This window comes from Microcoleus sp. CAWBG640 (genome assembly GCF_020883015.1).
Taxonomy (GTDB): domain Bacteria; phylum Cyanobacteriota; class Cyanobacteriia; order Cyanobacteriales; family Microcoleaceae; genus Microcoleus; species Microcoleus anatoxicus.
This window is the reverse complement of the sequence record NZ_JAHRFC010000035.1, coordinates 1-55743: the sequence shown is the minus strand read 5'-3', so window position 1 is coordinate 55743 and position 55743 is coordinate 1. Positions and strand designations below refer to the sequence as shown.

The 55743-nt window shown below is 44.1% G+C and carries 62 protein-coding genes and 1 riboswitch; of the genes, 38 read left to right on the top strand and 24 right to left on the bottom strand.

Annotation, left to right across the window (positions count from 1 at the left end; translation table 11 throughout):
• Positions 1-108 precede the first annotated feature (108 nt).
• Both AAFP11_RS18005 and AAFP11_RS18000 read left to right on the top strand, forming a co-directional pair.
• Entirely contained in the window at positions 109-915 is an 807-nt protein-coding gene (locus AAFP11_RS18005; protein WP_341738322.1) for a DUF2207 domain-containing protein, read from the top strand.
• Between the two features lie 305 nt (positions 916-1220).
• Positions 1221-3317, top strand: a complete 2097-nt coding sequence (locus AAFP11_RS18000) for an SPFH domain-containing protein (RefSeq protein ID WP_341738321.1) — start codon at positions 1221-1223, stop codon at positions 3315-3317.
• A 237-nt stretch (positions 3318-3554) separates the two neighbouring features.
• Here the strand turns inward: AAFP11_RS18000 and AAFP11_RS17995 are convergent, their stop codons facing one another.
• Complete coding sequence (locus tag AAFP11_RS17995; RefSeq protein WP_341738320.1) at positions 3555-3758, bottom strand: hypothetical protein; 204 nt, start codon at positions 3756-3758, stop codon at positions 3555-3557.
• A 115-nt stretch (positions 3759-3873) separates the two neighbouring features.
• Here AAFP11_RS17995 and AAFP11_RS17990 point away from each other — a divergent pair, with 115 nt between their 5' ends.
• Together AAFP11_RS17990 and AAFP11_RS17985 are read left to right on the top strand one after the other, a co-directional pair.
• Entirely contained in the window at positions 3874-5289 is a 1416-nt protein-coding gene (locus tag AAFP11_RS17990) for an ABC transporter substrate-binding protein (RefSeq protein ID WP_341738319.1), read from the top strand.
• 109 nt (positions 5290-5398) lie between these two features.
• Positions 5399-5977, top strand: a complete 579-nt coding sequence (locus AAFP11_RS17985) for a Uma2 family endonuclease (RefSeq protein WP_341738318.1) — start codon at positions 5399-5401, stop codon at positions 5975-5977.
• 91 nt (positions 5978-6068) lie between these two features.
• Here AAFP11_RS17985 and AAFP11_RS17980 read toward each other — a convergent pair whose 3' ends face one another.
• The 3 genes from AAFP11_RS17980 to AAFP11_RS17970 are packed head-to-tail and all read right to left on the bottom strand — an operon-like array spanning position 6069 to position 8719.
• Positions 6069-6926 carry a metal ABC transporter permease gene (locus AAFP11_RS17980; RefSeq protein ID WP_341738317.1) on the bottom strand — a complete coding sequence of 286 codons (858 nt, stop codon included), beginning with the start codon at positions 6924-6926 and terminating at the stop codon, positions 6069-6071.
• Positions 6926-7702: a metal ABC transporter ATP-binding protein gene (locus tag AAFP11_RS17975; RefSeq protein ID WP_341738316.1), complete on the bottom strand. Its 777-nt coding sequence runs from the start codon at positions 7700-7702 to the stop codon at positions 6926-6928. Before AAFP11_RS17975 ends, AAFP11_RS17980 begins: the two co-directional genes overlap by 1 nt.
• A 36-nt stretch (positions 7703-7738) precedes the next feature.
• The gene (locus AAFP11_RS17970; protein WP_341738315.1) at positions 7739-8719 is read right to left on the bottom strand and encodes a metal ABC transporter substrate-binding protein; all 981 of its coding nucleotides are present in this window, start codon (positions 8717-8719) and stop codon (positions 7739-7741) included.
• Positions 8720-8913: 194 nt separating this feature from the next.
• On the opposite strand from AAFP11_RS17970, the gene AAFP11_RS17965 reads away from it, so the two are divergent.
• From AAFP11_RS17965 to AAFP11_RS17935, 7 genes are all read left to right on the top strand, one after another.
• Complete coding sequence (locus tag AAFP11_RS17965; RefSeq protein WP_341738314.1) at positions 8914-9441, top strand: restriction endonuclease; 528 nt, start codon at positions 8914-8916, stop codon at positions 9439-9441.
• Entirely contained in the window at positions 9438-9989 is a 552-nt protein-coding gene (locus tag AAFP11_RS17960) for a hypothetical protein (RefSeq protein ID WP_341738313.1), read from the top strand. The genes AAFP11_RS17965 and AAFP11_RS17960 overlap by 4 nt, the downstream gene beginning before the upstream one ends.
• Before the next feature lie 57 nt (positions 9990-10046).
• Positions 10047-10192, top strand: a riboswitch (cobalamin riboswitch).
• A gap of 140 nt (positions 10193-10332) precedes the next feature.
• Positions 10333-10773, top strand: coding sequence for a hypothetical protein (locus AAFP11_RS17955; protein WP_341738312.1), 441 nt, complete (start codon positions 10333-10335; stop codon positions 10771-10773).
• Positions 10774-10792: 19 nt separating this feature from the next.
• Positions 10793-11659, top strand: coding sequence for a methyltransferase domain-containing protein (locus AAFP11_RS17950; RefSeq protein ID WP_341738311.1), 867 nt, complete (start codon positions 10793-10795; stop codon positions 11657-11659).
• 518 nt (positions 11660-12177) lie between these two features.
• Positions 12178-12471: a hypothetical protein gene (locus tag AAFP11_RS17945; RefSeq protein WP_341738310.1), complete on the top strand. Its 294-nt coding sequence runs from the start codon at positions 12178-12180 to the stop codon at positions 12469-12471.
• A 73-nt stretch (positions 12472-12544) separates the two neighbouring features.
• Positions 12545-12784, top strand: coding sequence for a hypothetical protein (locus tag AAFP11_RS17940; protein WP_341738309.1), 240 nt, complete (start codon positions 12545-12547; stop codon positions 12782-12784).
• A 117-nt stretch (positions 12785-12901) separates the two neighbouring features.
• Positions 12902-13966 (top strand): tetratricopeptide repeat protein, encoded by a 1065-nt coding sequence (locus AAFP11_RS17935; protein ID WP_341738308.1) that lies wholly within the window; start codon positions 12902-12904, stop codon positions 13964-13966.
• Between the two features lie 162 nt (positions 13967-14128).
• On the opposite strand, the gene AAFP11_RS17930 is transcribed toward AAFP11_RS17935, so the two are convergent.
• Positions 14129-15697, bottom strand: a complete 1569-nt coding sequence (locus AAFP11_RS17930; RefSeq protein WP_341738307.1) for an adenylate/guanylate cyclase domain-containing protein — start codon at positions 15695-15697, stop codon at positions 14129-14131.
• A 117-nt stretch (positions 15698-15814) separates the two neighbouring features.
• Between AAFP11_RS17930 and AAFP11_RS17925 the strand changes: the two genes are divergently transcribed.
• The 7 genes from AAFP11_RS17925 (at position 15815) to AAFP11_RS17895 (ending at position 20510) form a co-directional block, all read left to right on the top strand.
• The gene (locus AAFP11_RS17925; RefSeq protein ID WP_341738306.1) at positions 15815-16045 is read left to right on the top strand and encodes a hypothetical protein; all 231 of its coding nucleotides are present in this window, start codon (positions 15815-15817) and stop codon (positions 16043-16045) included.
• 140 nt (positions 16046-16185) lie between these two features.
• Positions 16186-17013 (top strand): prepilin peptidase, encoded by an 828-nt coding sequence (locus AAFP11_RS17920; RefSeq protein ID WP_341738305.1) that lies wholly within the window; start codon positions 16186-16188, stop codon positions 17011-17013.
• A 251-nt stretch (positions 17014-17264) separates the two neighbouring features.
• Positions 17265-18215, top strand: coding sequence for an acetyl-CoA carboxylase, carboxyltransferase subunit beta (gene accD, locus AAFP11_RS17915; protein ID WP_341738304.1), 951 nt, complete (start codon positions 17265-17267; stop codon positions 18213-18215).
• Between the two features lie 344 nt (positions 18216-18559).
• On the top strand, positions 18560-18751 hold the full coding sequence (locus tag AAFP11_RS17910) for a translation initiation factor IF-2 (protein WP_341738303.1): 192 nt from the start codon (positions 18560-18562) through the stop codon (positions 18749-18751).
• Between the two features lie 151 nt (positions 18752-18902).
• The gene (psbV, locus tag AAFP11_RS17905; protein WP_341738302.1) at positions 18903-19391 is read left to right on the top strand and encodes a photosystem II cytochrome c-550; all 489 of its coding nucleotides are present in this window, start codon (positions 18903-18905) and stop codon (positions 19389-19391) included.
• 155 nt (positions 19392-19546) lie between these two features.
• Positions 19547-20047, top strand: a complete 501-nt coding sequence (gene psbV2, locus AAFP11_RS17900) for a photosystem II cytochrome PsbV2 (protein ID WP_341738301.1) — start codon at positions 19547-19549, stop codon at positions 20045-20047.
• A 124-nt stretch (positions 20048-20171) separates the two neighbouring features.
• Positions 20172-20510 carry a c-type cytochrome gene (locus AAFP11_RS17895; protein WP_341738300.1) on the top strand — a complete coding sequence of 113 codons (339 nt, stop codon included), beginning with the start codon at positions 20172-20174 and terminating at the stop codon, positions 20508-20510.
• 417 nt (positions 20511-20927) lie between these two features.
• Here AAFP11_RS17895 and AAFP11_RS17890 read toward each other — a convergent pair whose 3' ends face one another.
• Both AAFP11_RS17890 and AAFP11_RS17885 read right to left on the bottom strand, forming a co-directional pair.
• Complete coding sequence (locus AAFP11_RS17890) at positions 20928-21320, bottom strand: hypothetical protein (protein WP_341738299.1); 393 nt, start codon at positions 21318-21320, stop codon at positions 20928-20930.
• The gene (locus AAFP11_RS17885; RefSeq protein WP_341738298.1) at positions 21317-21523 is read right to left on the bottom strand and encodes a hypothetical protein; all 207 of its coding nucleotides are present in this window, start codon (positions 21521-21523) and stop codon (positions 21317-21319) included. Before AAFP11_RS17885 ends, AAFP11_RS17890 begins: the two co-directional genes overlap by 4 nt.
• A 179-nt stretch (positions 21524-21702) precedes the next feature.
• On the opposite strand from AAFP11_RS17885, the gene AAFP11_RS17880 reads away from it, so the two are divergent.
• The 5 genes from AAFP11_RS17880 to AAFP11_RS17860 all read left to right on the top strand — a co-directional run bounded on the left by AAFP11_RS17880 (position 21703) and on the right by AAFP11_RS17860 (position 24148).
• Positions 21703-22623, top strand: a complete 921-nt coding sequence (locus AAFP11_RS17880) for a hypothetical protein (protein WP_341738297.1) — start codon at positions 21703-21705, stop codon at positions 22621-22623.
• 596 nt (positions 22624-23219) lie between these two features.
• A complete protein-coding gene (locus tag AAFP11_RS17875) occupies positions 23220-23450 on the top strand; it encodes an addiction module protein (protein WP_341738296.1) in 231 nt (76 codons plus the stop codon).
• Positions 23447-23731 carry a type II toxin-antitoxin system RelE/ParE family toxin gene (locus AAFP11_RS17870; protein WP_341738295.1) on the top strand — a complete coding sequence of 95 codons (285 nt, stop codon included), beginning with the start codon at positions 23447-23449 and terminating at the stop codon, positions 23729-23731. The genes AAFP11_RS17875 and AAFP11_RS17870 overlap by 4 nt, the downstream gene beginning before the upstream one ends.
• A 52-nt stretch (positions 23732-23783) precedes the next feature.
• On the top strand, positions 23784-24017 hold the full coding sequence (locus AAFP11_RS17865; RefSeq protein WP_341738294.1) for a DUF2281 domain-containing protein: 234 nt from the start codon (positions 23784-23786) through the stop codon (positions 24015-24017).
• Between the two features lie 8 nt (positions 24018-24025).
• A complete protein-coding gene (locus AAFP11_RS17860; RefSeq protein WP_341738293.1) occupies positions 24026-24148 on the top strand; it encodes a PIN domain-containing protein in 123 nt (40 codons plus the stop codon).
• An 81-nt stretch (positions 24149-24229) separates the two neighbouring features.
• On the opposite strand, the gene AAFP11_RS17855 is transcribed toward AAFP11_RS17860, so the two are convergent.
• Positions 24230-24394: a hypothetical protein gene (locus tag AAFP11_RS17855; RefSeq protein WP_341738292.1), complete on the bottom strand. Its 165-nt coding sequence runs from the start codon at positions 24392-24394 to the stop codon at positions 24230-24232.
• A gap of 158 nt (positions 24395-24552) precedes the next feature.
• Here AAFP11_RS17855 and AAFP11_RS17850 point away from each other — a divergent pair, with 158 nt between their 5' ends.
• The 5 genes from AAFP11_RS17850 to AAFP11_RS17830 all read left to right on the top strand — a co-directional run bounded on the left by AAFP11_RS17850 (position 24553) and on the right by AAFP11_RS17830 (position 26848).
• Positions 24553-24717 (top strand): hypothetical protein, encoded by a 165-nt coding sequence (locus AAFP11_RS17850; protein ID WP_341738291.1) that lies wholly within the window; start codon positions 24553-24555, stop codon positions 24715-24717.
• Positions 24648-25049, top strand: coding sequence for a PIN domain-containing protein (locus tag AAFP11_RS17845; protein WP_341738330.1), 402 nt, complete (start codon positions 24648-24650; stop codon positions 25047-25049). The genes AAFP11_RS17850 and AAFP11_RS17845 overlap by 70 nt, the downstream gene beginning before the upstream one ends.
• A gap of 148 nt (positions 25050-25197) precedes the next feature.
• Positions 25198-25470, top strand: a complete 273-nt coding sequence (locus AAFP11_RS17840; RefSeq protein WP_293178736.1) for a hypothetical protein — start codon at positions 25198-25200, stop codon at positions 25468-25470.
• 11 nt (positions 25471-25481) lie between these two features.
• Entirely contained in the window at positions 25482-25832 is a 351-nt protein-coding gene (locus AAFP11_RS17835) for a clan AA aspartic protease (protein WP_341738290.1), read from the top strand.
• A gap of 185 nt (positions 25833-26017) precedes the next feature.
• Positions 26018-26848, top strand: a complete 831-nt coding sequence (locus AAFP11_RS17830) for a DUF4238 domain-containing protein (RefSeq protein ID WP_341738289.1) — start codon at positions 26018-26020, stop codon at positions 26846-26848.
• Between the two features lie 48 nt (positions 26849-26896).
• On the opposite strand, the gene AAFP11_RS17825 is transcribed toward AAFP11_RS17830, so the two are convergent.
• Entirely contained in the window at positions 26897-27019 is a 123-nt protein-coding gene (locus AAFP11_RS17825) for a hypothetical protein (RefSeq protein WP_341738288.1), read from the bottom strand.
• Positions 27020-27213: 194 nt separating this feature from the next.
• Complete coding sequence (locus tag AAFP11_RS17820; RefSeq protein ID WP_341738287.1) at positions 27214-29859, bottom strand: hypothetical protein; 2646 nt, start codon at positions 29857-29859, stop codon at positions 27214-27216.
• On the opposite strand from AAFP11_RS17820, the gene AAFP11_RS17815 reads away from it, so the two are divergent.
• On the top strand, positions 29842-30060 hold the full coding sequence (locus AAFP11_RS17815; protein ID WP_341738286.1) for a hypothetical protein: 219 nt from the start codon (positions 29842-29844) through the stop codon (positions 30058-30060). The two genes, AAFP11_RS17820 and AAFP11_RS17815, sit on opposite strands and share 18 nt — an antisense overlap.
• Positions 30061-30102: 42 nt before the next feature.
• On the top strand, positions 30103-30243 hold the full coding sequence (locus AAFP11_RS17810; protein WP_341738285.1) for a hypothetical protein: 141 nt from the start codon (positions 30103-30105) through the stop codon (positions 30241-30243).
• A 156-nt stretch (positions 30244-30399) separates the two neighbouring features.
• Here AAFP11_RS17810 and AAFP11_RS17805 read toward each other — a convergent pair whose 3' ends face one another.
• Both AAFP11_RS17805 and AAFP11_RS17800 read right to left on the bottom strand, forming a co-directional pair.
• Positions 30400-31323 carry a ricin-type beta-trefoil lectin domain protein gene (locus AAFP11_RS17805; protein ID WP_341738284.1) on the bottom strand — a complete coding sequence of 308 codons (924 nt, stop codon included), beginning with the start codon at positions 31321-31323 and terminating at the stop codon, positions 30400-30402.
• Between the two features lie 31 nt (positions 31324-31354).
• A complete protein-coding gene (locus AAFP11_RS17800) occupies positions 31355-31711 on the bottom strand; it encodes a hypothetical protein (protein WP_341738283.1) in 357 nt (118 codons plus the stop codon).
• 2293 nt (positions 31712-34004) lie between these two features.
• On the opposite strand from AAFP11_RS17800, the gene AAFP11_RS17795 reads away from it, so the two are divergent.
• Positions 34005-35009, top strand: a complete 1005-nt coding sequence (locus AAFP11_RS17795) for a CHAD domain-containing protein (RefSeq protein ID WP_341738329.1) — start codon at positions 34005-34007, stop codon at positions 35007-35009.
• Positions 35010-35106: 97 nt separating this feature from the next.
• On the opposite strand, the gene AAFP11_RS17790 is transcribed toward AAFP11_RS17795, so the two are convergent.
• From AAFP11_RS17790 to AAFP11_RS17770, 5 genes are all read right to left on the bottom strand, one after another.
• Positions 35107-35526, bottom strand: coding sequence for a putative toxin-antitoxin system toxin component, PIN family (locus AAFP11_RS17790; RefSeq protein ID WP_341738282.1), 420 nt, complete (start codon positions 35524-35526; stop codon positions 35107-35109).
• Positions 35526-35792: a hypothetical protein gene (locus AAFP11_RS17785; RefSeq protein ID WP_341738281.1), complete on the bottom strand. Its 267-nt coding sequence runs from the start codon at positions 35790-35792 to the stop codon at positions 35526-35528. The genes AAFP11_RS17790 and AAFP11_RS17785 overlap by 1 nt, the downstream gene beginning before the upstream one ends.
• A 157-nt stretch (positions 35793-35949) precedes the next feature.
• Positions 35950-36189, bottom strand: a complete 240-nt coding sequence (locus tag AAFP11_RS17780) for a hypothetical protein (protein ID WP_340519038.1) — start codon at positions 36187-36189, stop codon at positions 35950-35952.
• 44 nt (positions 36190-36233) lie between these two features.
• Positions 36234-36677 carry a hypothetical protein gene (locus AAFP11_RS17775; protein WP_340519036.1) on the bottom strand — a complete coding sequence of 148 codons (444 nt, stop codon included), beginning with the start codon at positions 36675-36677 and terminating at the stop codon, positions 36234-36236.
• Between the two features lie 80 nt (positions 36678-36757).
• The gene (locus AAFP11_RS17770) at positions 36758-36913 is read right to left on the bottom strand and encodes a hypothetical protein (protein ID WP_341738280.1); all 156 of its coding nucleotides are present in this window, start codon (positions 36911-36913) and stop codon (positions 36758-36760) included.
• A gap of 392 nt (positions 36914-37305) precedes the next feature.
• Between AAFP11_RS17770 and AAFP11_RS17765 the strand changes: the two genes are divergently transcribed.
• Complete coding sequence (locus AAFP11_RS17765; protein ID WP_341738279.1) at positions 37306-38715, top strand: NB-ARC domain-containing protein; 1410 nt, start codon at positions 37306-37308, stop codon at positions 38713-38715.
• A gap of 5 nt (positions 38716-38720) precedes the next feature.
• On the opposite strand, the gene AAFP11_RS17760 is transcribed toward AAFP11_RS17765, so the two are convergent.
• Positions 38721-39218 carry a 2TM domain-containing protein gene (locus tag AAFP11_RS17760; RefSeq protein ID WP_341738278.1) on the bottom strand — a complete coding sequence of 166 codons (498 nt, stop codon included), beginning with the start codon at positions 39216-39218 and terminating at the stop codon, positions 38721-38723.
• A 281-nt stretch (positions 39219-39499) separates the two neighbouring features.
• Here AAFP11_RS17760 and AAFP11_RS17755 point away from each other — a divergent pair, with 281 nt between their 5' ends.
• A complete protein-coding gene (locus AAFP11_RS17755; RefSeq protein ID WP_341738277.1) occupies positions 39500-41581 on the top strand; it encodes a thioredoxin domain-containing protein in 2082 nt (693 codons plus the stop codon).
• Positions 41582-41895: 314 nt separating this feature from the next.
• On the opposite strand, the gene AAFP11_RS17750 is transcribed toward AAFP11_RS17755, so the two are convergent.
• Entirely contained in the window at positions 41896-42108 is a 213-nt protein-coding gene (locus AAFP11_RS17750; RefSeq protein ID WP_341738276.1) for a helix-turn-helix transcriptional regulator, read from the bottom strand.
• 135 nt (positions 42109-42243) lie between these two features.
• On the opposite strand from AAFP11_RS17750, the gene AAFP11_RS17745 reads away from it, so the two are divergent.
• From AAFP11_RS17745 to AAFP11_RS17725, 5 genes are all read left to right on the top strand, one after another.
• Complete coding sequence (locus AAFP11_RS17745; RefSeq protein ID WP_341738275.1) at positions 42244-42459, top strand: hypothetical protein; 216 nt, start codon at positions 42244-42246, stop codon at positions 42457-42459.
• 425 nt (positions 42460-42884) lie between these two features.
• Positions 42885-44792, top strand: coding sequence for a 1-deoxy-D-xylulose-5-phosphate synthase (dxs, locus tag AAFP11_RS17740; protein WP_341738274.1), 1908 nt, complete (start codon positions 42885-42887; stop codon positions 44790-44792).
• Positions 44793-44968: 176 nt separating this feature from the next.
• Positions 44969-45286, top strand: coding sequence for a hypothetical protein (locus AAFP11_RS17735; protein ID WP_341738273.1), 318 nt, complete (start codon positions 44969-44971; stop codon positions 45284-45286).
• The gene (locus AAFP11_RS17730) at positions 45283-45651 is read left to right on the top strand and encodes an aspartyl protease (protein ID WP_341738272.1); all 369 of its coding nucleotides are present in this window, start codon (positions 45283-45285) and stop codon (positions 45649-45651) included. Before AAFP11_RS17735 ends, AAFP11_RS17730 begins: the two co-directional genes overlap by 4 nt.
• 7 nt (positions 45652-45658) lie before the next feature.
• The gene (locus AAFP11_RS17725; RefSeq protein WP_341738271.1) at positions 45659-46879 is read left to right on the top strand and encodes an NAD(P)/FAD-dependent oxidoreductase; all 1221 of its coding nucleotides are present in this window, start codon (positions 45659-45661) and stop codon (positions 46877-46879) included.
• Between the two features lie 27 nt (positions 46880-46906).
• Here the strand turns inward: AAFP11_RS17725 and AAFP11_RS17720 are convergent, their stop codons facing one another.
• From AAFP11_RS17720 to AAFP11_RS17700, 5 genes are all read right to left on the bottom strand, one after another.
• Positions 46907-49318: a sulfotransferase gene (locus AAFP11_RS17720; protein WP_341738270.1), complete on the bottom strand. Its 2412-nt coding sequence runs from the start codon at positions 49316-49318 to the stop codon at positions 46907-46909.
• Positions 49319-49762: 444 nt separating this feature from the next.
• The gene (locus tag AAFP11_RS17715; protein ID WP_341738269.1) at positions 49763-51835 is read right to left on the bottom strand and encodes an ATP-binding cassette domain-containing protein; all 2073 of its coding nucleotides are present in this window, start codon (positions 51833-51835) and stop codon (positions 49763-49765) included.
• Positions 51836-52627 (bottom strand): ABC transporter permease, encoded by a 792-nt coding sequence (locus tag AAFP11_RS17710; RefSeq protein ID WP_341738268.1) that lies wholly within the window; start codon positions 52625-52627, stop codon positions 51836-51838.
• A 280-nt stretch (positions 52628-52907) separates the two neighbouring features.
• Positions 52908-54254 carry a glycosyltransferase gene (locus AAFP11_RS17705; RefSeq protein WP_341738267.1) on the bottom strand — a complete coding sequence of 449 codons (1347 nt, stop codon included), beginning with the start codon at positions 54252-54254 and terminating at the stop codon, positions 52908-52910.
• A gap of 104 nt (positions 54255-54358) precedes the next feature.
• Positions 54359-55552: a glycosyltransferase gene (locus AAFP11_RS17700; RefSeq protein ID WP_341738266.1), complete on the bottom strand. Its 1194-nt coding sequence runs from the start codon at positions 55550-55552 to the stop codon at positions 54359-54361.
• Positions 55553-55743 lie beyond the last annotated feature (191 nt).

The window sequence follows — 55743 nt, the reverse complement described above, 5'->3', positions numbered from 1 at the left end:
TCGGACTAAAGATATGACTTTTATGAACATAATTAATGACTTTAATGAATTGACTTCAAAAGAAACCTGTTGAATAATTGTAGTCAACAGTTATCTTGTGGAAATCCTATGATAAATAAACGAATTCTCAAAAAAATAGTTTTTTCATTAATGGCTTCATTAAGCCTACTGTTAGTCACAGTGACTCATGCAGCCGCCCAACAACTACCGTTCTACTGGGATAACATCAACGTCGCGATCGACGTTCAGACGAACGGAGATATGTTAGTTACCGAAACCCAAAAATATGTATTCACAGCAGCATACAACAATGAACGATACCGCTATATTCCTTTAGATAAGGTCGATGAAATTAAAGATGTCACCGTTGCCGAAAATAATCAAATAATTCCGAGTAGCACGGGGATTGAAAACAATCAACTTTGGATTCGTTGGGAACATGAATTAAAACCGCCAGATACACATACTTTTGTGATCAAATATCGAGTTGTAGGTGGATTGCAGTTAGATGGTGAGAATACTCAAGTTTATTGGAAAGCTATTGCAGCAGGTCGGAAAGCACCGATTAATAGCGGAAAAGTTACGGTGAAATTACCAGATGCTTTGTCAGGTAAAGTTCTCTCGTTTATGAATTTTGGGACGGCCGCAGTTCGTCGTCAAGTAGATCCTAAAACTTTTGAATTTGTGGCAAGTCAGCCTATTCAGCCAGAACAAGAATTAGAAGTGCAGATTGCATTTCCCCAGGCGATTTTGAATATACCTGAAGCTGGTTGGCAACAAGGTGGTAATCAATCTCAATCTGCTTCGCAAGGGGAAGACCACGACGGCAGTTTTGGGGTACTAATCTTTGTGGTGTTTCCCGGCATTGTAGCAACTATCTTCTGCATCCGCAGCTTGTCAATGCTTATAATCTGATATTTTGCTCTGCCTGGTAACGCAGATCAGGAGGCTCTGCCTCCAATTTTCCAGCTCTAAGAGCGAGGCAGAGCCTCTAGACATTGGTTCCCAGGCAGAGCCTGGGAACCAGTAATTTTGTCAATGCTTATAATCTGATATTTTGTGGTGCGAACGATCGCACTCCCGACAAAATCATATTCAAAATATGACTTTTATGAACATTATTCATGACTTTAATGAATTGACCTTCAAAGAAATCTATTGAATACTGATTGTAGTAAACAAATTTCCCGTACCTTTTCGCTTAAAGCAGGTTAAAAACTATGACTAAATCACGTTGGCTTCGCAAACTTTTACCCTTAGCAGTATCTGTAGCAACAACTATTACAGCATTAGGCGCGATCGCACCACCAACGCCCGCACAAGTCAAATCGCCACCTCCCCAACCCCAAGAAGTCCAACCAGCCCAAGCAGAAGGCTTCAGCATCCCGATTTGGATCTATCCGGTAGGCGCAATGTTCCTAGTTTTGATATTTATACCCAAAATTGGTTGGACTTTGGGCTTAATTGCGATCGGCGAACGAGAAGTCGGAATTGTTACTAAGAAATTCTCCAGCAAAAACTTGCCATCCAGTAGATTGATTGCACTCGATGGTGAAGGAGGTTTGCAAGCAGATACCCTTCCTCCCGGCTGGCATTTTGGTTATTTTCCCTGGCAATATAGCGTTCGCAGAGAACCTGTTGTGGTGGTTCCTCAAGATGAAATTGGTTTAATTATTGCCAATGATGGAGCCACCATTCCTTCCGATCGCATTTTAGGCAAAGTCGTCGATTGCGACAATTTTCAAAATGCCCGCAAATTCCTCACCGACGGTGGCGAAAAAGGACGGCAACTAGCAATTATTACAACTGGTACTTATCGGATTAATACGGCTGTATTTGAGGTGATTACCTCAGCCAATGCTGCTGCAAAAGGTATGAAACCATCGGATCTCCACCTATACAAACTTGCTCCCGATCGCGTAGGAATTGCCAACGTGCTCGACGGAGTTCCGATTGATGAAGGTGAAATCGCTGGGCCGATAATTCCCGGTCACGACAACTTCCAAAAAGCGCAATCTTTCATCAAAGGTGGCGGGCGCAGGGGCTTGCAAGAACAGGTGATTTTATCGGGTTCTTGGAACCTGAACCCCTGGTTTGTGCAAGTTGAAGAAGTGAAAATGACCGAAGTGCCGATCGGCTATGTTGGCGTAGTCATTTCCTATGTGGGGGAATCGCACAAAGATGTAAGTGGTGTGGCTTTCACCCACGGCAATCTTGTCAACAAAGGTGATAAAGGTGTGTGGGTAGAACCACTTTACCCTGGCAAACATCCGATTAATACAAAAGTGATGAAAGTAGAACTTGTTCCCACTACCGATGTTGTTTTAAACTTCACATCGCGGTTCAGTGGAGAACACGGATACGACTCAAAATTAAGCGCTCTTAAATTACTTTCTTTTGACGGATTTACCTTTGAGTTGGAAATTTTTCAAATCATTCATGTCGGTACTTTGGATGCACCGAGAGTCATTTCGCGGCAAGGTTCGATGCAAAATCTCATCGACCAAGTGTTGCGTCCAATTGTGGGCAATTACTTTCGGAATTCGGCTCAAGAATACACGATTCTCGACTTTTTGATCGCACGCAGCGAACGCCAAGCAGAGGCGGCAGAACACGTCCGTGAAGCCCTACGTGCCTATGATGTGCAGGCTGTAGACACGCTGATCGGTTTGATTTCGCCACCAGCAGAGTTGATGCAAACATTGACCGATCGCAAAATTGCTCAGGAACAGGAGAAAACCTACGAAGTACAGCGGATTTCAGAGTCGCAGCGTCAAGAATTGGTGCGCGCAACTGCGATCGCAAATATTCAAAATCAGGTGGTGGCGGCGGAACAAGGGGTGAAAATTGCTCAATTGAGTGCAACTGCTGCGATCGAACACGCAAGCGGTGAAGCAGAAGGGATTCGGCTGATGGGACAAGCAAAAGCGGATGCTTATCAAGTTGGTGTCAACGCTCTCGGTACGCAGAGTTACACGCTATTGCAATTGATGCAAGCGGTTTCGGATGGTAGCGTTCGCGTTGTTCCCGATGTCACAGTCAATGGTAATGGCGGTAGTGGGGGTTTGTTGGACGGTTTGATGGCAATGTTGCTGCGGAATGAAACCAGTAAAAATGGAGATAATGGAGCACAATCACCTGTAATTAATGTCAAGAAATCTAAGTCTGTTGTTGTTGAACCTGTGGCAGAATCACCTGTAGCAAAAGTGCATTCGGTGGAGTCGCCGGAGTCTCCTAATCATTCACCATTTCCTCAGTATGGGGTTGTTGCTGAAACTGATATTGATTCGGCATTTGATGAATTGCTAGATATTTAAGCTGAGGTCATTGGTGTCAACTTAAGCTGTCAGCCCGCCAAGTCTGCCAGTCAGCCCGCCAGTCCAACCGGGAATGAATTCCCTGTCTAATAGCTAAAGTCCTCTGAAAGAGGACTAATGAGTTCTTCAGTCCTCTTTGAGAGGACTTTAGCTTTGAGGCAGGGGTTTAAACCCCTGCCGGACTATTGGTTATACCTTAAGCTGTTAGTCAATGCTAAAACTTGACAGTTGAGAACATTAGATGTACAAGATGATGACACTTATAGTTGGAAATAAACAAATGAATTTACCAAAGTCGATCGCAATTACTTGTAGTGCACTCATCGCCTTAGCATTATCTGGAAATGGATTATCTGCGATCGCACCATAAACGCGATCGCATACAGCAAAAACTTCTGAAACCCCTGTGGGACGGGCATCTTGCCCGCCCGACACATCCAAATATGACTTTTATGAGTTTAATTAATGAATTTAATGAATTGACTTTAACCGAAATCTCTTGAATACTGATTGTAGCTAACAACTTTTCTGTAGAAATTATATAAGGAGAAAAACTATGTCCCAAGATAACAAAAAAAGCCCGCCACCCATATTTTTTATTATTGCCTTTTTCTTAGTTGCGTTTGGTGCATTCAAGTTCCTTCCCGGTTTATTCGCATCCAAAAGTTCAGATACATCTACTTCTACACCTGGATCTACACCTAAAGCGGGTGCGAGTCCATCGGGTGCGATCGCAACTCGCATCAGTTTAGGAAATCAGATATTGCTGACATCCCAAACTACACCAGATAAACAAGCAGGTATTGAAGCTTTTAAGAGCGGAGATTTCTCAACTGCGATTCAAAAATTTCAGGCTTCACTGAAACAAACTCGCAACGATCCAGAAAGCGTTATCTATTTGAATAATGCCACAGCCAGCAGTGGTTATTCCTTGAAAATTGCTGTCAGCGTTCCCATTGGTAGCAATCCCAATGTCGCCCAAGAAATCCTCCGGGGTGTCGCCCAAGCTCAGGATGAAATTAATAATAGTGGTGGCATCAACGGCGCAAAACTGCAAGTAGAAATTGTCAACGATGACAACAGTCCAGAGGTGGTCAGAGATGTTGCAAAAGAATTAACAAAAGATGCAAATATACTAGCAGTAATTGGACACAATGCTAGCAACGCCTCTCTCGAAGCTGCGCCAATCTATCAGCAAGAAAAACTGGTAATGGTGACACCGACAAGCTTTGCTAATAATCTCTCTGGATTTGGCAGTTACATCTTTCGGACAGTGCCAAATATTAGCATCATGGCGGCTCCCTTAGCAGAATATGCAGTCAAAACAGGCAAAACTAATATTGCCATTTGTTATGACTCCCAAGCACCGGATAACATATCATTTAAAGATGAATTTGTAGCTGCTCTAACTGCTGCTGGAGGCAAATTAGTTCCGACTGTTTGCGACTTTTCAGTCCCTTCTTTTAATCCCGAAAGTGCGATCGCCGATGCAGTCAGCAAAGGCGCACAAGGATTGATGTTAGCACCCCACATCGATCGCATCGATCGCGCAATTTTTCTGGCTCGCGTAAATCAAGGCAAATTGCCACTCTACGGCAGCACGACAATGTACACCTTTCAAACGTTAAAAGATGGACAAAAGAGCGTTGACGGGCTTGTTTTGCCTGTTCCCTGGCATCCTGAAACTAATCCCGGTAGCACTTTTCCAAAGAATGCCACTCAGTTGTGGGGAGGAGTGGTAAATTGGCGCACCGCAACCAGTTTTGATGCGACTCAAGCTGTCATCGCGGGATTACGGAAAAGCACTACGCGGGAAGGGTTACAACAAGCACTGAAAAGTACGAGTTTTACGACACCGGGAGCTAGCGAGGATGTGAAGTTTTTGCCAACCGGCGATCGGGCGGGGAAGCCAATTTTAGTGCAAGTTAAACTTGGAGGAAGCTCTGGCTATAACTTTGTCCCGTTGCGGTAAGTTTGCTTTTGTGCGATCGGATTCATTCTTTGTGGAACAGGCATCTTGCTTGTTTTTTAGCGATTTCTAAGATAAACTGAAATGAGTAGATTAAAGGAGAGCCTTGTATATGATCGCGCAAGTTGAAACCAAAACCTACACGGCCCAGGAATATCTAGAAGCTGAAGTCAATTCTGTGGATCGACATGAATTTATCAATGGGGAGATTATTCTGATGGCTGGCGGCACACCGGATCACAATGAAATTGCCCTTAATTTAGGTGGGGCGCTGAAACTGGCGTTAAAAGGGAAACCATATCGGACTTTTAGTTCGGATCAACGGCTTTGGGTTCCCCAACTTAATAATTACACTTACCCGGATTTGATAGTGGCGGCGAAACCGATCGAACTCCAATCTGGACGGACTGATACAATTACCAATCCTCTACTGATTGCTGAGGTGCTATCTAAAGGTACTAGAGCTTACGATCGAGATGATAAGTTTGCAGCCTATCGCAGTATTCCCAGTTTTCAGGAGTATTTATTAATCGACCAATATCGGCTACAGGTTGAACAATACTCGAAAACTGATGCGAATAAGTGGATTTTCTCGGAATATGGTGTTATTGGCGATCGGCTGATGTTAAGCTCTATTTCTGTGGAGGTTTCACTGGCAGATTTGTATGAAAATATTGAGTTTAGTGAATAGTTTCCTCTCCATCGATCGGCGGTTGAAACCGCTGCTAAACAAACAATGTCCGCCTCCGCGGACTAAGAAATAAACATAATTAATTCCTGCTTTATTCGCTAAGGGTTTGGGAATTCCGAGCTTTAACTAATAAACCATGTTTGGGAGCAAAAATCATCGCCAATACAAACATCAGCGTTTGTAGCACCACAATACATCCGCCTGTGGAACCATCAATATAGTAGCTGATATAAGTTCCCATGACGCTAGAAAAGACACCAGTGGCGATCGCAATTAACGTCATATGGTCAAAATTATCACTCAATAAATACGCCGTCGCCCCCGGAGTCACCAACATTGCTACCACTAAAATAATCCCCACAGTCTGAAGTCCCGCCACCGCAGTCAGGGATAGCAAAGACAGCAACACGTAATACAGAAAAGTGATATTTAAACCGATCGATCGCGCGTGAGTAGAGTCAAAACAAAACAAAATTAAATCTTTGCGTAAAATTGCCAAAGTTACTAAAGTGATGACACTAATAATTACAGTCTGAGTAATATCAGCATCCGAAATACCCAAAACATTGCCAAACAAAATATGAGTTAAATCTATCGAACTTCTGACTTTAGAAATTAAAACCAAACCAAAGGCAAAAAATCCCGTAAACACTAAACCGATTACCGTATCTTCTTTAACGCGAGTTTGGGCTTTGATAAAGCCGATCGCCATTACCGAACCCACCCCAAACAAAAAAGCCCCCACCGCCAAAGGAATATTCAACACATAAGCAATCACAACTCCCGGCATCACCGCATGAGAAACCGCATCGCCCATCAAAGCCCATCCTTTCAAAGTCATGTAGCAAGAAAGCGCCGAACAAACCAGCCCTACTAAAGCGCTGACTAAAATCGCCTTCACCATGAATTCATACTGCAAAGGTGCTGCAAACCACTGAATTAAATCCATTATTGTTCCTCCCGATTCACTTGAGTTAACCGATTTTTAGCAGACGAAAAACTCCCCACACCACCCCCAAAAGTGCGAGAAATATTTTCCTCTGTAAACACTTCAGAGGTGTTACCATAGGCGAGAATGCTGCGATTAATTAATACTACTTGGTCGCAAAATGTGGTAATGGATTCTAAATCGTGAGTTGAAACAAGAATTGTATGTCCTGTTTGACGCAGTTCCATCAACAGGTTAATCATCATCTTCTCAGTTTTGATATCGACTCCGGCAAAGGGTTCATCCAGCAGCAAAACCGTACCCTGTTGCGCTAAAGCCCGCGCAAAAAAGGTGCGTTTTTTTTGTCCGCCGGATAACTCTCCGATTTGCCGATCGCGCATATCCCACATTTCCACCCTTTCCAAACTTTCTCGCACGGCTTGTTTGTCGATCGCCCCAGGAATCCGCAGCAGATTCATATACCCATAGCGTCCCATCATCACCACATCATAAACATTCACCGGAAAATTCCAATCTACCTCTTCCGACTGAGGCACATAGGCAACCAGATTGCGTTTTTGCACTTGACTAATCGGCAACCCATTAATTAAAATTCGTCCGGTATTTGGGTGGACAAACCCCATAATTGCCTTAAACAGAGTCGATTTTCCCGCGCCATTCATCCCCACCAAACCGCAAATCGTCCCTGCTTTAAGTTGCAGCGAGGCGCTGTGCAAAGCTACTTTGCCGTGATAGGCAACTGTCACATTCTCAATATCAATGCCGATCTCATTCATCTGATTTTCTCCTTATTATCAATTCCCCATTCCCCATTACCTATTCCCCTGTAACCCTTTTATCAGAGTATTGATGTTGTATTCAAGTAACTTAAGATAGGTTGATGCGGGCCCGTCGGGTGGAGATAGGGAATCGACATAAAACACCCCGGCAAATTTTGCGCCTGTTTCCTTTGCTACCTGAAGCTGTGCTTTGTTGTTGACGGTACTCTCGCAAAATACAGCCGGTATTTGGTTAGCTTTGACTGTATTAATCACCCGTTCAACTTGTTTCGGTGTGGCTTGTTGTTCAGCGTTAACTGGCCACAGGTAAACTTCTTTTAAGCCGTAATCGCGGGCGATGTAGGAAAAAGCTCCTTCGCAGCTTACTATGTAGCGTTTGTCTGGGGGAATAGCTGAAATAGCTTGTTTGAGTTTGGCATCGATCGCCTTTATTTGCTGGCTGTATTTTGCCGCATTCGCGTTATAGCTTGCAGCGTTAGCCGGATCGAGATTTCCTAATGTCTTGCGAATGTTTTCGACGTAAATTACAGCATTTTTAGGAGACATCCAAGCGTGGGGATTAGGTTTGCCACGATAGGCATCTTCTGCAATATTTACTGGTGAGACTCCCTCACTTAGAGTAATGTGAGAAACTTTAGGGAGACTGTTGTAAAATCGGGTTGCCCAACGCTCTAAGTTGAGGCCGTTTTCTAAAATCAAATTAGCATTTTGTCCGCGTTTTAAGTCGCTGGGTGTAACTTCATAGCCGTGAATTTCCGCCCCAGGCTTGGTGATGGATTGGACGATCGCCTTATCCCCCGCAACGTTCTGAGCCATGTCTGCCAGGACGGTAAAGGTGGTAAGAATGACTTTTTTATCTTTTTTGGTAGAATCGCTAGCAGTGGCGCTAGAATCGCCATTCTGCTTGGTTTGAGGCTCTGTTGTCGGACTGCTGCACCCGCTGAGCCAAACTCCTAGTAATAGCCCGAATATACCAATTTGATAGGTTTTACGGCAGAGCGCCTGATGATTCATTGTGGTTTTTTATAATTCTTTCATTGTTTTAATTTAGCATAAAACCAGTAAAAATGAAAAGATTATGAAAATGAGGAGATATTGGCGATCGGGCTATGCCTACAGCAAGATGTGATAGTGTAGTGACATACAATATTAGAAGCGTGTAGTTGTTTGGAGTATTAGACTTGGTTGCGTCAAAAGACTATGAAAGGATGATTCAATCGCTCCAATGGGATGGCTTACGAACTCTATGGGACAATATCGAGAATCGTAGCACCCCAGGATGGGACGCGGGCCAAGCCTTTGAGTACCTAGTTTTACGAGCATTTCAACTTGATGGCGCAGAGGTAAAATGGCCTTATAGCGTGGAACTCTTTGGGGAAAAAGTCGAACAAATTGATGGTGTGGTCTATTCATCTGGACTGTCTTGTTTGGTTGAAAGCAAAGACTTTCGAGACAAAACAAACGTTGATATTGCTCCTATTGCTAAACTTCGCAATCAACTTTTACGTCGTCCCGCAGCCACTGTTGGATTAGTGTTCAGCCGAACTGAATTCACAGAACCGGCTCGGTATCTTTCATACTTTTCACTACCGCAAACAATCCTATTATGGAGTGGAGAAGAAATAAAATATGCCTTGGACAATGAAACAATCTGTGAATTATTAACTTTAAAATACCGTGTATGTGTAGAACACGGATTGCCTGATTACGACGTTAGAGAGCGAGATATCCCATGATTACTTACATTGTTTGTGAAGGAAATTTCGATGCACAATTACTTAAAATTGTGATCCCAAGAAAATTACTCAATGATGTGGAAGTTGTTACTGCTGGTGGAGGATATGCTATCAAATCACTTGCTCGTTCTTTAGTTGTGCGTCGGCAAGTACCAGTTGTGATTGTAGTTGATTCGGATTCAGTAGTGCCAGAGTTAGTTCAACAACGCCTCAAAGATATTGAGGAAATAGTTGGAGGCGTAGCAGCTAATACACCTGTCAAAGTAATTATGGCTGTTCCTGAAATCGAAACTATCTTTTTTCAAGATGCCACTATTCTTTCGCGGTTGCTAGGATATATTCCTCCTAAAAATATACTTGACATGGCAGTTTATCAACCTAAAAAAGCTTTAGAACAATTGCTTTCTCAATCAGAAATAATTCACAATCCCTCAGAAATTATCTATCGATTGACTAATAAAGATATTGAGATTCTACAATTGTCTTCAGTTATGCAAGAGATCGTTCATTTTCTTCGATCTGTACGTGAAACAGCAAATGCTGTATGAAGCCCGCCTGCTGAATTTTTAAGAGCTATTTTTGTCAAATATCCAAAATAGTGGTAATATTCCCGTATATCGATCGGCTCTGATGACAAACACACATCAGACGTAAGGGGGAAAGTTCGGTGCGAATCCGGCGCTGTCCCGCAACTGTAATGAGATTATTGCATCTCTGAGTCAGGATGCCCGCCGATTTGTTGACAATCATGTTTTTCATCTGCGAGGTATGGATGATGCTTAGTTTAGTATTTTTAAAATTAATCGGCTGTTGTGTTCCCTTGGACGATCGACAAAAACGCAATTTTGAGTTAAAACTGCTTGGCGTCGGCGCAACGGGAAACTAAAAGAAATGCGAATCGAAGATAGTGTTTGGCAGGGTAGTTTTGGCTACTGGCAAAACTTGTTTATTCATCAGAATATTTTGTCGATCGGATATACTGCATGGAATGGCTTTTGGCACCTAGGACGAGGCATTGTTGTCTGCCAAATAGATACTCACATTAATGGTTCGATCAATTGGAGTGTGGATAATGTACAGTATGATTTGCAGTTTATTTCTCAATCGCACGCAACCACTTATTTGCAACAATTAGAACTAGAGGAAGACACTGTTTCAAATCTGCTGGGAGTTATTGATAACTACAAACCTGAAAAAGCAATTATTTTTATACTGCTTGCCAATGGTCAGATTGATATCAATTTGTTGCAAAACTTGGCAATTTCGCCGGTTGAGTGCTATGAACAAGTATGCAACCGCTGGGAAGAATTTCAACCCTGCCCGAAATCCTAAAACTTACTAAATTTCCCCAATGTCCCAGCCAAAATCCATCGAAATTTCCAACGTAACTCGCTACCAAAATGCAGCGCTTAATTACTATTTGGGCTTGACAGAATCCCCCTATCTTCACTATGGCTATTGGGAAACCCTACCTGTGCCGGCGGATGAACTAACACTCGCGCGATTACGTATCGCTCAGCAAGCTTATACTGTAAAACTGTTGGATTTCATTCCCCAAGGCACTCATAGCATCCTGGATGTGGGCTGTGGGATTGGCGGAAATGCGGCTTATTTGCTCGATCGCGGTTTTGCAGTCGAAGGACTCGCACCCGATCCATTTCAACAACAGCGCTTTCTCAAGTGTACAGGCGATCGCACCATCTTCCACCTCACAACCTTTGAAAACTTCCAAGCAACCACATCCTACGATCTAATCCTCTTTAGCGAAAGTAGCCAATATATGTCTGCCGTTGATATTGCTAACGGCGCCGCCAAAATCCTCAATCCTGGTGGCTACGTCTTGCTTGCCGATATGCTGCGCTCTGATGCTAATTATAAAGAGGGAATGTTCTCTAATTGTCATGTTGTTACAGAACTTCATGGAGCCTTAAAACAGGCTGGATTTAGTTTAGTAAAAACCGAGGATATTTCCGCCCATATTTTGCCCACCATCGATTTGTATGTCGATACTTTCCGCAGGTATGGACTAAACACGATGATTTATGTTGCAGACTTAATTGCGATCGCAGTTCCGCCCATACACAAACTCTTGCGCTGGATATTTCGTCGCTGGTTCAAAAAATTGGTGGTTGAAGGGTTGGAAGCAGGCAAACTTTTTGACCAGCATTTGTGTTATGAAATCCAACTTTGGCAGTTATCAAAATCCGATGAACGCTGACACAAACATTAGGTAAAGTCGCAATTGGGAATTGAGAACTGGTAATCATATCAAATCCGTTGACATCAGAATTATTATTTCTCTCTTCTCTTTCTCTGTGTCCTCTGTGTCCTCTGTGGTTTAATCATTCTAATCATTCCGATACAACCGGAATTGGTAATCAGCCATGGGAGGGAGAGCCTCCGGGTATTTAATCCTAGACGGACCATGGAAGACTAATACTAAGGAAAACTCCCCCCCATCGCCTCGATCGCTAAGGTCTCCCCTCCCCCAAAGCCAGCATTAGCGGGGGTTTTTCCCCTTGACTTGAGCTAACTAAATCGAAGTATCGATTTTATTCATACAATCTATGCAAACAATGATTTGATTGTCAATTACCAAAGAGTTAAGGTTAATTCATGAGGTAACAGATTGATTTTCATAAAATTGTGTTGTCTATATTTGGCAGTACAAAATAGTAATATTTGCCAATATAGCCTGTAAATTTTGTGAAATTTAACACTACTTAGGTGTTGGCTATGTCTACTTATAAAAAAGTGCAAAAATCCCAACTATCGAGATTTTTTGGGATTGACCTTCGAGCTTTACCCGCCAAAAAACCGCAAGGGCAATGGCTCTTTTCAGCTATGAATCAAATTGGACAGTTTTTGCTAGTCGCCGCTGTGGGCGGGCCTAAACTGAGAATTTGGCAGACTGCCGATCGCGATGGTAATAGTTGGTGGCACGGTTTCGATCCCTTGACTGGTCGCTCTACGTGGGCCGCGACGGATGATGAAATGCGCGCTTGGATCGATCGGCATTATTACCAATAAACCTTTCCCATAATTATTGCTTTTGATTTTCGGATTTTTTGGTTGGTGACAATTTAATTTCACAGGAGATAGTATGCTTCAAACAGCTTCCGAGTTAGTAGCACCAAATCGCATTATCCTGATGAAAAACGAGGTATACAGAGTGCCTCAAACTCATCGAGAAGTTCAAGTATTGTCAGGAATTGCCTGGATCACACTTGACACAAAAGATATCATCTTGCATAGTTCAGAACAAGCATCACTTCCATTCAGTAAAAACCCAGTTCTGATTTCCGCACTCAACAATATACCACTGATTATGGCTATTTGGTGAGAGAAGGAATTTTCCATAAGCAAGCTCAGAAGATATTAGCTGATAACAAATGTGCCAGTAAGCCAAAATAGCTCTATCTTGAAAGTTAGATAATTTGGCTTTTGGAGGACTTGTTCGGTGTACAGCCGCTCTTACCACTTCAGCTATGTCGCAGCTATAACTCTTGTCCTATCGCCTGCGCTGACAGTCTTAGGTCTCTCAGAGGCTCTGGCATCTGCTCCAATAATAAATCCTAGGCGCTTCCCAGGGACCGATCGCGCCCAAGCAACAAACCCCAAAACACAAGCAGACACACTCCTGGAAAAAGGCATAAAGGATCACCGCCAAGGTTTGTTTCGGGAAGCAATCCAAGCTTTTGAACAAGCTTTGGCAATTCGCCAGCAATTAGGTGACAAACCGGGGATAGGAGAAACCCTCAACAATTTGGGGGAAGTTTACGGCGAAATCGGTTTGCTTCCCAAAGCTTTAGCAGTTTTGCAGCAAGCTTTAGTCATTAACCGAGACATCGGGGCTAGGAGTAGCACGGCGCGAACCCTCAATCTCATGGGTTTTATCAACCGGGTTGCCGACAATTTTTCCGAAGCGATGAAACTGCATCAAGAAGCTTTGGAATTAGCTAAAACGGCTGAGGATGAAATTGAAATTGGAGAATCTTTTCACAATATTGGGGCTGTGTATGGAGAACAGGGAAATTATGCCAAGGCGATCGAATTTTACCAGCAAGCCCGAACCATTCGCACCGCTAAGGGCGATCGACGAGATTTAGGGCGTACCCTCAATAACATGGGTGGAGTCTATTACAACATCGGCGACTTCAACAGAGCGATGGAATTTTACCAGCAAGCTTTGGCAATTCGCCGCGAAATAGCAGATAGGGCGGGGGTCGGTCGCTTGCTCAATAACATGGCACTTACTTCTCGCAAACTTGGTAAAGATAGTCAAGCCCTGATCTATTTTCAGCAAGCAATGATTATGCTAGAAGCAATCGGTGACAAGACAAGTGTGGGACGTTTGCTAAATAATATGGGTGCGATTTATGAAGGTCAAGGTCAGTATGCTAAAGCTTTGGAATCCTACGAACGAGCTTTGAAAAATGCCCGCGAGGGTGGAGACAAAGCAGGAGAAACTACAGCGATGGAGGGGATTAAACGATTGTCTTCTGGTCAGCTTGTGCCACAATAGATAGGGAGCATACCCCCGATTTGGTAAGTAAGAGCGAAGCATGACCGCAGACAATTTATTAGTGATAACCAGAGATTTACAGCGGTCATGCTTCGCCCCTACGAATATATTTGCAAAGTTAATATTGCGTCATTCGGGCGAGAAAATGAGGCTAATTTCGATCTACCCTTTTCCGTTTTCGACCTGGGAACCGTGCAAAGCAAAAATCGGAGTTAGAGCCGATTTGCCCTTGAGAGCAACAGCTCCCAAAGCCTCGCAATTGAATTCTAAGCCGATCGCCTCAAACACCCTTTCCCCAATCAAAATTTCGTTTTCCCCAGCCTTGCTCATCAATCTAGCCGCCGTATTCACCGTATCTCCCAAAACATTAAACTCCCTGCGACCACGGGGTTCGCCAACCTCAGCAGCAAACACAGGCCCCTGGTACAGCCCTATTTGACAGCTTACTTTGACTGGTTGAGAGCCGATAATTGGCGGATGCAAAGTGGTGATAATCTCTCGAATCGCCAAAGCGGCGCTAGCGGCGCGACACGCATCATCCCGATGAGCGTCGGGCACCCCAAAATAGATCAGCATATCGGAACCGTTCAAGTGCGCGGTTACTTTTTGCAACACGCCTCCTTTTGCTGATACTACGGCATCGATCGACGCAAAAACCCTCGAACAACCGAGAATCAGAGCTACTTCTTCCTCCGGTGAAGCTTTGTCGATGGACTCTGGTAAGCCGACTAAATTGACAAACATCACCGTTGGTTCGGGAAAATCTGGGGGAATTTTTCGCCGGTTAGCATTTTCTACCAGTAGTCTCAGAATCGGCTTGGGGATATAGCTAGCAAGGGGTTCAACCCGGTTGAGAGCTTCCTGGATTTCGCTCACTAGGCCCGAAATGCTGCGATCGAGCAATACCGAACTCGGCATCCGTCGTCGAGTCAGAGTAATATCATATTCTCCCAGTAGATCCTCCGTCAGATCGTCCACCACCAAAAAATAACCCGCTGCTCCTGGTTCAAACCGAAATTGCTCTGCCAAACACAAACTCGAAGTAGTCGTCAAACACACCCTTCCCACAGTTCCAGAACCCTCAGCTTGCTTGGCTTGCTGGACTGAATGACCAAGCAGCACATGAGCCATCCGCAGTGGCGTACCAATGTCCGCACTAATGTAACGGCCGCAGTGGATACCCACTCGCATCCTCAAAGACAAAACACCCCGTGGGGTTTCAATACGCGCAAATTTAGCCATTGCTCGCTGCATTCGCAAACCAGCACGGACGGCCCTAGCTGTATCCTCTTGGTGAATGCCGGCCAGGAATTGCACTAACATCGCATCTCCGGTAAACTCCAGCAAATCCCCCCCGGACTTACTCACAATTTCGATCATCGAGGCAAAATAGTCGTTAATCACCCCCAGCAAGGTTTCAGCTCCCTGGCGTCCCAGGGCCGCATTTGCTTCCAATAAGGATGTAAACCCGGCTAAATCCGTGAACAGTAGCGTCCCTTCTTGCCATTGGTAGCTCACTTCCCCTGGATTGGGAGGAGATTCCGACACCTGTTTGGGCACGTAGTCGTGAATTATGTATCGGAGAGTACGTAGATGCTCGAAGACTCCTATTAGTGTCGCTGGCGACGAATCTACCCAGGCGGAGGTGTACAGTGAGGCTGGGAGCAGCCCTCGTAGTCGCAGTTCGATCTCTGCCAAAGGAGGATTGTAGGTTAATTTATTAATTTCCACCTAGTCTATTGTTAAAAAATAAGGTAAGTTCGATCGATCTAGTGGCGACACCAATAGCTAGACCTATACCATTATGATCAGTTTCCAGTGATAGAATACCAGTCCAGCCCAGAACCAATGAGAGAAACTTCCGATAGTTTCAGGTTACTTGCTCCCGATTTGATCCGAGTAGCTCGATCGGTCTATGGTCTATATCTCAAAGTTCATTCCGATCGCCTACAACGTCCGGCTGGTGTTGTTGTCTGTCAAGGAAGCGATCGAGGTCAGTTGATTTTCACTTCGCAGCCAATTTTGTTGCCCGGTGAACGTTTTGTTACTTTTGAAGAGATTGAATCGCAAATGTATTAGTTATTGGTTATTTGTTATTGGTTATTTATTATTGGTGATTGGTTATTTGTTATTGGTTGTTGGTTATTTGTTATTGGTTATTTATTATTGGTTATCTTTGGGCTAACTATAGCTCATTATTTATTAGTGATTTGTTGGCTATGGACATCATCTTTAATTGTCTTGTCTCTGCTATTGTATTTGCTTTGGGTTCGGCGATCGGTAGTTTCTTAAATGTGGTAGTTTATCGCTTACCTGCGGGTTTGTCAGTAATACATCCTCCTTCTCGCTGTCCCAAATGCTTGAATCAGCTTCAGTCTTACGAAAATGTACCTGTTTTTGGTTGGCTGTGGCTACGGGGACGCTGTAAATATTGTCGCAGCCGGATTTCTTTACGGTATCCCCTGGTGGAAGCGGCTACGGGTTTGCTGTTTTTGCTGATTTTCTGGCAGTTTGGACTCACAGTACAAACTCTGGGTTTCTGGGCTTTTTTTAGCTGGCTTTTGGCTTTGTCTTTGATCGATCTCGATACCATGACTTTGCCTAATTCTTTGACTCGATCGGGTTTAGTGATGGGGCTGGTTTTCCAAATCGCTAAGGGTTGGTGGCCCATATTTAGTCCGATCGACTCAGTAAACTATCTGGTACTCGACGGTATCCTAGGAGCGGTTGTAGGGCTGTGGCTGTTTGACATCATTGGTTTAGCCGGTGCCATCGCCCTTGGTCAAAATGCGATGGGGGCTGGCGATACCAAATTGGCTGCTTTGATGGGAGCTTGGCTGGGGTGGAAATACTTGCTGTTAGCGGGCTTTCTCGCCTGTGCTACCGGGGCTTTTGCTGGCGGCGGGGCGATCGCCCTGGGAATGCTCGATCGACGCCAACCCATGCCTTTTGGTCCATTTCTCGCTCTCGGTGCAGCAATTACAGTTTTGTGGGGCGAAGCGATCTTATCTACTTACTGGCAGTTGTTTTTTATGAAGATGCCGTGAAACAGTGGTACAATAGTCAGTTGTTTATTGTCAATAGTCATATAGCGGTTCTCAAAAAAGTGAGGTATGCCCTATGCCCTATGCCCTATGCCCTATGCCCTATGCCCTATGCCCATGAGTACCTCATCTTTCTGAGAAAGGCTATATATAGGTTATGAATTATTAGTAGCAGCTAACAAATAACAAATAATAAATAACCTATAAACACAGTCAACAGTCAACAGTCAACAGTTAACAATTACTAAATTTTAATGTCTCTATTTGATTGGTTTGCAAATCGAAGAAAATCAGTACCGAACTCTCAAGAACGGCCGGAACGAGAAATTGCCGACGGGCTTTGGAATAAATGCGAAGCTTGCGATGCGCTCAGTTACACCAAAGACCTGCGAGCAAATCAAATGGTTTGCTTGGAATGCGGGCATCACATGAGAGTTTACAGCGACGACCGCATTGAGCAGTTGATCGATGCCCATACTTGGATGCCCATTAACGAAGGACTCCACGCCACCGACCCCTTGAAATTTCGCGATCGCAAAAAATATAGCGATCGGCTTCGAGAATTTCAAGAAAAAACAGGCCACTTAGACGCAGTAGAAACAGGCATCGGCAAACTCGAAAGTTTCCCCATCGCCCTGGGAGTCATGGAATTTCAATTCATCGGTGGCAGCATGGGTTCCGTTGTCGGAGAAAAGCTGACTCGCCTCATCGAATACGGAACGCGGGAAAAGCTACCCGTCATCATTGTCTGCGCTTCCGGCGGTGCGAGAATGCAAGAAGGAATGCTCAGCTTGATGCAAATGGCGAAAATCTCCGGTGCTCTGGAACGCCACCGCGAAGCCAGACAGTTGTACATCCCAATTTTGACTCACCCGACGACCGGCGGTGTCACCGCGAGTTTTGCCATGCTGGGAGACATTACCATTGCAGAACCAAAAGCAACTGTAGCCTTTACCGGCGGCCGGGTGATCGAGCAAACTCTGCGGGAAAAGTTGCCGGAGAACTATCAAACTTCCGAATACTCCTTTGCCCACGGCTTTGTAGATATCATCGTCCCTAGGACTCAGCTCAAGAAAACCCTAGCTCAGCTAATTAGTCTTCACCAGCCCCAACCTTTATTGGCTCCCTCAGAACTAGAGCATCACACACCAATAGACAGCCACGCTTTGCCCGCACAGACTCATGCTTTCAAACTTTCACCCTAACCATCAAGCCCTTCCTGATATTGTGTTAGTTCTAGCTGCCGCTTCTGATGTTCATTGTTCATTAGGACACCGCAGTGGGATGATATTGATTGGAAGTTGATTGACTAGAAAGCTGAACTGAGCAAAAATGCCTACTGGCTGTTAGAACTTAGTTGGCTCTGACAGACTCAATCAGAACTCAGGCATTGTCAATAGCAGTAAATAGCCCCAGGGCTAATCCTGCATTTAACGATCGCTCTGGCGTTCTATAAACCTCAGAACAAACTAACAGCGCTTGGTGAAATTATCCAGATTTCAGTTAAGAGCGATTAACCCCATTTTTACCCGTCAGCGACCTAAAAACTATGGGTTTTGCAGACCTGTCCATCGCAGAAATAGCAGAGGACTTCAACGTCCCTGTTGAAGACGTGATCCGCTTGTGCGACGAGTTAGAAATTGCATACAAGCACCCTCAAACCCGTTTGGCCCTAGAGGATGTTAAGGCAATTATGTCCGCTCTGGAAAAAAGGCGCGACTCAAAACTTATTGCAGATTAGATTGATGCCATAATTCCCTTACCTTTAAAGGTAGAACCGCATCAACTGTCACCAGTTTTTCCCGGCGGTGGAATCTTGAACAGCAATCTGTTTGCTAGCTCCCCCAAAAGAGCATTCAATACTTTCCCCTGATTTTTTTTTAAGGAGAACCATGCTTAAAAGATATTTCATTGCTCTGACTGCTGTATTCATGACTTTTCAATTCTTTGTCAGTAGTGCGATGGCAGTAGAACTCAGTCCTCAACTACGCACCGTGACATTAGATGACAAAGGCACTCCCGTAGTGCTGAGCCTCAAACAGGTTCAGGAAGGCAAACGGTTGTTTAACTCAGCCTGTGCTCAATGTCACGCCGCTGGCATGACTAAAACTGACCCGAATTTGAACTTGAGCCCTGAAACTTTGGCTTTGGCAAATCCACCCCGTAATAATATTAAGTCGCTGGTTGACTATATGAAAAACCCCACGACTTATGACGGCTTTGAGGAAATTTCTGAGCTGCATCCGAGCATGAAAAGCGCGGATATTTTCGCTGAAATGAGAAATCTTTCGGATGATGATTTGTACGCCATTGGCGGTCACATTCTGTTGCAGCCAAAAATTATCGGCTCCCAGTGGGGTGGCGGTAAAGGCGCTCGCTAATCGATTTTAGGAAATTTTAGATTTGAGATTTTGGATTGGGAGGGGGCTAGAGTTCCGCAAAATAGATTGTTGTTCCCTGGTTGGCTTCGATCGAAAATCTGAAATCTAAAATTTACCCTCTGCTTATTTAATATCGCAAAAAGTTGTAGGCCCTCATGCTGCGTCGTGGTGTTTTTGTCTGCTTTCTGTTAGGAATTTTGGTGATTTTGCCGATGGTGCTGCTGGCACCTCAACCTGTTTTGGCTGCTGCTGATTCCTATGTGACTCGCTATTTAAAAGTCAGCGAACCTGTGCCACTGGAATTGGATGCTGAGGGACACACTCGATTATTTTCGGCTGAGGATTTGTCCGCCGGCAAGCGGTTGTTCGAGCAAAATTGCCTCAACTGTCACGTCGGAGGAGCGACTTTGCCAGATCCGACTATTTCTCTATCTTTGACGGATCTCCAGGGAGCAACCCCTCCCCGCAAGGACATCAATAGTTTGGTAGCCTATCTGAGACAACCAATGACTTATGACGGTAGTGAGGAAACTTTTTGGTGCCGCCAAGTACCGGAAAGCTGGATGTCCCAGACTCAGATTGAAGATTTGGCTGCTTTTGTGCTTCGGGCTGCTCAAAAGGCTCCGGGATGGGGTATTGATAATCTGGAGAGTTGAATCGCCAGCCCAAAGTGGTTAACTACTCGAAAAATCGCGATCGCTACTAGGTGTTTGCGGGTTACTAAACGGGTAAAATAACTGAAGAATCACAATTAACTGTGTCCATTAGAGGAGAACTACGTTGAAAAGACTCTTATCGATCGCTCTGTTAGCGTTGGCAATTTTTACTGTCGGCTTCGGCAGCCCTGCTTTGGCTGGAGATGCTGCTAAAGGAGCTAAACTCTTTAGCGCCAACTGTGCTGCTTGTCACGTCGGTGGTGGTAACGTGGTTGTGTCTACCAAAACCTTGAAATCGGCAGCTTTAGAGAAGTACGGCATGAATTCTATCGAAGCTATTACCACTCAGGTAACAAAGGGCAAAAATGCGATGCCTGCTTTCGCTGGTCGTTTGAAGCCGGCACAAATTGAGGATGTCGCAACCTACGTTCTCGAACAATCTGCCAAAGACTGGAAAGGCTAAACTGCTTGTCTGGACGGACTTGATTTAACCTAAAACTTGTCTTCTCCATCGCGCCCTCTCTCACCCTTTGGCGCATAAATGTCGGTTTGAAGCTATCTTAACCTTTTTGGGAAAGTATGCAAGAGATCGGATTTTTATGTGCCCAAGGGCGGGGGAGGGATATTTTATAGGAGATTTTAAATTGGACAGTCCTAGCAGCAACTCTCACAAGGGTTCTAGAGGACGGGTGATGGGGTGCAAGGCGATCGAGCGGCGATCAGCCTGAGTGGCAGTAATATCAAATCCGGTAGCATCTGAATGATTCAGATCTCTATTCTCTCCCTCTGTGTCCTCTGTGTTCTCTGCGGTTAAATCATTCCGATGCAGCCGGAAACGATATAACCCGGTTTCTGAAGCCTCACGCGCCTAGTCCAAGATTTAAGCTGCTGTAGCTGCTGGTAAAGGTTCAATTTCTTCTGGCTTGGCGTGACGGCGGGGGTCATCAAAATCCCAAGCAAATAGCCAATCGGGGTCAGCGTTACCGCAGCCGATCGAATATATTTGGCTGTGTTTGAAATGCTTGAAAAACTCCTGAGATTTTTCATCGGTCATTAGCGATTCATCTAGCGGCAAGTCATGAATTAGGGCGTATAAATCAAATTCGTTTCGCTCTGGATTCCATTGATAGCGCAGTTCTGGACTGTAACCTAGTTCGATCAGTTGTGCAATTGCGCGATCGGGATTTTCATAGTTGTCTAAGTGAACGCGGTTTAGGGAAACAACTACTTGTACGTGGTGGTATTTGGCGGGTGTTAATTGATATTGGGTCATCGGTTTTTCCTTTTTTTGTCATCACAAGTGTAATAGCTTTTTCCGGTTACATCGGGGTGTTTTGTTGCTTCGCGATTTAGCTGTTCGCATCGCAAAGCTGCTTCTGCGTCACTCCGAGCATAAAAAGGTCTGTCCGGGCGTTCAGCGAGTTCAGCTTCCGAGTCTTCCCAAGATTTTTCTGGGTTGTCTGCGTCTCTCAACATTTTTCCCTCGCAAATCTGTCTGTGCTAGAGGTCATTTTCTTTAAATCTCCTCAGTCTTGAACGTTTTGTCCCGCTTTAGTTTTAGATTCTGGCGGGGTTTCTGCTGTCTCTAGCCATTGCTTCATCAGTAAACCGATAATTTCACAAATCAGGCTAGTCCCTTACAAACATTAATCAAAATGAAAGATTTAGCATTTAGGTCTGGGTTCCCTTCTTCCTTAGCGAAGAAGTATTCTATTACCATTTTTGCCCTAATCATATTCAGTGTATTAAGTATCTCTCTCAAATCAGAAAAAGTAAACAGCAATATTTGGAGTTTTTCAGTTGAATTAAAGGTTACATCGGTAACTTTAGTTCTTCTCTTTCTTTTTTGGATTCCCATTTTACTTCCTTGGATTATTTCTCAAATTCCGCAAGTGCAAGGTTCTTTAAATTGGTTGCGTGAACAAGGCATCGAGGAAATTGAGACTAATCTACTGAGAATTAAACTAAAATACGGTGTTCAAGAAGCATCAGAAAAATACGAAGAAAAAATATCAGATATTGGGGCTATAAATCTAACATCTCAGGAAACGCAGCAGCAGCTTGAGGGACGCTATCGAGATGCCATAGCTTTAGTTGATGCTGCGAGCGATATAGATTCAACGGAAGCATTGAAGCGGATAGATCAATTGGCTGACTATTACGATAGGGTTAGAGATGAAATGCCCTTTGGACATAACCGTACAAAATTAATGCACGAAATTTCCTCAACAATGTGGACTTTAATTCCTAAAGTTATAAATTTTCCTGTTCATGAAAGACTAAATAGCTACAAGGGGGGAGAGCGTTTGTCTGCTTACAAGCACATTGAGTGGAACACATCAACTGATTATATAAATTTGTTAGTTTCTAGAGCAGTTGGTATTATGGAGATGCCCTACACTCAATATAGTGCTTTATTGGCACTAAGAAGAGTGGTAACAAACAATCAATTTGCTCCCAGTAAATCAGCAGAAATCATAGATATTTTGAACTGGTCAGCAAATCTTGATTATATCAAGCCAGATCGCCGAAAATTAATGATTGAAATTGCTTCCCTACTAAAAACAAAGGCATAAAGCCTGCTAGTTCCGCCGCATAGCAACCCGCTTGCACCCGACAGAATCAACGTCATCGGGTTAGGCACGAAAGGCTATTGGCAGCCGCTCAGCTACACCGTTAGACCGCTAGGTTAAATGTTTTAATGAATCTTGTGGCTACAAAACAACAAGAACAAAATGGTTAACGCTCATAAATTCTCTTACAAATGCTATCCAACCTTAGTACCAGAAACCGGTTTTTTTTGCGGAAACTTCGTCGCAGTCGAAAAATTTGGTAAAAACCCGGTTTCTTTGGTTAGGGTGCGTAAATCCTGACGTGCTTAGTCCAAGAAACCGGGTTTCTCTGATATTTTTGACATCCTCACCAGATTTTACGCAGAAACCCGGTTTCTGAAGCCTCACGCACCTAGTTCATGATTTAAGCTGCCGTAGCTTCTGGTAGAAGATTATAGGACTTGCTATAATTGAGGCGCCTCATATCGATCGTTCATCATGAAGTATCCTCTTCACACCCAATCTCAGCCCGTCGTTGGCGAAGCAGCAAAAAAGCTAATAGAAGCGATCGTAAAGCGGAATGTTAAAATCAGGCTAGTCCCTTGAAGCCGAACGATCCAATGCTAACCCTAGACCAACTCATTTCAGAGGCAACTGCATTACCAGATGCAGCCAAAGCTATCCTCATTGACAAAATTGTGGAAAGCATGACAAGCCAAATCGAACAAGATATTTTGATGGCAGGAGTAAAGAAAGCTCAAGAACGCATTGCCGAAATTGAGAGTGGTGCAGTTCAAACCATTCCTGGAGATATTGCCTTGGCCCAAATACGGCAACTCTCAAAGCAATGAAATATGAATTTCACCCAGCCGCCCTGCAAGAATATGCAGAGGCTGTGCAATTCTTTGCCCAACAAGACAGACACCAAGATTTCATTGACACGATAGAAAATGCCATATTTAAAATTATTGGAGCACCAGAACGCTGGCCGATCGTTGAAGGTCAGATTCGTCGTTATTTGACCCTCAAATTTTCCTATGCCATCTTGTATCGAGTCTATCCAGACAGAATCGCGATCGCGGCGATCGTGAGTTGTCGCCGCGATCCAAGCTACTGGAAAGATCGCCTCTGAAAATGGACTTCAGCAATAATTAAAGTACAAACTCATTCACCCCGAAAAAATCATGACAGCGGCCGAAAAACTTTACCAGCTTATCCAAGCCCTTCCAGAAAACCAAATCAACGAAGTCCTCAACTTCGCTGAATTTCTCTACCAAAAAAAACTCTCCCCCCGTCAAACTATCTCCCCCGGCACTCTCACCGGACTTCGGGGCATTGCCAAACGGTCTGGAGCAGCCCCAAACGAGGATGACCTACAAACAGAATACACCGACTATCTCACCCAAAAATACCAGTAAGCCATCCCGTGAAAATTCTTATTGATACCAACATCGTCCTAGACCTAATCCTGGAACGGGAACCCTTTGTTGAGAGTGCGATCGCCCTTTTCGAGCAAATTGAACGGGGCAACTTGGAAGGCTATAAGTAGTCGGACATAAATAAACAACGCTGTGTAAAGAAAAATTAAATAGGTAAGAAGAAAGCACCTCCTCATAGATCAAAAACCAAACTATTCGGAATGGAAACGATATCTTTGTACTTCATAACCAGATTTCGTCGCTCTGGCATCAACTCCTTCCATGATTCGATTAGGAATATTTTTGGCTTTTCTTAATTCCCAAAGTGTCTGCTCTTCTAAAGAATTGAGAAAAACTCTTAATGGTGGTGATGACATCGCTTGATACTGATATAATTTAAGCATTATAACTAAATTTTTATGGCAATTTCTGAGGAGCTGTTTTTTTAGCATTTGCTTTCATCGCAGTCGATCGCTCATCGCAGTCGATCGCTCATCGCAGTCGATCGCTCATCGCAGTCGATCGCTCATCGCAGTTGATCGCTCATCGCAGTCGATCGCTCATCGCAGTCGATCGCTCATCGCAGTCGATCGCTCATCACAGTCGATCGCTCATCACAGTCGATCGCTCATCACAGTCGATCGCTCATCACAGTCGATCGCTCATCACAGTCGATCGCTCATCACAGTCGATCGCTTAATATTTCTTTATACCACACTGTTTATTTATGTCCTACTACTTATCGCCGCAACCACCATCACCAATATTTTCTACATCATCCGCAAAACCGAAGGCCGTGAAGTCGCCATTGCTGCCATTCATCGACTACTAACTGGCCTCCGATTTTGTGCCGTCGATCGCCAGATCGTCGAAACTGCTCTGGGCCTTGGCTTGAAAGACTTTGAAGACAGCATCCAACTCGCCTGTGCGACGATCGATCGACTTGATGCGATCGTCACCCGCGATCGGAAAGACTTCATTGGTAGCAACCTCCCCATTTACTCCCCCACAGAACTTTTAAACCAGCTATAGCAGAAAAATATCTAAAAAAATTCCTATGAGCAATGCGATCGGGAAACTGCAAGTCAATCAATGAATTAAACGCCCAACGATCGCCCTGCTTGTCCGTGCGCTATCATGGAGGGATTCACAGAAAAGCCTAGCAATTGGGAGTCAACCTATGCAAGCAATCCTTTTAAGCCGTGAAGAAGTTGCGAAACGTGCCAAGCAATTGTATGAAAGCACCATCCGCGAAAAGGTAGAAGTGGAAAAGAACATCGGCAAGATGGTAATCATCGACATTGAGACAGGTGATTATGAAGTCGATAAAACTGGATTGCAAGCCTCCCGTAACCTTAGCAAGAAGCACCCAAACGCTAGACTATTTGGTATTCGTATTGGATATAACGTTGCTGTCTCATTTGGTGGTGTCATGGAGCGTGTATACAAGTGATTTCAGGGATTGTGACAAATAGACACGCAACAGTAACGCTGACTTTCTTGCTATCGAATGGCTCAAGCATCCCTATTGAGTTTGTGATAGATACAGGCTTCACTGGGGAATTATGTCTTCCTCTAGAAGCTGTTTTATTGATGGGCTTAACCTTTAGACACGACACTCCTGCAAATTTGGCAGATAACAGTGAAGTCTTGCTACCAGTTCACGAAGCGATCGTCCTTTGGGATGGTGAAGAGCGAGAAGTCCTTGTCATTGCGACAGGAAGGCGACCTTTACTTGGAACTTCCTTGCTGGACGAGCAAGAACTTGTTATTCAGTTTACAGAAGGTGGGTTGGTGACGATCGATGAGTTGTAGCTGTCGTCAAGGTTGCAAGTACGCGCGATCGAAGCTATTAAAATTGCCTAAGTTTACAAAATTATGTTACTTTTTCTTACCGACAGGGCGATCGGGGTGGTTGATTCTTTGAGTGTTGGAATTCAGTCTTGTATATATTACGTAAAAGGCGTTTATGAGTAAGCAAATAACTAAGAATCAACATTATGTTCCTCTTTATCTTATCTCTCTTTTATAGAACACCCGAAGCAAGTGAAAGAGTAAGTGGATTTGTAAATTCACAACTTGAGTCGATTGTACGTGAGCTTTTAAGTTTGAACGGATTTGATCCAGAAGAAGCAAGTGCTGGACGCTTGAAATTATATCAGGATCACTTAGCTTCTCTGATTACTGTTCAAGGAGTGCTTGGTGCTGTATTTCTAAGGGATATGGAATACCATATTATTAAAAATGAAACTGCGTCAGAGTTTTACATATCCGATCATCCTGTATTTATATACAACTGGTTTTATCGCGAGTTGGAACACCCCGCAGTTACAAGCATCAATGCGATCGGGCTTCAAATTTTTCTTCCCTTGTCCCCCAAGATAACACTTTGTTTATACGACACAAAAGTGTACAAATATGGACAAAGAAGCTTGGTAACTTGCGTTTCAAATGATAAGGATATTGAAATACTTAATTCCTTTCAAATTATTAACTCAAATTCAATAATAGGATTTTATTCAAGCAAAAATGAGTCTCACGTAAAACAATTGTGCGAAAGATATAAAAACATAATATTACGTCAGTATGAGAGTGGTATTTTATCAACTTCGGAAGAAGGCAAGGGAAGAAGAAGATCCACCCATTTTGTTTTTACTCGACAAGAAAAGTTAATGAAAATGCCTTCGTTCATAAAAGTTAAGAAAAAGCTTAAAAGTTACGCATCTTCTTATCAAGAAAGAGATCCTCAGCTATCTGCGGAGTTCAAAAAGCTTATAATAAATGAGCAAAGACAACGCAGTATTGTTGAATTAGACCAAGGAGATGGTTGATGCTCAGAAATTATCCTACAAAATTATTGACAGTAGCCTTAGCATGGTCTATTGCTCGCTTACTCGTATAGTAAAAGTAATGTGCGTCGATACCAGTAATTCTCGCTCTTGACCAAGATTAAGCAAGCGACGCACCATAACCTCGATCGCACCAATAGTTAACCCGGACATGATATTATATCGTTTCCGGCTGCATCGGAATGATTTAACCGCAGAGAACACAGAGGACACAGAGGGAGAGAATAGAGATCTGAATCATTCAGATGCTACCGGATTTGATATTACACGCAAAAAACTGCAAAAAACCCGGTTTCTTGAAGAAACCGGGTTTTTATCTATTCGATCGCCCTCAAGCAAACTTACAATTACTTCAAGGTAGAAGTGCCACTTAAATCGCTACTTTTTGGTAGCTGAATCGGACTAGGATTCGCATTAAGTAAGAGATCGGCTTCCTTACCAGAAGGATTAGCAATAGGCGCGATCACACTATTAACGCTTGATGCTTTCAAAGGCAGAATTGGCTGACTTTGAGCGCTGGTGAGAGAAGTCAACAAGCTCTTTGTATCGTAGATGAGAATGTCATCGTCGGTTTCGCTAAAGGTCTTCATGGTTGGGATTGAACCGCCATTTAGCAAGATGTCATTGGTGGTAGTTTTGGCAGGAGTTGCTGTTGAAATAGCTGGATTAGTAGCTGTTGTTAATGGTTGCAGAATCAGACTTGCTGCTGCGGTAGTCGTGCTGGTTGACAGACTAATTGGTGCAGTTGCACTAGCTGGATTAGTACCTGTTGTCAATGGTTGCAGGCTGAGACTTGCTGGTGCAGTAGTTGTGCTGGTTGACAGACTAATCGGTGCAGTAGTCGTGCTTTTTGACAGGGTGGTAGATGTAGGAGTAGCGCTGGATAAGCTAGTGCTATAACCGCTACCAATTGATTGTAAAATATCATCGCTATCAACTGGTTGACCAGTCAAAATGTCGATATTCAACGGTGTATTGAAAGCTTCGGGAAGCGGGCCTCCGGGAGTAATGGGAATAAACCGAGAACTGTCGATCGCACTAAATTGAGTATCTTTCACCAAAGCTAAATGTTCGCCTGTACTCGCAATGCTAATCAACGCATCGTTAGTATAATCCTCGCTGCCTTGAACAATTTGCAATTGGTCAAAAGTGAGGTCTTGTGAGAGTCCGAAGTAATCGCGATCGCCCTGGAAGTAGAATATATGATCTAGTCCCGAACTTGGTGCTAGCACAAATATGTCGGAACTACTGCCTCCAATCAAGGTATCTTGACCGTTGCCGCCCTTGAGGATGTTGTTGCCTTCGCCGCCGTAAACGCTGTCATCGCCGTCGTTGCCGTTGAGACTGTCGTTGCCGCTGCCACCGTTTAAGAAGTCGTTGCCGTTACCGCCGTCGAGGGTATCGTTGCTGCTGCCGCCATCGAGACTGTCGTCGCCTTCGTTGCCCAACAGGTAGTCGCTGCCAGCTTCCCCGGTTAGCAAGTCGTTGCCACAACCGCCGTCGAGGGTGTCCTTACCGGCACCGCCCAGCATCGTGTCGTCGTTACATTCACCAAACATCAAGTCGTCGCCGTTGCCTCCGCCCATCCAGTCGTTGCCACCACCACCTGTGAGGGTGTCATCGCCGGAGTCGCCGGTGAGGGTGTCGTCGCCGGAGTCGCCGAAAACCATGTCGTTACTGGCGCCGCCGTCCATCATGTCGGTTTCGTCGCCACCGTAGAGGGTGTCTTCTCCGACTTCGCCTAATATCGTGTCTTGTCCTTGACTGCCAAATATCAAGTCGTTGCCGGCACCTCCAAACAGTTTGTCGTCGTCGATGCTGCCGTCAATTTTGTCGTTACCGGCACCTCCTAATAATTGGTCGTTGCCCGTACCGCCGAACAGTTCATCGTTGCCAGCGCCACCGTCGATGGTGTCGTAGCCGGAACCGCCGTCGATTTTGTCTTCGCCTGCTTCTCCAAAAATTAGGTCGTTGTCTTCGTTGCCCCAAATGTTGTCGTTGCCAGCGCCACCGTAAATCGAGTCGTCCCCTGCTTGGGCCCAGATGTTGTCACTGCCGTCGTTGCCGGAAATCAAGTCGCCACCGGAACCGCCATCGATGTTGTCGTCTCCGACTTGTCCGAGGAGAGTGTCGGCTGCGTCTCCGCCGTAGATTTGGTCGTTGCCACGGCCGCCGTCGATGAAATCTCGGTCTTCGCGGCCGTAGAGTTCGTCGTCGCCGTCGTTGCCCCACAGGGTGTCATTTCCGGTACCTGCATCGAGGAAGTCGTTGTCGTCGTTGCCTTCGAGGCTGTCGTTGCCGGCTTGACCGAAAATGCGATCGTCCCCTTCACCACCTGCTAAGGTATCGTTGTTCGCACCGCCGTCGATGTAGTCGTCGCCACTGTTGCCGTCGGCGAAGTCGTTGCCGTCATTTCCGTAAATGCGATCGCGCCCTGCACCCCCAGTCATGCTATCGTCGTCTGCACCGCCTTCTAAGTAGTCGTCGCCATTGTTACCAGAGAGGGTATCTTTGCCGATTTGACCGAAAAGGCGATCGGCTCCTTCACCACCATCCAGGCTGTCATTGCCCGATTCACCCCACAGTTGGTCGTCTCCGGTTTGTCCTAACAGCGTATCGTCGTTATCTCCACCCCACAGTTGGTCGTCATCGGCATTGCCTTCTAAGAAGTCATTGCCTTGGCGACCGTATAATTTGTCACTGCCGTCATTGCCGGAGAGAGTATCGTTTTCGGTGCCGCCGTCCAGGATGTCGTCACCACTGTTGCCAGCGAGAATATCGCGGCCGGCTTCTCCTAACAGGCTGTCGTTATCTTCGCCACCGTCCAGGGTGTCGTCGCCGCTACCGCCAAACAGGGTATCAGTGCCGGATTCTCCCTGCAAGATGTCAGCGTCATCGCCTCCCCACAGGGTGTCGCTATCGTCGCCACCGAACAGGGTATCGAGGCCGGATTGACCGTAAATGCGATCGCGCCCTTGATTCCCCTGAAGCAAATCATTGCCGGAACCGCCATCAACAATGTCATCGCCGCTGTTGCCGATAACCGTATCATTACCGACTTGTCCGAACAGACTGTCGTTATTATCACCACCATCCAGGATGTCGTTACCATCGCCGCCTTCGAGGGTGTCATTTTCCGTACCGCCATTCAGAGTATCGTTGCCGAGTTCCCCAAACAGTCGGTCTGTTCCTGAGTTGCCTTCCAGGATGTCATCGCCACCGAAGCCGTAGAGAGTGTGGTTTTCGCCTTCGCCGTAGATGATGTCTTTGTCTGCGCCACCGTAGATAAAATCATCGCCAGCGCCACCGTTGCTATTCCCGAAAATGGCAGCTATCCTAAAGCTTCTCCTCGGTTGTCTTTACCGGCGGCTAAGTAGTTGGATTGGGAGTTTTTAACCGCAGATATTAGCGGATAAACACAGAAGAACGCAGATGGAATTCCGTCTGCGTTCATCTGTTTAGGTAGGGTGCGTCAGCTACGATTATTTTCGATTGAAACTAACAATCTCATCGCTGATACACCGAACCCAACCTTATCGTTTTCGTTGCAGATACCAAGGGGCACGATTATATTGGGTAATATTCCAAGCATTACCAAATTTTTCCAGTGTCAGAGTTGTTTGAACAGTCTTACCGTAGCCACCATTCTCTTCATAGGCAATAAAATTTCTTTTCCCCTGATTCCAGTTTCCGCTCCACTGCACAAACATCACCACATGACCATTATTGCCCACCTGTTTATTATTGATAGCATCGCCAGGGCGCAAATCATCTGCATTGTTGACTACTGTATGTGGTAAAGTGCCTGTCACAAATGATGCTGTGAGCTCCCAAGCCATACTAATAAAACCTGAACAGTCCATGCGATATCCATCGCGGTAAGTACCCTGATTGTATGGAACCTTTGCATCTACCCAAGCTTTAGCACGCTGCAAAATACGACTTTGATTTGACCCTGTAGCATTGCTTTTCCAACGCTGGTTCGCATTATTAGCATCGCACGTAATTAGATGAACCCTCCCAGTATTAGTACGAGTTGGAGAGTCAACACATAAATTAGTTCCATTGCGGCGGATCAAAAACTCTCCACTAGGAAGATTCACTAAATTCCAGTTTTGATCGGGGTCGGAAGCGTTGCAATTCCACACATTAATTTCCGCATTATTGGAAAGATAATGAGCATTTAAGCACTTGCCTGTTGAACCGTGACGCAACAGTATACTATTGCTACTGCTACCCGACAAACGATCGAATTGTTGGTCAGGGTCGTTGATGTTATGTTGATAAAGAGACATCCGAGGAGTCCCGTCAATCAACCGAAAAGAGTTGTTTGTATTCAGTGCATATCCGCCATTTACCTGAAAAGTTTCCGCTGCTTGAGCTGCTTGTGCCGTAAAAGCTAAAGAAACACTAGCAATAGCGAGGGCAGTAATTTTTTGAAGTTTCTTGAAATTCATGAGCTGACTCCTTTAATGATGAGTGATTTAATCAATTGCGGGCTGGAATATTCCAGCCCATTTTTCTAGCAGTATCAGAGCTGAAACAGGCAAGATCGCCACTTTTTTCCCGACAAACTTGGGTATTCAACCAATAAGGCTGACTCCATTGATCCCATTTAATGTTGGCAGTAGCATTAATGGTTTTTGGTCTAGTCTCTGAGTCTAAATCAACTGGATCTCCACCTCCAGCTTGTGCTTGTTCACCTAAAAACAAAATAGCTAATTGCAGAGTCACTAGAAGAGTCAATCGCCATAAAATATTTGCTGGGGTTGACATTTTGTTCGAGGAATTGATTTTTCCCTTTACTAAGAACACAGCATTTAATTCAACGTCAGGAAAAGCCATAATTGTTGTCTTCTAGTAGATACAAAGTGTGCTAAAACTTGAAGAAAAACTCCGCTGATACGCAGCACATACGTGTCAAAATTACTGAGTTTTTTCAACTAAAAAATAGGCTTTATCGCACTTCTATTCAGCCAAAACTCATTCCGAATCATAGTAGATGAACTCCCCTGCAATCAATAAATACAATCGTGGAAATAGATTAAACCAACATCGGATGAACCCCTTTCCAATATCCCTTGGGAATTTGGTTCGGGTTGCGATCAGGAAGTTACGGGCGATGCGACTTTTGAATAAATCTCAACAAGTGCGATCACGGTTCGTAATTTCCCTTACGTTTACTTATCAGGGTGAAGTCAGTAGTTTTATGCAGACTCTCAAGTTTTTTTTGATAAAGTCTTGCAAACACTGACGGGGATTTACTGACTACGCCGAAGAAACCGGGTTTTTCACCGAATTTACGGTGTGTGACCAAGTATTTCGTAAAAAAACCCGGTTTCTGGGCCACGCTTCGTAAGCCCTGTTTGTTGTTCCTATTTACTTATCAGGGTGAACTCAATAGTTTTATGCAGAAATCTCAATTTTTTTTGATAAAGTTCTGCAAACACTGATGAAAGTACGGAACAACCGGTGTTTTCGGGATTTAAGGGCGATCGCGAATCACCCGTTATCCCCAGAGTCCGGCGGGGAATCAATTCCCCGCCTCATAGCCCAAGTCCTCTGGAAGAGGACTGATAAATTCCGCAGTCGGCGACCGACGACTTTCGCTCTCTCGACGGGGGTTTAAACCCCCGGCGGACTGAGGGATTGACGAATAATCCCGATCGCCCTCATTGCCTTTTTGTTGTTCCTATTTATCTATTGGGGTGAACTCAGTGGTTTTATGCAGAAATCTCAAGTTTTTTTTGATAAAGTTCTGCAAACACTGATAAAACTACGGAACAACGGGTGTTTTCGGGATTTAAGGGCGATCGAATCACCCGTTATCCCCAGAGTCCGGCAGGGAATCAATTCCCTGCCTCATAGCGGAAGTCCTCTGGAAGAGGACTGATAAATTCCGCAGTCGGCGACCGACGACTTTCGCTCTCTCGACGGGGGTTTAAACCCCTGGCGGACTGAGGGATTGACGAATAATCCCGATCGCCCTCATTGCCTTTTTGTTGTTCCTATTTATCTATTGGGGTGAACTCAGTGGTTTTATGCAGAAATCTCAAATTTTTTTTGTAAAGTTCTGCAAACACTGATGAAACTACGGAACAACGGGTGTTTTCGGGATTTAAGGGCGATCGCGAATCACCCGTTATCCCCAGAGTCCGGCAGGGAATCAATTCCCCGCCTCATAGCCCAAGTCCTCTGGAAGAGGACTGATAAATTCCGCAGTCGGCGACCGACGACTTTCGCTCTCTCGACGGGGGTTTGAACCCCTGGCGGACTGAGGGATTGACGAATAATCCCGATCGCCCCCACAGCCTTTTTGTTGTTCCTATTTGTTTATTGGGGTGAACTCAGTGGTTTTATGCAGAAATCTCAAGTTTTTTTTGGTAAAGTTCTGCAAACACTGGTGAAAGTACGGAATAACGGGTGTTTCTGGGATTTAAGGGCGATCACGAATCACGCCCTTGGACGAAAATCCAGCAGGGAATCAATTCCCTGCCTCATAGCGGAAGTCCTCTGGAAGAGGACTGATAAATTCCGCAGTCGGCGACCGACGACTTTCGCTCTCTCGACGGGGGTTTAAACCCCTGGCGGACTGAGGGATTGACGAATAATCCCGATCGCCCTCATTGCCTTTTTGTTGTTCCTATTTATCTATTGGGGTGAACTCAGTGGTTTTATGCAGAAATCTCAAGTTTTTTTGGTAAAGTTCTGCAAACACTGATGAAACTACGGAACAACGGGTGTTTTCGGGATTTAAGGGCGATCGCGAATCACGCCCTTGGACTACAATCCGGCGGGGAATCAATTCCCCGCCGAGAGAGCCGAAGTCCTCTCAAAGAGGACTAAATCACCTCTTGAGTCCTCTTTGAGAGGACTTTCGCTATGAGACAGGGGTTTAAACCCCTGGCGGACTTCGGGATTGACGAATAATCCCGATCGCCCGATCGATCTGGTTGTTAACACCAAAGGGCGATCGCCCCCACTGCCTTTTAGTGAGAAATTGTCAAGAGTTTTATATTAAGATTTATGTGGGTACGGACTCAGAAATTTTGGTTGTGTGCTACGATGTAAACCCTTTATTAGAAAAGCTTTGAAATCTAAATTAAAGTCGATCGACACTCTGGAATCTACATCTACCATGAACGTAAAAAAAACAGCTAAAGTTAAAACTCAAGTTAAGACTCTCGGAGAGGCTGCTGCTGGGGCGATCGAGAAATATTTCCACAAAAGTATAGCCCACGAAGCTGAAGTTATCAAAGACAAAGATGCCGAAGAACTTCACCAAATGCGAGTCGGAATGCGTCGTTTGCGATCGGCTGTGACTGGTTTTGCTCCAGTTTTAGATTGGCCAAAAGAGGCCAAAGAGCACAAAATTGGTAAAGTGGGACGGATACTGGGAACCCTCAGAGATTTGGATGTGATGCTCGACAGTCTCCAAAACCGATATTACCCGAATTTGTCGGCTGAAGAACAGGAAGTTTTGGATCGAGTTTTGTTGAATTTACTCAAGCAGCGACGGCGCGCCTTGAAAGGGGTGAGGGCGGTTTTAGGACACAAAAGTTATCAATTGCTGAAAAAGGCGATCGAAAATTGGTTGGAAAAACCGCAGTTTCAGGCGATATCGAATTTGCCAATTGCTGAGGTTTTGCCAGATTTACTGTTACCTCAAGTCAGCGAGTTTTTCCTACATCCGGCTTGGCTGCTGGGTACAGAATATGAGGATGGCGAAGTTAAAGTTTGTGATGATTTAAATGCTGAATCTGTAGAACAAAAGTTAGCCGCAGAGGGAACAATTCTGCACGATTTGCGGAAGCAAGCTAAGCGAGTTCGGTATTTGATGAATCTGTTTGGAGAATTTTACGGCGAGACTTATGAAGTTTATGTAGAGGATGTGAAAGCTATTCAAGAATGTTTGGGCGATATTCAAGACAGTGAAGTTTTAGGGGAATTTTTGACGGATTTTGTGGAGTGCGATATGCAAAAAGAGTTGCCGATATTGGCTGGTTTGTTGGCAGAAAATCGCTACGCAGCTTGGGGAAAATGGCAGATTTTGCAGCGCAGGTATTTGAATTCGGAAACTCGTCAAGGTTTGCGATCTGCTTTAATTCATCCTGTAGTTGAAGATGCTGCTAAGGGAGATTAGCCCCAGTAATTTTAACAAGCAGAGTCCCGACTTCTCAAAAAAGTAAGTCGGGGATCTCAAGGGCAATCGCTTTTTTCTAGTCAATATTCCGAAAGCTTTAATTAGGAAAATAACGATTAATAAAATTTGTTGGAGTCAGAATCGCTATGTGTTCAACTTCGCCGAGAGTCAGTAAATCTAAATCGCCAGTTACAATAGCTTCTGCATCAGCACCTAAAGCTGTTTCTATAATTTTGGCATCTTTAGGATCTCGCAGTTCAGGAACATCAATAAAAGTTGTCGAAGAAGAAGTGGAAAATCCTTTGACTACAGACATCAGATATTCAACCGTATAATCTCGCTGTTGCAATTGTGGCTGAAATTTAGAACGTTTGAGTGTGGTTTCGAGTTCCAACAATAAGGGTTCAGAAGTAAATATAGTGATTTGTTGATTTCGGGCTAGCCGTAGCATTTGACCAGGAATTCCACCCCATAGTAAAGCTGAAATCCAAACGTTGACATCCAATACAACTCTCATTAGTTAGACCACAACTCTTGTCGGACTTCTTTAACAATTTCGCTAATTTCTTGCAGAGTAGGTTGATTGGGATTTGGTTCTAGTTCTTCTAGATGTTCGAGGAATTCATCCAAGTCTGTTTGCGACAGGGGAATTTTTGTTAAAATAATTTCAGTTTCGGTTAAAGAAAATTGGTATCGATCGCCTGGACGTAGTTTAGCCAAAATTTCAGGCGGGAATTGCAGTTTGTGTTCTGCTGTCACAGTGGCAATCCGACTTGCATCCATGCTGGAAACTCCTATATCTGACGTACTGGAAGCTATGACTAATTATAGCACGCTCCATTTAGTTGAAGCCATCAGAAATCAAGAGCGATCGCACTTTGGGAAGAAAAAGGGCGATCGCTCTTTGGCTAATAAGTAAATTTTACTTTTCTGATTAGATTTAGTTGAAAGCAGCCGGAACTAATTTAATTCCTCGTTGATTAGCCAAATAAACTCTGTGTCTGCCGTCACACAATTCGTAAGGATGTGTACCGCGATAGAGAACAATTGGATCGTCTTTATCGTGAAGCAGACTTGATAAAGATTCGGAAGAATTTTCTATAGCGCGTATTTTTGCTGGATTGAGTTCACTCAGATTGGGAACCCTAATATCTGACATCTTTACAGGTACAGTTTCCATGTTATTTTCTCCTAAATTACCTATTTGCAACTAGACAAATTTGATTAATATGACCTCAAAGCTTTTGAGATAGTCTGCTCAAATTTATCACACTCTTGAATTAATTTCATTACAACTTTTTGGAAGTATGACACGTCAATCAAACTGATTTCAGCATTGTGCATGATCGAAAAAGTTTGTCTGTCACTAATCTCTTCTATGCTCCAGAAACCTATTTTATAGTTAGAGTTTTCTTTGAGCATAAGTGTAGACATCCATCCAGGAACATCATTCTGACTGTTAAACTTGACACCACTTGGCACTGAAAACTCTAGCGTTGTGTCATATCGGATGATAAAAAGCGTCTGGGTAGTACCAGAATTCATTGTAAAGTTGATGATGGTACGGCGATCGTTGATGTCGCTAATGCTCCATCCTAGTTGATTGCAATACCTCTGAATCGTCGAGCGGTAATTATTACCAGAGAATAAATCTAGATCGATTGCCATTAGAAAACTCCTTATCAAGAAAACTTAGAGTAAGCCACCAACAAAAATACGAGTGCAATTGACAATTCTCAGTCAAAAATTTATAGACTTCCCCATTCATCTCTCAGCGGCTTCCACTCATATCTTCTATTGGCTGGTGGCTTCTGGAACTTAAAAATCTCCTCTGCTTCTGTAAAACGAGCATTATCATTTTTTTCGTAAGAAAACCATAAATCATGATTATGTTCGACAAGCATATGGATAGTCTTGCTCCCATTCCTATTGTTGGGATTTAAGTGACCCGTAAGTCTTGTTTTAATACATGATTCAGACCTTCCTACATAGGCAGATCCTTCGGAAAATTCGGCATCATAGATCGCGTATATGCCTTTCATTCCTGTTGCAATTCTTGCTACAGTCTCTGCGTTGAATCTAACTGGGCCCATATTTACTTTTAGATAATTCAGTATTGTGATTCCATTATTTATTGTTGAGCAAAATCTTTGACTTGTCTAGTCGGAAAATGTCGGAAAATGTCGGTAATTTTACATAATCTTCCCTCTCTCGCAGATCGGAAAATGTCGAAAAATGTCGGCACGGTCAGAAATTGTAGGATACAATAGCTAAAACCCCCACACCAACCAACTCAATGGACGTTGAAGAAATCTTAAAATTTGCCGACAACCTAGTTTTCACCAAGACAAGAAAACATCTCGACAACGTGCAAGAGGCTATATTACTTGGTGCTTGGTCAGGTCAAAAATATCCGAAAATTGCAGAGGAAGCTTATTGTAGTGAGGGTCATGCTAGGGATGTTGCCTCGGATTTATGGAAGATACTCTCAGATATATTAGGTGAAGCAGTTAATAAATCAAATTTTCGTTCCACCTTTAAAAGGTTGCAAATCTCTAATGTTTCATCACCTATTGGAAAAGCATTTGTAGGAATTTATAACATCAACGTCTGTACAGATAATTTCCACTCCCCAGAAGTTTCAAAAGATCGATCGCCCTTCACCCCCACCCCAGAAAACACCCAACCCCAAATACGCCAAGACTTAAGAGACGCACCAGATATCAGCTCATTTTATGGCCGCACATCCGAACTCGCCACCCTACAACAATGGATAGTACAGGAAGGTTGCCGCCTAGTCGCAATATTAGGAATCAGCGGCATTGGCAAAACCGCGATCGCACTTCACCTCCTCCCACAAATTCAGCATCAATTTGACTATATAATTTGGCGAAGTCTAGGCACATCTCCAACTCTCGAAACTACCCTGAAAAGCCTAATTAAATTTCTCTCTAATCGGCACGAAACCGAAGTGCCAGCCAGCACTGATGAACTGCTATCGTTGTTAATGGAAAAATTGCGATCGCACCGCTGTCTCATCATCCTAGACGACGTACAAACAATTCTCAGCCACCGACAAATAGCAGGCAATTATCGACCTGAATATGAAAACTACAGCACCTTATTCAAACTGATCGGATCGACTTGCCACAACAGTTGCTTAATCCTAAATAGCTGGGAACCACCTAAAGATATTGTCGCATTAACCAGAGAAAGCGCCCGCGTTCGCAACTTAAAACTCGACGGCTTAGGTGCAGCAGCAGGCGAAATACTCCGAGAAAAAGGTTTACTTGACGAATCCAAATGGGAATCCTTGATTAACATTTATCGATGCAATCCTTTGTGGTTAAAAATAATTGCCGCCATGATTCAAGAATTATTGAGTGGCAGAGTTGCCGAATTCTTAAAATATGATACACTATTCTTCCCAGAGGAATTGAAAGCAAGATTGCAGCAACAGTGCGATCGCTTATCCGAGTTAGAGAAACAACTGATGTGCTGCATCGGTAATGAAATCGAGCCAGTTTCAATTTCCCAATTGCTAGAGAAAGTGCAATTATCGCCATCGGAGTTATTCAATGCGCTGCAATCTTTGGGAGGTAGAGCATTAGTAGAAAAACAAGAACAGGATAATCAAACGCTTTTCACTCTATCGCCAGTAATCAGACAGTATGTAAAAACCGAATATTTTAGCGATGAAAAATGAACTTTTCACGACTGCAACCACTTCAAAAACTTATCCGCCGCAGTACCAAGAGACTCTCCTACTTGTTTTTTCAACCGCCACCGCCCAAAGGCCTGTTCATAATCATCCCCTTCAGTTTGATACACATTCCAAGCATTCAGAGACAATCCCAAACCCCAAGTTAGTAAAATAAAAAGTGACCAAGAAAGCTCGTGGTTTCCTGCTAGATTTAGCAAAACTAAAAAAGTATTGATGATACCGTACTTCGTTACATTTTTCTGTAATTGGCGACGGCGATAAGTATTAAAAGCTAGTTTTTCTGTAGACTCCCCTCTATTGGTTAGCCATTGCTGTTCCGCCGCTGCAATATCCTGTTCGGAAATGCCCAATTCCGCTGCAATCTCGAACAACTGCACTCGCGAAAGTTCTCCGTTTTCTTCTTTTTGGGCGATCGCAATTTGCAGAATAGCTTGAGCATCCTCTGAACCGTAAACTTGACTTATTTGACTGTCATTAGTTGCCATAACGAGTTTCCGATAATTTCCGACATGATTTCTATGATACATATAACCGCAGTTAAACCGCAGGTAGGAATAGGTGGCGGATTTCAACACCTGAACATTTGAGTTTACGAGTTGGGAATTGGAAATTGGGCATTGGGAACGGGGCATAGGGCATTGCTAATAGGTAGTAAATAACCAATAACCAATAACCAATAATCAATAATAACTCAATTAAAACATCTCGCGCTACACTACTAGAGAACTGATAAGCTGACTCAGTACGAGTTAAAGTAGATTAGATTATGGTCAACCGTCTTGCCCAATCCCAAAGCCTTTACCTGCGGAAACACAGCGAAAATCCGATCGACTGGTGGCCCTGGTGCGATGAAGCCTTAGAAACGGCCCGCAGCCAAAATAAACCGATTTTCCTGTCCATTGGCTACTCTAGCTGCCACTGGTGTACGGTGATGGAAGGTGAGGCTTTTTCCGATCGCGTGATCGCCCAATACATGAATTCGCATTTTATTCCTGTAAAAGTCGATCGCGAAGAACGCCCGGACATCGACAGCATTTATATGCAAGCACTGCAAATGATGACCGGTCAAGGTGGTTGGCCACTCAACATTTTTCTCACGCCAGACGAGCGAATTCCCTTCTATGGTGGCACTTATTTCCCCGTGGAACCGCGCTATGGACGACCGGGATTTTTAGAAGTATTACAAGCAATTCGCCGTTTTTATGACCTAGAAAAAAGTAAATTACAAGCCTTTAAATCAGAAATTTTAGGCAACCTCGAACAGTCAGCGATGCTGTCAGGAGTAACCACAAAATTAAGTAACGAAATATTTCAAAAAGGCTTAATAACTAACACCGCAGTTATTGCCACAGGTAATCGAGCTCCATGTTTTCCGATGATGCCCTATGCTGATTTAGCACTACGCGGAACGCGATTTAACTGGGAATCTGCTGAATACGATAACAAACAAGCCTGTACTCAGCGCGGGTTAGACCTAGCATTGGGAGGTATTTACGACCATGTGGCTGGCGGATTTCACCGTTACACAGTCGATAACACCTGGACAGTACCACACTTTGAAAAAATGCTCTATGACAACGGTCAAATTGTTGAGTATTTAGCAAATTTGTGGAGTGCAGGAATTCAAGAACCGGCGTTTCAAACTGCGATCGCCGGGACCGTAGAATGGTTAAAACGGGAAATGACCGCACCTACAGGCTATTTTTATGCTGCACAAGATGCTGACAGTTTTACCCCCCCAACCCCCCCTTACCAAGGGGGGGCAGAACCAGAAGAAGGAGTATTTTATGTTTGGACTTACAGGGAATTAGAACAAGTTTTGACTGCTGAGGAATTAGTAGAAATTGAACAACAGTTTACTGTTAGTCGCACCGGAAATTTTGAAGGAAAAAATGTATTGCAGCGCCGCCATGACGGAAAATTGAGCGAAACGGCAGAAACGGCTTTGGCGAAACTATTTCAAGTTCGTTATGGCGGTCATCCCGATACTGTCAAAACCTTTCCCCCAGCCCGCAACAATCAGGAAGCTAAAAATAATAGTTGGCCTGGTAGAATTCCGGCGGTAACAGATACTAAAATGATTGTAGCTTGGAATAGCTTGATGATTTCTGGTTTGGCAAGGGCTGCTGCTGTTTTTGGGAATCAGGAATATCTGGAATTAGCTGTCACAAGTGCTGATTTTATTTTAGAAAATCAGTGGATTGATGGGCGGTTTCACCGATTGAATTATGATGGCAAGGCGGCGGTGATGGCGCAGTCGGAAGATTATGCTTTGTTTGTGAAAGCATTGTTGGATTTGCATCAAGGGAGTTTGTCATTAGTTACAGAAAGTGACAAATGGTTGCAGAAGGCTGTGGAAGTGCAAGCCGAATTTGATGAGTTTTTGTGGAGTTTAGAATTAGGAGGATATTACAATACTGCTTCCGATTGCAGTGGAGATTTGTTGGTGCGGGAACGCAGTTATACTGATAATGCTACTCCGGCGGCTAATGGAATTGCGATCGCCTCTTTGGTTCGTTTAGCGCTGTTGGTTCAAAATTTGGCATATCTCGATCGCGCCCAGCAAGGTTTACAAGCTTTTAGCAGCATTATCCAAGATGCTCCCCAAGCTTGTCCGAGTCTGATTTCGGCGCTGGATTGGTATCAGCGTTCTACTTCGATCCGCACGACTCCTGAGCTAATTTCTGGGTTGATTTCGCAGTATTATCCGACTGCTGTTTTTCAGATTGAAGCTGATTTGCCGGAAGGGGTTGTTGGGTTAGTTTGTGAGTCTTTGACTTGTAAGGAACCGGCGAAGAGTCGAGATGAGTTGTTGATGGAAATTGAGCGTAGTCAAAGGCGGGTTTAGAGAGGGAATCGGCGGTTGAAACGGCTACTAAACAAAGGAAGAAATAGGATTTTTTTTTACCGCAGAGGGCGCAGAGAACGCAGAGGAAGAGAATAGAGATATGAATGGTTGGGATTCTGACGAATTTGATATAAGCTCTCGAACCTTATTATTCATTTCTCTTTGATCTCTCTGTGTTCTCTGCGTTCTCTGTGGTTAAATCATTCCGAATTTGTTGAAGTTTAGTTTAGTTTGGTAGGGTGCGTCGCTATGAGATTATCGATTTGATTTGTATATCTACGATGGCGACGCACCCCACGGTATTTTGTGCGCCCTCAATCTTCCAAAACCTCGACTAAATCTTCCATTGTTACATCGAAGGCGCGGGCTATTTTGTAGACAGCAGAAAGATCGACTGTATTTAATGTATCGCGCTGAACGTAGCTTCTGACAGTGTTGTAGTTGACTCCAGATCGATCGGCAACTTGCTTTAGCGTCCAACCCTTTTGCTCAGCTAGTTCTCGAATCCGCAGTCTAACGTATCCCATGTTTTAACTTGACATTGATGCGTATGCAACATATACTGTTTATATACACTGAAAACGATCGCCCACCTAGCCTCGAAAACTTGAGGGCGATCGCCTTTTCTATCACACCCCGCAAACGCGGGGAAAGATTCTCCTATGATACCAACATCCAAGCCAAAATTAAACACTCATCCCTGGTGTATTGTGCGGCAATTGCCAAATATGCAGCGATTGGTGGTTGCGAGATTCCACCGCCGAGGTGATGCTGACGGATATATCCAGATTTTACGGCGGTTGTTACCGGCGACTAAACACGCGATCGTTTTTGATTTGACTGGGGCTGAAAAATTGCCGGAAGTGCGACAGAATTAGATTCAATGTTGTAATTGATCGATGAGGGCGATCGTATTTGATGATAAGTGCGATCGTCTTTCATCGCATTTCTGCTCACTGAGCGGAGCGGTGCCCTGAGCCCTTCGACTACGCTCAGGATAAACGCAGTCCTTGGGTCGAAGTGTGTTATACAATATTTCAAGAGTATCTGCGAGTTTTAATTCCTATGATCCCCATTCAACTAATAATTACCCATCAGCGACTAGCAACCTAATCAGTATTTGTATTAATTTTTAACAATTTATTTACAATTACTACCAATTCAGAAATAATAAAATTGTTACACCTCACTGTTTTTTGCAAATAACCGTTAAACTATTCTAACCTGCGCGTCCCAAGCGTTGCAGGCTCAACCTATAGCTGTTAAGGATTCGTCCTGATTCACAGGAGCAAGATTTTAAAATATGCATCTCAGCGAACTAACTCACCCAAACCAATTACACGGCTTATCGATTCATCAACTCGAACAAATTGCCCGACAAATTCGAGAAAAGCATTTAGAAACTGTAGCAGCCAGTGGCGGTCATCTCGGCCCCGGATTGGGCGTAGTCGAACTGACTTTAGCACTCTACCAAACCCTCGACCTCGATCGCGACAAAGTTACCTGGGATGTCGGCCACCAAGCTTATCCACACAAACTAATCACCGGTCGCTACAACAATTTTCACACCCTGCGCCAAAAAGACGGCGTTGCAGGCTATCTCAAGCGCTGCGAGAGCAAATTTGACCATTTTGGTGCCGGCCACGCTTCTACGAGCATTTCCGCAGCCCTAGGAATGGCGATGGCGCGCGACCTTAAAGGCGAAAACTTTAAAACTGTAGCAGTCATCGGCGACGGCGCATTGACTGGCGGTATGGCCCTCGAAGCGATTAACCACGCAGGCCATATGCCGAAAACCAATGTGATGGTAGTGCTCAACGACAATGAGATGTCAATCTCGCCCAATGTCGGTGCAATTACTCGCTATTTGAACAAGATGCGACTCTCGCAGCCGGTGCAATTTCTCAAAGATAACTTAGAGGAACAATTCAAACAAATTCCGTTTGTTGGCGAAACATTTACGCCAGAAATGGAACGCCTGAAAGAAGGGATGAAACGGTTAGCGGTGTCGAAGGTTGGAGCCGTAATTGAAGAATTAGGCTTTACCTACATGGGCCCGGTAGACGGACACAATTTGGAAGAGTTAATTGCCACTTTCAAACATGGTCATACTATCCAAGGGCCGGTGTTGGTTCATGTTGTGACGGTGAAGGGCAAAGGATATGCGATCGCCGAAAAAGACCAAGTAGGATATCACGCCCAAAACCCGTTTAATTTAGCTACTGGTAAAGGCATTCCTTCGACTAAACCCAAGCCTCCAGCCTACTCGAAAGTCTTTGCTCACGCCCTGGTTAAACTAGCACAAGATAATCCGAAAATTGTCGGGATTACCGCTGCAATGGCAACCGGAACTTGCCTAGATAAACTTCAAGAAAAACTCCCGAAACAGTACATTGATGTCGGCATTGCCGAACAACACGCCGTCACATTGTCGGCTGGTTTAGCCTGCGAAGGAATCCGCCCGGTTGTAGTAATTTACTCAACTTTTTTGCAGCGCGGATATGACCAAATAGTTCACGATGTCTGTATCCAAAACTTGCCTGTTTTCTTCTGTTTAGATCGAGCCGGAATCGTCGGTGCTGATGGCCCAACTCACCAAGGAATGTATGACATTTCTTACTTGCGCTGTTTGCCAAATCTGACAATTATGGCTCCAAAAGATGAGGCAGAATTGCAGCGGATGGTAGTCACGGGAGTGAATCATACAAGTGGTCCGATCGCCATGCGTTACCCGCGCGGCAACGGTTACGGCGTACCTTTGATGGAAGAAGGTTGGGAAGAATTGGCGATCGGTAAAGCGGAAATCCTTCGCAATGGGGACGACTTGCTCATATTAGGTTACGGTTCCATGGTTTATCCAGCGATGCAAACCGCCGAAATTTTGAGCGAACACGGCATAGAAGCAACTGTGATTAATGCGCGTTTTGTCAAGCCCTTAGATACCGAATTAATCTTGCCTTTGGCACAGCGAATTGGCAAAGTTGTCACAATGGAAGAAGGCTGTTTAATGGGTGGTTTCGGTTCAGCAGTAGCCGAAGCTTTGCTAGATAATAATGTGGTTGTACCAGTAATGCGCTTGGGTGTACCTGATACATTGGTAGATCATGCAACACCTGAACAATCCTTTGCAACTTTGGGATTAAATCCGTCACAAATGTGCGATCGAATATTGGCAACATTCAGCCGCAAACAGTCTCCGGTTAGCGTCTAATTTTACTCGTTACCAGGCAGAGCCTGGTAACGCAGATCCAGAGGCTCTGCCTCTATTATCCTACTTTCAAAACGAGGCAGAGCCTCTAGACATTGGTTCCCAGGCAGAGCCTAGGAACCAGTTGACCAATTATGATATGATTGAATGAAAGTTTTCACAACAAGGGAGAATCAACAATGACTTATCTCAACCCAACTCGCACAGTCCGTCGCGGAAGAGTGTTCCCAGAAATTCAATGGTCAGAAGAAAAAAAAGCCCAGTGGCGGGCTGAAAGAGAAGCATTTTATCAGCGCTGCAAACCTATTTTCGATCGCCTCAAACCAGAATTGATTAAAACCCATTACAACTGGTACATGGCAGTTGAACCAGACAGTGGGGAACATTTTATCGACAAGGATGATATGGTGGCTACCAAAATGTGCCGCGAGAAACATCCAAATGCTATCCCGTTCATGTTCCGTATCAACCCTACAGGGGTTTGTGGCACGATATGATAGAAGGAACATTTGGCGAGCAAGACGAGCTATTTTTTGAAGTTGACTTGATTGCTGATAACGGCTTAGAATTACCTGTTGATGCTCTGCTAGATACAGGTTTTTCGGGCTGGCTAGCAATGGATGAGCAAGATTTAGAGGGACTTGATTGGATTTATATTAGGCGACAAAAAATGGCCACAGCTAAGGGAGAATTCTATTTCGACCTTCATGCAGGAAAAATCAGAATTGACAATCAAGAATTCGATATTCCTGTTCACGTAGGTGACGGAGTACCCCAAGTTTTAATTGGCCGCCAGTTGTTGAAAAATCGGCGCTTGGTAGTTGATATTTCGGCGGGTGTTTTGACATTGGAAGCGAATTAACAGCAAGATGACTTTAAGAAGTTTTGATATAGTAGTAGTAGGAGCAGGCCCCGCAGGTGGTCACTGTGCAAGAATCCTCGCAAAATCTGGTCGCCAAGTCTTACTTGCAGAGCAAAACGATAATTTTAATAAAAATGACTTTTCCAGCGCCGCTACGCCTCTAGAAACCCTCTCAAAATTTGATTTACCCGAATCGGTAATCGGCAGTTTTTGGCAAAAAATTACTATTCAAACTAGCAAAGTCAGTCAAACTTGGGAATCTCCTAAAAGCTTGGGAGTTGTGTTAAACTTTGCTAAATTTAGAGAATTTCTCGCCACCGAAGTTCAGCAACATGGAAGTGAAGTTTGGCTTGGTTATCGCTACATCAAACGCTCACAAGCCAACGGCGAAACCATCGTTGAATTTAAACAGCTATCCGATGGTAAACTTATCCAAGTTAGCACTAAACTATTGGTTGATGCGACGGGTTTTGCTAGGGCGGTTATGTATGAAAAAGAAAATGATAAACCGGATTTTTTATCTGGAACTGGCATCGAATATCTAATTGAAGTAGAACCAGAAATTTACAATAAATACGATGGGGATTTAATCTTTTTTTTGGGCGATAAATGGATGCCCAAAGGTTATTCTTGGATTTTTCCCATGGAACAAAATCGGCTGAAAGTTGGTACTGCCAGGGTTTTTTTAGATCCCAAAACAGTTAAGCATTTGTCACCGCTGAAAAAATATATAGATTTACTGATTGATGAGTATCTGAAGTCGAAAAATTATCAAATTATTGACAAACATGGTTCCACGCTTAAATATAGTCAGGGTTTGAAGGATATTTATTATCAGGATAATATAATTGCGATCGGCGATGCTGTTTCTACCGTTAACTTTCTCGGCGGCGAAGGAATTAGACACGGGATGGATGGTGCAGAAATAGCAGCTAAATATATTGCAAAATATTTGGACGGCCAAATTTCAAGTTTTCGGGATTATGAAAGAGAAATGCACCGCAAATTTGATAAAAAATGGCATCTTTCAGAAAGATTGGCGGTGAGAAAGTATATCGATGATGTGAATGATGTACTGACTGAAAAAATAATTTCTTATTTGAAGTACATGAAAACTGAAGAGGTGATGGATATTGTCTTTGATTACAAATTTGAGATAATTTATAGAGGACTGGCTGGTTATTTAAAAAGGAAAATAAAGGGTTTTATTCAGCGTCTCAGAGGTTGAAACACCGATTAAGATTAGGAATTTGTGTTACCAACCTAATTTTCCCCAATTAGCTGCGGTAACTTGCATCCGAGGAAGCGACAATAAAGAATCGGCAAAACTACTAAATCTTGAGCCGTAACCTACACCAAAAGTATAGCCTATAGCTCCTATTAAATGCTCTACAATTTGATCCACACTCCCGTAGGGATAAGCAAAACATTTAACATATTTCCCCAATCCGCCTTCCAAAATAGCACGAGATTTTGCCCCTTCCCGCACAATTTCGGTGGGTGACAAACCAGTCAGAGGTTGATAAGTAGCAGACATGGAACCAATCTCTATCCCAGCATCCCGCAGTTGTCTAATTTCTGGCCATCCCATTAATTGCACTGCTGGCGAATCTGCTTTTTCCCAACTATTTGTCTTACCTATGGACTCTGTTACTACAAACACCGTTGCGGTAAAGTCAAACTGTTGTAGCAGAGGGAAAGCATATTCCAAAAAGTCGAGATAGCCACCGTCAAAAGTCAGCAAGACAGGTTTACCAGGTAAAGCAGTTTTAGTTAGTTTTGCACTTTGCCAGTTTTCCCAACTCACACTATAATAACCTTGCTTTTTAAGCCTCTGCAACTGTTGTGCAAAACCCTGGGGAGTCACTGCATTGAAACCGTCGGGAGAAATCCGGCGGTATGCAAAGATTGGCAGTTGTTGAGTAACACTATTATTGTTAAAAAATTGAGGTTTAACGGATTTAGAAACTTCTCCCTCGCCTGGATTTTGATAAAAGATTTCCGGTGCGTAAATTATTTGTTTGGGAAAGTCTTTTTCTAAGGGGATTTGAATCATCTTTTCCCCCGCAATTTCCGCCGCTTCTGCTAATTCCCGCAGCGCCGCTACTGGTAGTGTAGCCCGACGACTAACACTGGTTCCGATCGCCCCATGATGCCTGCCAAATATCACCGCATCCTCTGGGTAAATACCGCCAGAACCCACTGCATTCAAGCTGTTGGAGGCATTCGCCATTTTTTGAGCAGACAAGGCTAAATGCGATCGTAGCGACATCTTACCGTTTAGCGGTTTTCCCAACAAAGCCTCCCGCACAGCAGCGACACACAATTCAAAATTGGTATATTGAATAATTGCCGATCGCAATTTTTCCGCAGAAACCAAATTATGTTCAACCGCAACTGTGACAATCCCAATCGGAACACCGCCGACTTTCACCAACACATCAATTTCCGAAAAATCAACTTGAATATTGGGCAATTCTTCGCTAACTTCCACCACAATCAAGTCTTGATTATGACTAATAATCGATAATTCATTCCTCCTTAACTGAGGATTAGAATCATCATCAAAACCATCCCATATCTCCTGTAAAAAATCATTCCATTCAATTTTTCGATGCAATTTACTCAGAGAACTTTCCGATAATTGACGTATACTTTCCCAGGTTCTATATTGAAAAAAGCGTTGCAGAATTGGCCAAGCAAACTTAGCTGCGATCGCATCTGCCAAAACCGCGCCAGCCACCATCCCGTCACAGACTGGCAATTCAACAATTCCGAGTTTAACACCTTCTAGCTGGACAGTGCAGTAAAGGCGATCGAATATGTGCGGAATCTCAATATCTGAAATAGGTTCAGTCACCTCCACCTTAACCCGATAACCAATTTCCGAATTTACACCCTTGATTTTATCTAAAATATATTGAATTTCCTGGCTTTTAAAACAACTATGATATTTATAAACTTTAGTGCTTTCAATATCTCTTGTAAGTCCCTGATGCCAAGGTAAATTCAAGCTCAAATTACCTGCTTTTGCTTTATAATTAACCAGCATTTTACTATCATACTCAATCTCAAGAAAATCACATATCTCCGATATAAATTTAGTTTTATCCTCTAACAAATTTTCATATTTTACCAGTTTATGATTAGACTGGTGAACATGACTGTAGCTAGTTAAAACCCCTTCTTCCCAACGTTTAATACAATGGTCTAAATCCCAGCCATCGCCCCACAATTCCGGGGAAATCCTAGTAACTTCATGGAGAGAAGCTATGGTATCCATAGGATTGCGCCAGATATAGATAAACTTAGCATCAGGTAAAAATCGTTCTATATCTTTAATGAAATATAGATGTTCCGGGGTTTTTTCCAACCAAATGCTTTTCTGCTTTTCCACAGCCAAACTATCTAAAACTCCGACAAACCAACTAACTTTAAGTTCCGTAGATTGGCTGTTATCAAAATTCTCCAAAAACTCAGGACGATTAATTTCATCCTTAAAAAAAGCTGAGAGTCGAGCGGGAAACTTTTTAACAAACTTATGATATAGTAAATACTGAAAAAATTTAGATTCTGGAAAAGAAATAATTTCAGGATGAGCAGCTAACAAACTCTGAAGCAGTGTCGTACCGCTTCTGGGAGCACCTACTAAAAATATCCGTTTCATGTTGATACTTTATAAAGTGTTGGTGAATAAGATTTTTTTAAATTTACCTTACTAGAGCGCAGAGGACACAGAGGAAGAGAAGAAAGAGGTATAATTCATGTTCTTTTCAGCGCTCTCTGCGCTCTAGTAAGGTAAAAAACTCTGTTCATGTTGATACTTGATAAAGTGTTGGTGAATAAGATTTTTTTAAATTTACCTTACTAGAGCGCAGAGGACACAGAGGAAGAGAAGAAAGAGCTATGATTTATGTTCCTTTTAGCGCTCTCTGCGCTCTAGTAAGGTAAAAAACTCTGTTCATGTTGATACTTGATAAATTGTTGGTGAATAAGATTTTTTTAAATTTACCTTACTAGAGCGCAGAGGACACTGAGGAAGAGAAGAAAGAGGTATGATTCATGTTCCTTTCTGCGCTCTCGGCGCTCTCTGCGGTAAAAAACTCTTTCCCTAACTCCAACTAAAATCCTCTTTCAACAAATCAGACAACTGCTGATTATAAGGCTTAAAATAACCGATTAATTTATCTTCCATCGCCTCCGGCATTTTACTATAATCCTCCACAATATTAATCTCGTATTCCTTGACAGCACTAGCGCTAATATCCAAGAAATCCAACACCTTAGAAAATACCTTACCAGGATTTGCCTGAAAATCCTCAGTCTTCAAAATCAACAACTGTTCTCTTGGGAAATAGTCCAGCCAATTCTTGATTTGTTCCACATAAATTCCCCGCGATAAATAGGAATAGTGCTGGTGATTAAAACTGTGATAATTTTGATGAGAGCGAATTTTCTCAATTTCACCTGCTAGCCGATCGCACTCAGAAGCGATCGCCTTGGTAACATCGAACTCTTCAAAACCCATCGCCACTTCCAAATTATAGTGTACCCATGCTCTTTGCACGGGATTTCTGAGCATCATAATTAATTTCACATCGGGGAAACACTTATAAACCCGTTCCGCTACCAAAGGATGATCCATATACTCAGGAGTCATCTCCCATCGCAGCACTGTATCTCCCACCACACCCTGAGTCAACTGCTGGCTATACCACTCGACACCGCGATCGTAATTTAAGTCAAAAAAGTGAACTTTCCTCGCACCTGCTTGAATAATTTGCAAGGAATTTTCCAGACATCCATACAAAGCCTCAATACCGCATTGTGGAGAACCCAACATTAAAAAATTAGGCTTACTCTGCTCTTGCAACTGAGTCAAAATTGTGGCATAATTCGGATTGTTTTTATTAATAGGGTGAGTTGGTTCAACTTGATTTGCTAATTGGGCACTCTCGATTTGACCATCCCACTCCCAGCGGTAAGGAGGACAAATAATCGTGTTTTGGCGTAAAGGCGATCGCACATACAACGGAGCAACCTGATGGCGATAATCATAAGTATAAGCCAAGGTTTTTTCATAAACCCCAACATTTACATAATATTGACCATTCCCCAAATCTAATCTATCTAAATACAGCCTAATTTTGCCCTCACCCTGAGCCAGCGGTAGCAATTGACCGATTTTATTGGTTTTAATATCCAAACAAATTTGACCGTCTTTCCGGCTAATTGTCACCCCAAATATCACACCAGAAATTGACTTGACCACCGCATAATCTATCTCAATAGTTACAGAATCGCCACTCTCAATTTCTCCATCCGGTAACACTTTAACATCCGTAATTTTGACACCTAAAGAACCGAAGCAATGTTGATTAACTCGCTGTGGAGAAACGGTACTTGTTACTTGAGGAAGAATCAGGGGATTAAGTATTTCAGTTTCCGAACCCATTTCTCCCAAATACTGACTGATTACGGCTTCAGTCTCCCCGTAAGCCATGATTGTACCCGATCGCAACCACAAAGCCCGATCGCACATTTTCTGAATTTGCTCAGCCATGTGAGAAATCAAAACAATCGCACAACCTTGACTCTTAAAATCATTAATCTTATTCAAACATTTAGTTTGAAAAGCCACATCCCCAACCGACAAATGTTCATCTACTAAAAGCACTTCGGGATCAGTGTGAACCGCCACCGAAAAAGCCAGCCGCATTTGCATCCCCGTACTGTAAGTCCGCATCGGGCTATCAATAAACTTTTCCAACTCCGCAAAAGCAACAATATCATCAAACCGACGCCCCGCTTCTTTGTGAGTCAAACCAGCCACCACCGCCCCCACAAACACATTTTCTCTACCAGTTAAATCCAAATGAAAACCCGCCCCCAAATCTAACAAACCACCAATTCTGCCATTAACCTCAATAGTCCCTTCCTCAGCGCAGCCAATACCGCCCACAAGTTGTAATAGGGTCGATTTTCCGGCCCCATTTTTGCCAATAATTCCCAGCATTTCCCCAGGAGAAACCGTAAAACTCACATCGCGCAGCGCCCAAAAATGAGCCTGGGGTTTCATCCGCCACCATCCCCACAAAGCGGCCTCCATAATAGTAAAAGGTCGATCGGCACTGTAGCGGTTAAAACGTTTCCCCAAACCCTTAACAACAATAGCTGGACGCATTTACAATTCCTCCACAAAACGATCGCTTTGGCGTCGAAAAATCCCCAACCCGATCGGAAAAAGAGCAGCCACAACAGCGCTGACAATTAACAGTGCTACCCAATCCGGCTGAATACCTCTCAACAGTACATCGCGGTAAGCTTGCATCAGAGGTACCATGGGATTTAACTGATAGAATGCACGATATGCTTCCGGGACACTGTTCAGGTCGTAGAAAATTGGAGTCAGGTAAAAAAACATCTGTAACAGCACACCCAAAGTGTGTTGAGTGTCGCGAAACGTGACATTCAACGCAGCCAGTGGATAAGCAAAACTCACCGTCAAAATAAACTGAATAAACATCAATAGCGGTAAAATCAGCAGTACATAACTGGGCCGCACGCCATCAACAGCCAGAAAGATAATTAGCACCGGTAGCGCCAGCAAAAAGTGAATTAACCCCGTGGTTGTTGTCACCAATGGTAAAATTTCTGTGGGAAAATTTGGCTGTCTAATTAAAGCGCGGTTGTTGGTAATCAGTGCCGTCGATTTAAATAGCGCTGTCTGACTCCAAGTCCATATTAACAAACCGCTGAACGCAAAGGAAGAGAACTTAGAAACATTAATGGGTATGACGGAGCGAAATACAAAGGAAAATACAGCTAACTGTAACAGCGGACTGATTAAAGTCCAAGCAATACCTAAAGACGATCGCTTGTAAAGTAATTTCATATCTCGATCGACCAACACCCGCAGCAAATCAAAGAAATGAATGATTTTGCGAATGTTCCCCACATTTACCCTATTTTTCACAGCATACCCCACCGATTATTTCAAGTTCTGGTTGCGTAGTCTCCACCCACTCAATCTGCACCTGAGTCGCTGGCTCAGCCCTTGATTCTAAAAAATCGACTCCCATCAGTTTTAGTGACCTAATTACCATGGTGGATTCCTAATTATTTAACGACCCATTCATCTTGGTTAAAATCATAAGAATTAAGCAGGAGTTCCCAATCAATCTGGTTTTTGCCAGTATTAAATATTTAAATATAATATTGTCGTCACAAACCAGGTTTCTCCCTGTAGCTGCTTTCTAGGAAGGACGATCGCTGATTTTTTTGTCCAATACTATAGATAACTGTAGATGTTGAAGTAGGCATTTGTCAACTAAACTCGACCCATTCAGGACCGCACTTTTCGGCATACCTTTAAGGGCGATCGCCCCTAGCAATTCCTCCCACATCGTATTTGCCAAAATTGGACGCAAGTGAACCCCTCGTAGTGGTTCCATACCAACTTTCGGGGCGATGTGACCCACCGGGATTTCACCGTAACGCAGGTGAACCCCATCCGGTCGTTTTTCGTCAATGATTCGCTCTGCCTCCAACCAACCTTCCTGCAAGTCAATTTCAATTTCCTGTGCCCTGACAGCCGCGCTAGCCGTTCCTGATTGCATAAAACTCGCCACAACCGATCGCGTTGGCAAACTATCCATCACCCCCCGCAAATAGGAGTAAGCCAGTAGTCTTGTCCGCAGCCACCGCCAACTACCCCGCATCCCCAGGTATTCCAGCCAGTCAAGGGATTTTCTGAGTCCGATAGTCAACAAATCTAACCCGGCTGGCCATAGAAACACCATCGCCACCAAAATTTTATCTACCAACGCATCAGGAGTGTCATAGTCCTTGATGTGTAGAAAGGGTTTGATTTCTGGGTGTCGCTCACCGATCAAAACATCCGATCGCCCTTCCGCACGAGCACGACCAAAAGAGCGATCGAGATAATTAGTTTCATGTTCATAATGATAGCCAACAGCATCCGGTGCCGCCACAAAAGGCACATTTACCTTGAGCAAGCGCAAGGCAAATTCATAATCTTCATAAGCAGTACCAGGACCAAAGGCAGAATCAAAACCTCCAGTGCTAGCAAACAGTTTAGTCTCAATAGAAAGATTGCCACAGAGCAAATCTTGATAACTATAGCGGTGATCGGGCTTACTCATCTGGTAAAATTTTTCCTCCCACCAAGTTCGCACTTCTATATCAAAAAACTTAGTTCTGGAGCGTAACTTTGGCGGATAAGGACCGATCGCAGCGCAGCCCGGATGCTCTCGATGAACCCGCAAATGGTTTTCCACTAAACAGGGAGTTGGTTCGATATCATCATCGAGAAACAGCAACATTTGTCCAGTAGCCTCCGCTGCTCCCACATTGCGAGACATACCCACACTGCGGCAATTTGCCTCAATTATTTGGAGTTTAAAAGGAGCTTTGTACTCTTCTAACATTGCTAAAGTATCGTCAATGCAGCTATCTACCACCACCCTAACTTCGATGAGTTCTAAGGGATAAGTCTGTAATTGCAAAGCATCCAAAGCCCGCCGCAGCGAATAACTGCGGTTGTGAGTTATCAAAACTATACTAACTGTTAGGTTTTCCATATTTACATTGGTAATTGGGAATTGGGAATCGGGCATCGGGCACCGGTTATTATAATCAACAACTAACAACTAACAACTAACAACCAACAACTAACAACCAACAACTAACAACTAATTTCTTCCTTAATCTTTTGCAACCACTTGCGAGAAGCAAAATAAGCCATCGGCCCACTAATACAGCCCCGTAATTGAGCCAAAAGCAAATCACTAGGAACAGCATCCGGTTGCTTTCGCACTGAAGCAATTAGTTCAGGAATTTGTTTGTAGCACAACCATGACAAGGCTAACAGAATCACGCCGAATTCTCGATTCACCAAAATCATCTGCGTCCAAAAAGCATAGACTCCCACTCCATAGCCTTCAAGAGTGTTCCGCAATTCTTCCCAAGTGCGCCGATGGCGATGCCAACTCAAGGCCCTGGGCTCGTAGACAATGCAGTAGCCCGATCGCAAAATGCGGGTAAAAAATTCGCAGTCTTCCCCGCTAGCCGCTGGCGTTCCCGCCCCCAAAGCTTCGTCAAACAGCCCGATAAAGTCCATCGAACTTGAACGCACAGCCATACTCGCCGAAACCCCCACCAGATGCACAACCAGAGGATTGCTGTGGGCCCCATCAAATACTAGGCGCTCAAATCCCCGCCCGTGGGGGCTGTAGCGCTCAAACCATTCTTGGGCTTCTGTTTCCAGTTCCAGTGGCATCACTAGCCCCGTCACGCACATCACTCTGGGGTCACTGAAATTTCGCAAGAGCGATCGCAACCAATTCCGATCGGGAGTCGCATCGTCATCTGTAAACGCCACGAATTCGTGTTTAGCTTCCCGTAAAGCTCGATTGCGGGCCGCGCTGGAGCCTGGTACATCCTCCCGCACATAGCGGACTTTTGGGTAATTTTTGACCAGTTCCTGCGTCGCGTCGGTAGCGGGACAGTTGTCAATTACCAAGTATTCCTGACCATCATCGGGCAGTTCCATCAATGCTTCAAGAGTGCGCTGCAAATCTTCCGGGCGATCGCGCGTGCAAACCGCTACGGTGGCGATCGGCACAGGCTGCACAGGCCCCCGTTCGTCCCATGCTAAGGCATCCCAAAGCCAGTTTTTTCCAAGGTTTTTCCCCACAGCCTTCGTCAGTGCTTCCCGTAATTCATCGCCGCCAATGCGACCTCCGACTACTGGCAAAGTTGCTTGACCGATCGGATTTCCGTGCCATCGAATTAAGACCAGCGCTTTGCTGTAGGGTTTCTCAAAGGCTATTTCTGGCGGCAGTTGAGAAATTTCAAGGTCGAGAATAGCTGTTGCCATGAGTTATCCGATAGATTTTTGCTATTACTTTTCCACACCATTAGAGCCAGATGCGAAACTGATACAAATCCGCTCTGTTAAACCTACCCAAAATTACCAAAGTCTAGACTTAGCTGGACATTAGAAATTTTGGTGTTAACTTCCTGATTCATCGTAGTCTCAAGATGACTCTTGAGAGGTTTGTCTACTCC

Excerpts from the sequence above, each read along its gene's own strand:
- AAFP11_RS17800 (WP_341738283.1), bottom strand. The coding sequence starts at position 31,711 with ATGGCTTTTCCTGACGTTGAATTAAATGCTGTGTTCTTAGTAAAGGGA.
- AAFP11_RS18005 (WP_341738322.1), top strand. The coding sequence starts at position 109 with ATGATAAATAAACGAATTCTCAAAAAAATAGTTTTTTCATTAATGGCT.
- AAFP11_RS17780 (WP_340519038.1), bottom strand. The coding sequence starts at position 36,189 with ATGGAAACTGTACCTGTAAAGATGTCAGATATTAGGGTTCCCAATCTG.
- AAFP11_RS17805 (WP_341738284.1), bottom strand. The coding sequence starts at position 31,323 with ATGAATTTCAAGAAACTTCAAAAAATTACTGCCCTCGCTATTGCTAGT.
- dxs (WP_341738274.1), top strand. The coding sequence starts at position 42,885 with ATGCATCTCAGCGAACTAACTCACCCAAACCAATTACACGGCTTATCG.
- AAFP11_RS17750 (WP_341738276.1), bottom strand. The coding sequence starts at position 42,108 with ATGGGATACGTTAGACTGCGGATTCGAGAACTAGCTGAGCAAAAGGGT.
- AAFP11_RS17865 (WP_341738294.1), top strand. The coding sequence starts at position 23,784 with ATGACAGCGGCCGAAAAACTTTACCAGCTTATCCAAGCCCTTCCAGAA.
- AAFP11_RS17910 (WP_341738303.1), top strand. The coding sequence starts at position 18,560 with ATGGGTTTTGCAGACCTGTCCATCGCAGAAATAGCAGAGGACTTCAAC.
- AAFP11_RS17730 (WP_341738272.1), top strand. The coding sequence starts at position 45,283 with ATGATAGAAGGAACATTTGGCGAGCAAGACGAGCTATTTTTTGAAGTT.
- AAFP11_RS17785 (WP_341738281.1), bottom strand. The coding sequence starts at position 35,792 with ATGGATGCAAGTCGGATTGCCACTGTGACAGCAGAACACAAACTGCAA.
- AAFP11_RS17705 (WP_341738267.1), bottom strand. The coding sequence starts at position 54,254 with ATGGAAAACCTAACAGTTAGTATAGTTTTGATAACTCACAACCGCAGT.
- AAFP11_RS17700 (WP_341738266.1), bottom strand. The coding sequence starts at position 55,552 with ATGGCAACAGCTATTCTCGACCTTGAAATTTCTCAACTGCCGCCAGAA.
- AAFP11_RS17965 (WP_341738314.1), top strand. The coding sequence starts at position 8,914 with ATGATTCAATCGCTCCAATGGGATGGCTTACGAACTCTATGGGACAAT.
- AAFP11_RS17720 (WP_341738270.1), bottom strand. The coding sequence starts at position 49,318 with ATGAAACGGATATTTTTAGTAGGTGCTCCCAGAAGCGGTACGACACTG.
- accD (WP_341738304.1), top strand. The coding sequence starts at position 17,265 with ATGTCTCTATTTGATTGGTTTGCAAATCGAAGAAAATCAGTACCGAAC.
- AAFP11_RS17980 (WP_341738317.1), bottom strand. The coding sequence starts at position 6,926 with ATGGATTTAATTCAGTGGTTTGCAGCACCTTTGCAGTATGAATTCATG.
- AAFP11_RS17925 (WP_341738306.1), top strand. The coding sequence starts at position 15,815 with ATGAGAGAAACTTCCGATAGTTTCAGGTTACTTGCTCCCGATTTGATC.
- AAFP11_RS17940 (WP_341738309.1), top strand. The coding sequence starts at position 12,545 with ATGCTTCAAACAGCTTCCGAGTTAGTAGCACCAAATCGCATTATCCTG.
- AAFP11_RS17985 (WP_341738318.1), top strand. The coding sequence starts at position 5,399 with ATGATCGCGCAAGTTGAAACCAAAACCTACACGGCCCAGGAATATCTA.
- AAFP11_RS17870 (WP_341738295.1), top strand. The coding sequence starts at position 23,447 with ATGAAATATGAATTTCACCCAGCCGCCCTGCAAGAATATGCAGAGGCT.
- AAFP11_RS17970 (WP_341738315.1), bottom strand. The coding sequence starts at position 8,719 with ATGAATCATCAGGCGCTCTGCCGTAAAACCTATCAAATTGGTATATTC.
- AAFP11_RS17990 (WP_341738319.1), top strand. The coding sequence starts at position 3,874 with ATGTCCCAAGATAACAAAAAAAGCCCGCCACCCATATTTTTTATTATT.
- AAFP11_RS17875 (WP_341738296.1), top strand. The coding sequence starts at position 23,220 with ATGCTAACCCTAGACCAACTCATTTCAGAGGCAACTGCATTACCAGAT.
- psbV (WP_341738302.1), top strand. The coding sequence starts at position 18,903 with ATGCTTAAAAGATATTTCATTGCTCTGACTGCTGTATTCATGACTTTT.
- AAFP11_RS17830 (WP_341738289.1), top strand. The coding sequence starts at position 26,018 with ATGTTCCTCTTTATCTTATCTCTCTTTTATAGAACACCCGAAGCAAGT.
- AAFP11_RS17840 (WP_293178736.1), top strand. The coding sequence starts at position 25,198 with ATGCAAGCAATCCTTTTAAGCCGTGAAGAAGTTGCGAAACGTGCCAAG.
- AAFP11_RS17920 (WP_341738305.1), top strand. The coding sequence starts at position 16,186 with ATGGACATCATCTTTAATTGTCTTGTCTCTGCTATTGTATTTGCTTTG.
- AAFP11_RS17945 (WP_341738310.1), top strand. The coding sequence starts at position 12,178 with ATGTCTACTTATAAAAAAGTGCAAAAATCCCAACTATCGAGATTTTTT.
- AAFP11_RS17790 (WP_341738282.1), bottom strand. The coding sequence starts at position 35,526 with ATGAGAGTTGTATTGGATGTCAACGTTTGGATTTCAGCTTTACTATGG.
- AAFP11_RS17725 (WP_341738271.1), top strand. The coding sequence starts at position 45,659 with ATGACTTTAAGAAGTTTTGATATAGTAGTAGTAGGAGCAGGCCCCGCA.
- AAFP11_RS17960 (WP_341738313.1), top strand. The coding sequence starts at position 9,438 with ATGATTACTTACATTGTTTGTGAAGGAAATTTCGATGCACAATTACTT.
- AAFP11_RS17760 (WP_341738278.1), bottom strand. The coding sequence starts at position 39,218 with ATGGCAACTAATGACAGTCAAATAAGTCAAGTTTACGGTTCAGAGGAT.
- AAFP11_RS17880 (WP_341738297.1), top strand. The coding sequence starts at position 21,703 with ATGAAAGATTTAGCATTTAGGTCTGGGTTCCCTTCTTCCTTAGCGAAG.
- AAFP11_RS17775 (WP_340519036.1), bottom strand. The coding sequence starts at position 36,677 with ATGGCAATCGATCTAGATTTATTCTCTGGTAATAATTACCGCTCGACG.
- AAFP11_RS17770 (WP_341738280.1), bottom strand. The coding sequence starts at position 36,913 with ATGCTTGTCGAACATAATCATGATTTATGGTTTTCTTACGAAAAAAAT.
- AAFP11_RS17825 (WP_341738288.1), bottom strand. The coding sequence starts at position 27,019 with ATGTCCGGGTTAACTATTGGTGCGATCGAGGTTATGGTGCGTCGCTTG.
- AAFP11_RS17950 (WP_341738311.1), top strand. The coding sequence starts at position 10,793 with ATGTCCCAGCCAAAATCCATCGAAATTTCCAACGTAACTCGCTACCAA.
- AAFP11_RS18000 (WP_341738321.1), top strand. The coding sequence starts at position 1,221 with ATGACTAAATCACGTTGGCTTCGCAAACTTTTACCCTTAGCAGTATCT.
- AAFP11_RS17885 (WP_341738298.1), bottom strand. The coding sequence starts at position 21,523 with ATGTTGAGAGACGCAGACAACCCAGAAAAATCTTGGGAAGACTCGGAA.
- AAFP11_RS17890 (WP_341738299.1), bottom strand. The coding sequence starts at position 21,320 with ATGACCCAATATCAATTAACACCCGCCAAATACCACCACGTACAAGTA.
- AAFP11_RS17715 (WP_341738269.1), bottom strand. The coding sequence starts at position 51,835 with ATGCGTCCAGCTATTGTTGTTAAGGGTTTGGGGAAACGTTTTAACCGC.
- AAFP11_RS17795 (WP_341738329.1), top strand. The coding sequence starts at position 34,005 with ATGAACGTAAAAAAAACAGCTAAAGTTAAAACTCAAGTTAAGACTCTC.
- AAFP11_RS17975 (WP_341738316.1), bottom strand. The coding sequence starts at position 7,702 with ATGAATGAGATCGGCATTGATATTGAGAATGTGACAGTTGCCTATCAC.
- AAFP11_RS17855 (WP_341738292.1), bottom strand. The coding sequence starts at position 24,394 with ATGTCATCACCACCATTAAGAGTTTTTCTCAATTCTTTAGAAGAGCAG.
- psbV2 (WP_341738301.1), top strand. The coding sequence starts at position 19,547 with ATGCTGCGTCGTGGTGTTTTTGTCTGCTTTCTGTTAGGAATTTTGGTG.
- AAFP11_RS17735 (WP_341738273.1), top strand. The coding sequence starts at position 44,969 with ATGACTTATCTCAACCCAACTCGCACAGTCCGTCGCGGAAGAGTGTTC.
- AAFP11_RS17765 (WP_341738279.1), top strand. The coding sequence starts at position 37,306 with ATGGACGTTGAAGAAATCTTAAAATTTGCCGACAACCTAGTTTTCACC.
- AAFP11_RS17745 (WP_341738275.1), top strand. The coding sequence starts at position 42,244 with ATGATACCAACATCCAAGCCAAAATTAAACACTCATCCCTGGTGTATT.
- AAFP11_RS17755 (WP_341738277.1), top strand. The coding sequence starts at position 39,500 with ATGGTCAACCGTCTTGCCCAATCCCAAAGCCTTTACCTGCGGAAACAC.
- AAFP11_RS17955 (WP_341738312.1), top strand. The coding sequence starts at position 10,333 with ATGCGAATCGAAGATAGTGTTTGGCAGGGTAGTTTTGGCTACTGGCAA.